General features: G+C 60.3%; 46 protein-coding genes and 1 pseudogene (2 of these 47 only partly in view). 32 read left to right on the top strand and 15 right to left on the bottom strand.

Features of this window, described 5'->3' with window-relative positions:
* Both EXY20_RS10795 and EXY20_RS10790 read right to left on the bottom strand, forming a co-directional pair.
* Positions 1–331, bottom strand: partial view of a carbohydrate ABC transporter permease gene (locus tag EXY20_RS10795; protein ID WP_135550687.1) — the 5' portion only. 530 nt of this gene lie to the left of the window's left edge; the window shows 331 of its 861 coding nt (coding positions 1–331); its start codon is at positions 329–331; its stop codon lies off the left edge, out of view.
* Positions 325–1,290 carry an ABC transporter permease gene (locus EXY20_RS10790; protein ID WP_135550685.1) on the bottom strand — a complete coding sequence of 322 codons (966 nt, stop codon included), beginning with the start codon at positions 1,288–1,290 and terminating at the stop codon, positions 325–327. The genes EXY20_RS10795 and EXY20_RS10790 overlap by 7 nt, the downstream gene beginning before the upstream one ends.
* Before the next feature lie 251 nt (positions 1,291–1,541).
* Between EXY20_RS10790 and EXY20_RS10785 the strand changes: the two genes are divergently transcribed.
* From EXY20_RS10785 to EXY20_RS10770, 4 genes are all read left to right on the top strand, one after another.
* Positions 1,542–2,018, top strand: a complete 477-nt coding sequence (locus EXY20_RS10785) for a DUF2975 domain-containing protein (protein WP_135550683.1) — start codon at positions 1,542–1,544, stop codon at positions 2,016–2,018.
* 10 nt (positions 2,019–2,028) lie between these two features.
* Positions 2,029–2,244 (top strand): helix-turn-helix domain-containing protein, encoded by a 216-nt coding sequence (locus tag EXY20_RS10780; protein WP_135550681.1) that lies wholly within the window; start codon positions 2,029–2,031, stop codon positions 2,242–2,244.
* Positions 2,245–2,315: 71 nt separating this feature from the next.
* Entirely contained in the window at positions 2,316–3,128 is an 813-nt protein-coding gene (locus EXY20_RS10775; protein ID WP_135550858.1) for a DUF817 domain-containing protein, read from the top strand.
* Between the two features lie 461 nt (positions 3,129–3,589).
* Positions 3,590–4,090 (top strand): AAA family ATPase, encoded by a 501-nt coding sequence (locus tag EXY20_RS10770; RefSeq protein ID WP_135550679.1) that lies wholly within the window; start codon positions 3,590–3,592, stop codon positions 4,088–4,090.
* 258 nt (positions 4,091–4,348) lie between these two features.
* On the opposite strand, the gene EXY20_RS10765 is transcribed toward EXY20_RS10770, so the two are convergent.
* The 4 genes from EXY20_RS10765 to EXY20_RS10750 all read right to left on the bottom strand — a co-directional run bounded on the left by EXY20_RS10765 (position 4,349) and on the right by EXY20_RS10750 (position 8,952).
* On the bottom strand, positions 4,349–6,148 hold the full coding sequence (locus EXY20_RS10765) for a sensor histidine kinase (RefSeq protein WP_135550677.1): 1,800 nt from the start codon (positions 6,146–6,148) through the stop codon (positions 4,349–4,351).
* Positions 6,141–6,911: a response regulator transcription factor gene (locus EXY20_RS10760; RefSeq protein ID WP_135550675.1), complete on the bottom strand. Its 771-nt coding sequence runs from the start codon at positions 6,909–6,911 to the stop codon at positions 6,141–6,143. The genes EXY20_RS10765 and EXY20_RS10760 overlap by 8 nt, the downstream gene beginning before the upstream one ends.
* A gap of 123 nt (positions 6,912–7,034) precedes the next feature.
* Positions 7,035–7,928, bottom strand: coding sequence for a hypothetical protein (locus tag EXY20_RS10755; protein ID WP_135550673.1), 894 nt, complete (start codon positions 7,926–7,928; stop codon positions 7,035–7,037).
* A gap of 79 nt (positions 7,929–8,007) precedes the next feature.
* Entirely contained in the window at positions 8,008–8,952 is a 945-nt protein-coding gene (locus EXY20_RS10750) for a helix-turn-helix transcriptional regulator (RefSeq protein ID WP_135550671.1), read from the bottom strand.
* Between the two features lie 226 nt (positions 8,953–9,178).
* Between EXY20_RS10750 and EXY20_RS40625 the strand changes: the two genes are divergently transcribed.
* The gene (locus EXY20_RS40625) at positions 9,179–9,577 is read left to right on the top strand and encodes a hypothetical protein (RefSeq protein WP_135550669.1); all 399 of its coding nucleotides are present in this window, start codon (positions 9,179–9,181) and stop codon (positions 9,575–9,577) included.
* 6 nt (positions 9,578–9,583) lie between these two features.
* Here EXY20_RS40625 and EXY20_RS10740 read toward each other — a convergent pair whose 3' ends face one another.
* Positions 9,584–11,221, bottom strand: a complete 1,638-nt coding sequence (locus EXY20_RS10740; protein WP_135550667.1) for a tail fiber protein — start codon at positions 11,219–11,221, stop codon at positions 9,584–9,586.
* A 1-nt stretch (position 11,222) separates the two neighbouring features.
* Positions 11,223–11,789 carry a dihydrofolate reductase family protein gene (locus tag EXY20_RS10735; protein ID WP_207671249.1) on the bottom strand — a complete coding sequence of 189 codons (567 nt, stop codon included), beginning with the start codon at positions 11,787–11,789 and terminating at the stop codon, positions 11,223–11,225.
* Between the two features lie 298 nt (positions 11,790–12,087).
* On the opposite strand from EXY20_RS10735, the gene EXY20_RS10730 reads away from it, so the two are divergent.
* Positions 12,088–13,335: an IS110 family RNA-guided transposase gene (locus EXY20_RS10730; protein ID WP_135550663.1), complete on the top strand. Its 1,248-nt coding sequence runs from the start codon at positions 12,088–12,090 to the stop codon at positions 13,333–13,335.
* 354 nt (positions 13,336–13,689) lie between these two features.
* Complete coding sequence (locus EXY20_RS10725; RefSeq protein WP_135550661.1) at positions 13,690–14,895, top strand: macrolide family glycosyltransferase; 1,206 nt, start codon at positions 13,690–13,692, stop codon at positions 14,893–14,895.
* A gap of 263 nt (positions 14,896–15,158) precedes the next feature.
* On the opposite strand, the gene EXY20_RS10720 is transcribed toward EXY20_RS10725, so the two are convergent.
* Positions 15,159–16,220 (bottom strand): hypothetical protein, encoded by a 1,062-nt coding sequence (locus tag EXY20_RS10720; protein ID WP_135550659.1) that lies wholly within the window; start codon positions 16,218–16,220, stop codon positions 15,159–15,161.
* A 289-nt stretch (positions 16,221–16,509) separates the two neighbouring features.
* On the opposite strand from EXY20_RS10720, the gene EXY20_RS10715 reads away from it, so the two are divergent.
* Genes EXY20_RS10715 through EXY20_RS10705 form a run of 3 tightly spaced genes read left to right on the top strand, consistent with a single transcriptional unit; the run spans position 16,510 to position 18,892 of the window.
* Complete coding sequence (locus tag EXY20_RS10715; protein WP_135550657.1) at positions 16,510–17,799, top strand: DUF455 family protein; 1,290 nt, start codon at positions 16,510–16,512, stop codon at positions 17,797–17,799.
* On the top strand, positions 17,792–18,091 hold the full coding sequence (locus EXY20_RS10710; RefSeq protein WP_135550655.1) for a 2Fe-2S iron-sulfur cluster-binding protein: 300 nt from the start codon (positions 17,792–17,794) through the stop codon (positions 18,089–18,091). The genes EXY20_RS10715 and EXY20_RS10710 overlap by 8 nt, the downstream gene beginning before the upstream one ends.
* A gap of 39 nt (positions 18,092–18,130) precedes the next feature.
* On the top strand, positions 18,131–18,892 hold the full coding sequence (locus EXY20_RS10705) for a phytanoyl-CoA dioxygenase family protein (RefSeq protein ID WP_135550653.1): 762 nt from the start codon (positions 18,131–18,133) through the stop codon (positions 18,890–18,892).
* 9 nt (positions 18,893–18,901) lie between these two features.
* Here the strand turns inward: EXY20_RS10705 and EXY20_RS10700 are convergent, their stop codons facing one another.
* Positions 18,902–19,690: a helix-turn-helix transcriptional regulator gene (locus tag EXY20_RS10700; protein WP_167859155.1), complete on the bottom strand. Its 789-nt coding sequence runs from the start codon at positions 19,688–19,690 to the stop codon at positions 18,902–18,904.
* A 112-nt stretch (positions 19,691–19,802) separates the two neighbouring features.
* Between EXY20_RS10700 and EXY20_RS10695 the strand changes: the two genes are divergently transcribed.
* From EXY20_RS10695 to EXY20_RS10680, 4 genes are all read left to right on the top strand, one after another.
* Complete coding sequence (locus EXY20_RS10695; protein WP_135550649.1) at positions 19,803–21,719, top strand: CocE/NonD family hydrolase; 1,917 nt, start codon at positions 19,803–19,805, stop codon at positions 21,717–21,719.
* Positions 21,716–23,050, top strand: a complete 1,335-nt coding sequence (locus tag EXY20_RS10690; RefSeq protein ID WP_135550647.1) for a DUF455 family protein — start codon at positions 21,716–21,718, stop codon at positions 23,048–23,050. Before EXY20_RS10695 ends, EXY20_RS10690 begins: the two co-directional genes overlap by 4 nt.
* A 74-nt stretch (positions 23,051–23,124) precedes the next feature.
* Complete coding sequence (locus tag EXY20_RS10685) at positions 23,125–24,063, top strand: aldo/keto reductase (RefSeq protein WP_135550645.1); 939 nt, start codon at positions 23,125–23,127, stop codon at positions 24,061–24,063.
* Positions 24,064–24,129: 66 nt separating this feature from the next.
* Entirely contained in the window at positions 24,130–25,827 is a 1,698-nt protein-coding gene (locus EXY20_RS10680; protein ID WP_167859154.1) for a response regulator, read from the top strand.
* 1,499 nt (positions 25,828–27,326) lie between these two features.
* On the opposite strand, the gene EXY20_RS10675 is transcribed toward EXY20_RS10680, so the two are convergent.
* The 4 genes from EXY20_RS10675 to EXY20_RS10660 form a co-directional block, all read right to left on the bottom strand.
* Entirely contained in the window at positions 27,327–29,192 is a 1,866-nt protein-coding gene (locus EXY20_RS10675) for a sensor histidine kinase (protein ID WP_135550641.1), read from the bottom strand.
* Positions 29,193–29,393: 201 nt separating this feature from the next.
* The gene (locus EXY20_RS10670; protein WP_135550638.1) at positions 29,394–31,142 is read right to left on the bottom strand and encodes an extracellular solute-binding protein; all 1,749 of its coding nucleotides are present in this window, start codon (positions 31,140–31,142) and stop codon (positions 29,394–29,396) included.
* Positions 31,143–31,219: 77 nt separating this feature from the next.
* Positions 31,220–32,119: a carbohydrate ABC transporter permease gene (locus EXY20_RS10665; protein ID WP_135550636.1), complete on the bottom strand. Its 900-nt coding sequence runs from the start codon at positions 32,117–32,119 to the stop codon at positions 31,220–31,222.
* 20 nt (positions 32,120–32,139) lie between these two features.
* Positions 32,140–33,090, bottom strand: a complete 951-nt coding sequence (locus EXY20_RS10660; protein ID WP_235885557.1) for an ABC transporter permease — start codon at positions 33,088–33,090, stop codon at positions 32,140–32,142.
* 336 nt (positions 33,091–33,426) lie between these two features.
* On the opposite strand from EXY20_RS10660, the gene EXY20_RS10655 reads away from it, so the two are divergent.
* From EXY20_RS10655 to EXY20_RS10580, 17 genes and pseudogenes are all read left to right on the top strand, one after another.
* Positions 33,427–37,704, top strand: a complete 4,278-nt coding sequence (locus tag EXY20_RS10655) for a right-handed parallel beta-helix repeat-containing protein (RefSeq protein ID WP_135550633.1) — start codon at positions 33,427–33,429, stop codon at positions 37,702–37,704.
* A 148-nt stretch (positions 37,705–37,852) separates the two neighbouring features.
* A complete protein-coding gene (locus tag EXY20_RS10650) occupies positions 37,853–40,537 on the top strand; it encodes a carbohydrate-binding protein (protein WP_135550631.1) in 2,685 nt (894 codons plus the stop codon).
* Between the two features lie 69 nt (positions 40,538–40,606).
* Entirely contained in the window at positions 40,607–41,290 is a 684-nt protein-coding gene (locus EXY20_RS10645) for a TetR/AcrR family transcriptional regulator (protein WP_167859153.1), read from the top strand.
* A gap of 76 nt (positions 41,291–41,366) precedes the next feature.
* On the top strand, positions 41,367–42,896 hold the full coding sequence (locus tag EXY20_RS10640; RefSeq protein WP_167859152.1) for a DHA2 family efflux MFS transporter permease subunit: 1,530 nt from the start codon (positions 41,367–41,369) through the stop codon (positions 42,894–42,896).
* A 611-nt stretch (positions 42,897–43,507) separates the two neighbouring features.
* Positions 43,508–44,020 carry a MerR family transcriptional regulator gene (locus EXY20_RS10635; RefSeq protein ID WP_135550626.1) on the top strand — a complete coding sequence of 171 codons (513 nt, stop codon included), beginning with the start codon at positions 43,508–43,510 and terminating at the stop codon, positions 44,018–44,020.
* Positions 44,017–44,454 (top strand): annotated as a pseudogene (locus EXY20_RS39810) (SRPBCC family protein); the annotation flags it as partial. The gene EXY20_RS10635 and the pseudogene EXY20_RS39810, both read left to right, overlap by 4 nt.
* A gap of 36 nt (positions 44,455–44,490) precedes the next feature.
* Positions 44,491–44,907: an SRPBCC family protein gene (locus tag EXY20_RS39805; RefSeq protein WP_235885653.1), complete on the top strand. Its 417-nt coding sequence runs from the start codon at positions 44,491–44,493 to the stop codon at positions 44,905–44,907.
* Positions 44,908–45,337: 430 nt separating this feature from the next.
* Positions 45,338–46,354, top strand: coding sequence for an NAD-dependent epimerase/dehydratase family protein (locus EXY20_RS10625; RefSeq protein ID WP_135550622.1), 1,017 nt, complete (start codon positions 45,338–45,340; stop codon positions 46,352–46,354).
* 3 nt (positions 46,355–46,357) lie between these two features.
* Positions 46,358–47,425 carry a dihydrodipicolinate synthase family protein gene (locus EXY20_RS10620; protein WP_135550619.1) on the top strand — a complete coding sequence of 356 codons (1,068 nt, stop codon included), beginning with the start codon at positions 46,358–46,360 and terminating at the stop codon, positions 47,423–47,425.
* Positions 47,426–47,477: 52 nt separating this feature from the next.
* A complete protein-coding gene (gene sdaAB / locus EXY20_RS10615) occupies positions 47,478–48,146 on the top strand; it encodes an L-serine ammonia-lyase, iron-sulfur-dependent subunit beta (RefSeq protein ID WP_135550617.1) in 669 nt (222 codons plus the stop codon).
* A gap of 205 nt (positions 48,147–48,351) precedes the next feature.
* Positions 48,352–49,275: an L-serine ammonia-lyase, iron-sulfur-dependent, subunit alpha gene (gene sdaAA / locus EXY20_RS10610; RefSeq protein ID WP_135550615.1), complete on the top strand. Its 924-nt coding sequence runs from the start codon at positions 48,352–48,354 to the stop codon at positions 49,273–49,275.
* A gap of 62 nt (positions 49,276–49,337) precedes the next feature.
* Entirely contained in the window at positions 49,338–50,513 is a 1,176-nt protein-coding gene (locus tag EXY20_RS10605) for a M20 metallopeptidase family protein (RefSeq protein WP_135550613.1), read from the top strand.
* Between the two features lie 35 nt (positions 50,514–50,548).
* Positions 50,549–51,937 (top strand): GGDEF domain-containing protein, encoded by a 1,389-nt coding sequence (locus EXY20_RS10600; protein WP_235885555.1) that lies wholly within the window; start codon positions 50,549–50,551, stop codon positions 51,935–51,937.
* Between the two features lie 37 nt (positions 51,938–51,974).
* Positions 51,975–52,958 carry a Gfo/Idh/MocA family protein gene (locus EXY20_RS10595; protein ID WP_135550611.1) on the top strand — a complete coding sequence of 328 codons (984 nt, stop codon included), beginning with the start codon at positions 51,975–51,977 and terminating at the stop codon, positions 52,956–52,958.
* A gap of 28 nt (positions 52,959–52,986) precedes the next feature.
* On the top strand, positions 52,987–53,985 hold the full coding sequence (locus EXY20_RS10590) for a GNAT family N-acetyltransferase (RefSeq protein WP_135550609.1): 999 nt from the start codon (positions 52,987–52,989) through the stop codon (positions 53,983–53,985).
* A gap of 350 nt (positions 53,986–54,335) precedes the next feature.
* Positions 54,336–55,622, top strand: coding sequence for a serine hydrolase domain-containing protein (locus EXY20_RS10585; RefSeq protein ID WP_135550607.1), 1,287 nt, complete (start codon positions 54,336–54,338; stop codon positions 55,620–55,622).
* Between the two features lie 46 nt (positions 55,623–55,668).
* Positions 55,669–55,932, top strand: a complete 264-nt coding sequence (locus EXY20_RS10580; protein WP_135550605.1) for a hypothetical protein — start codon at positions 55,669–55,671, stop codon at positions 55,930–55,932.
* Between the two features lie 362 nt (positions 55,933–56,294).
* Here the strand turns inward: EXY20_RS10580 and EXY20_RS10575 are convergent, their stop codons facing one another.
* Positions 56,295–56,816 (bottom strand): hypothetical protein, encoded by a 522-nt coding sequence (locus EXY20_RS10575; protein ID WP_135550603.1) that lies wholly within the window; start codon positions 56,814–56,816, stop codon positions 56,295–56,297.
* Between the two features lie 141 nt (positions 56,817–56,957).
* Here EXY20_RS10575 and EXY20_RS10570 point away from each other — a divergent pair, with 141 nt between their 5' ends.
* Positions 56,958–57,671, top strand: partial view of a LacI family DNA-binding transcriptional regulator gene (locus EXY20_RS10570; RefSeq protein ID WP_135550601.1) — the 5' portion only. Its footprint extends 345 nt past the window's final position; only the first 714 of its 1,059 coding nucleotides appear in the window; it begins with the start codon at positions 56,958–56,960; its stop codon lies beyond the right edge, outside the window.

Below are 57,671 nucleotides of genomic sequence, written 5' to 3'. Positions count from 1 at the left end.
GGAAAAAATGGCGGCCCGGCAAATATTTTTTGGCCAGCGGATAGGCCATGAGCGACGTCAACGCAAGGTTGACCAGCGTGCCGACGACGGTGATGAACACGGTAACGCCGTAGGCGTGGGGAATCAGGTCGTCCTGCAGAAACGCCCGGTAGGCGGCCAGCGTGATGTGGCGCGGTACGACCAGGAAACCGCCGTGCTTGAGCACTTCGCTGTAAGGCGTAAGCGAAACGCTGATGACATAAAGCAGCGGGAAGACGACACTGACGACAAGCAGCGAAAGCAGCGCATATACGCTGGCCGTGTACAGCCGGTCTTTCCATGCCGTTACCATATCGCACCCTCCCAGCGTCTGGCGAGCCGGTTGGCGCCGACGATCAGCACGATGCCGATCAGCGTTTTGAACAAACCGACGGCGGTTGCGAGACTGAAGTTCATGTCGACGAGGCCGACGCGGAACACCCAGGTGTCGATAATATCGGCTACCGGATATACGTGCACATTGTACATGATGTAAATTTGCTCGAAGCCGGCGTCCAGCACGTGGCCGAGCCGCAGCACGAGCAGCAGCAGGATGACGCTGCGGATGCCCGGCAGCGTGATGTGCCAGATCATGCGCAGCCGGCCCGCGCCGTCGCAGCGCGCCGCTTCGTACAGCGACGGGTCGATGCCGGCGATCGCCGCCAGATAGATGATGGCGCTCCAGCCGACGCCTTGCCAGATCCCGGTGCCGACGAGAATCGTGCGGAACCAGTCGGTCGACGTCAGGAACGGCACCGAATGGCCGGTCGCCGCCTTGATCCATTGGTTTAGCAGTCCGTCCGTCTGCGACAGCAGGGCGATAACCAGCCCGTAAATGATGACCATGGACAGGAAATGAGGCAAATAGCTGACCGTCTGCACGAACCGCTTGAACCACTCGTGCCGCACTTCGTTGAGCAGAATCGCGAGGATAATGCCCGGCGGCATGCCCCAGACGAGCTTGTACAAGCTGATGAGCAGCGTGTTGCGCAGCGTCTGCATGGCGTACGGGGACTCCCAGAACATCTGAAAATACTTGTACCATGGGTCGGCCCACGGGCTGCCGAACATGCCTTTGAGGATGTTGTACTCCTTGAAGGCGATAATCGCTCCGTACATGGGCGCGTAAACATAAATCGCGTAATAGACCAGGCCGGGAACCAGCATCAGATAGAGGGCGCGATAACGCCAGATGATGCTGCCTGTGAGCCGGATCGCCCGTCGCGGTCGGTGCGCTGCCGGAGCGGCCGCTTCTGTTGGTGCTGCTGCCATAGGGTCCCTCCTTGTGTCGATGAAGCGCTGTCATGGAATCATTATAGCCGGGAGCCGCAGCCGAAAATATGCCGCAAGGCGATCAAAATGTCGGTTTGGCAACGAAGTTTGCGGAAGGCGGAAAATGGCAGCCGAGGCGGGAGTGACGGGGGAAACAACAAAAACATATTTATAAAAAACAATTTTTTATTGATAAACGATAAATTGTGCGATAAAATCGAGGCAAACTTCCGAAACGAGGTGCGCTTGTCATGGAACGTGTTCCAACCCTTTTTCTCAAAATAACCGTCGTGCTGATCGCCCTGCCGATCGTTGCGCTGTGTCTGGTCGGCTTGCCTACGTTCGCCATCCGGGCGGCGGATTATTTTCCGGCTTATTGGCTGTATCCGGCGCTCGCCGGCTTGTACGCGTCCGCCGTTCCTTATTTTGCCGCGTTGTATCAGGCGTTCCGGCTGTTGAATCTGATCGACGCGAAGATGGCGTTTTCGCCGGTATCCGTCGCTGCCATCCGCAAGATCAAGCGCTATGCGATCGCCATCTCGGCATTGTACGCGGCCAGCACGCCGTTTCTCTATTTCCTGGCGGAAGCGGACGATGCGCCGGGACTGTTGGTGCTCGATTTGGCCATCGCTTTCGCCTCCATCGTCATTGCGGTGTTTGCCGCCGTGCTGGAGAAGCTGCTGCAAGCGGCCATCGCGATCAAATCGGAACACGATTTAACGATCTGAGGTGAAAAATATGGCGATCATCATCAATGTTGACGTAATGCTGGCCAAACGGAAAATGAGCGTAACGGAGCTTTCGGAGCGGGTCGGCATTACGATGGCCAATCTGTCCATCCTGAAGAACGGGAAGGCGAAAGCGATCCGCTTCTCGACGCTGGAGGCGATCTGCAGGGCGCTGGACTGTCAGCCCGGCGATATTCTCGTTTACGATAACGGCAAGGAGGGGTAGGCATGACGGCGGAACAGAGGAGCGTCCGGGCGGAGAACGTTGAAGCGGCGAAACCGATCCCGGGAACGACGATGGCGAACCGGCTCGCGCAGCTGCTGCATTTTGGCTATCATCAGGCGATGAGCTGCCTGTTTCCCGTGGCGATTTTCGGCACACTGACGCTTTCCCGACTGGTCGAGATCCCGTTCATCCACCGGTACGACGCCATCCTGTTCGTCCTGCTTGCCGTGCAGTTTCTGATGTATCGCAGCGGACTGGAAACGCGCGACGAAATGAAAGTAATCGCCGTCTTTCACCTGATCGGGCTGGCGCTGGAGCTGTTCAAAGTGAGCATGGGATCGTGGTCTTACCCCGAACCGGCTTACACGAAGCTGTTCGGCGTGCCTCTCTACAGCGGATTCATGTACGCCAGCGTGGCCAGCTACATGTGCCAGGTGTGGCGCAGGCTGCGGATGGATATGACCGGATGGCCGGGGCTCGCTGCCGCCGGGCTGCTGGGCGGGGGCATCTACTTGAACTTCTTCACCCACCACTTCCTGCCGGACGTGCGCTGGTGGCTGACGGCGCTGGTGCTGCTCGTATTCCGCAAGACGTGGATCATCTACCGCGTCCGGGCCGCCACGTACCGCATGCCGCTCACGCTCGCTTTCCTGATCGTCGGCTTCTTCATCTGGCTGGCCGAAAATATCGCTACGTTCCTGGGCGCCTGGCAATACCCGGATCAGGAGCAAGCCTGGCGGCTCGTCGGCTTCGGCAAAATCAGCTCATGGTTTCTGCTGATCATCATCAGCGTCATTATTGTCGCCCAGCTCAAATATGTCAAAGCCGGCCGCACGTCGGGCGACGGCGGACGTACGCACGATCCGAATGACCGAAGAAAATAAAGTACTAGACTGAGTAAATAAAGTTGTAGATTGGCGCCCGTTTGTTAAGCTAACGGGTAGATTAGTTCCAACTGGAAAAAATAATTTATCATTGACCACTTTTCTAAACTACCTTATTATGGTGACAAATGGTGAATGGTGGGATAAGTGTATTGATGATGATGGTTATGTTCCTGATAGAGGTTAAGGGTTAATTTATAACCTGATATCGAGCGGCCGTGATTAAAGCACTCTACTGTAAGTTGTAGGGTTGGATTTGCTTTGTCTGCGTCTGCGCACACCTCTCTTGAACACCATGATCATCACTGCTTCCGCAATGAATGAGCGAGACAAAGTATATTTTGTTTCGGCATCGTTACGACGAAAAGCCGTGGGTGAACAATGTTCATCCACGGCTTTTCTTTATTCATTCACCTATTTCAACTGTTTATCCAAATTTAATAACCAAAGGTGGAAGTTCAATGACTAAATTACCACTATTTGTTGTGACAGGTGCGAGTGGAGCTGGTAAGAGTACCGTTTGCTCATTAGTTCGGGAGATGCTTCCCAATTTTGATGTTTTTGATATGGACATTATTAATAACGTTGATTGGCAAATTGCTAAAGCTAATTGGTTGAGAATTGCTTATAGTATTTCTTTGAGTGGTCGTGGCACAGTCCTTTGTGGAACGATGGTTCCTGAAAATATCGAAGCAGCAGACCATAAAGATAAATTTGATAGAATTCTTTATATTAACTTGCATTGTGATGACGCTACACGGGAGGAAAGATTAACGGCAAGAGGATGGGAAAAGAGCCTAATTGAAGAATATGAAAAATTTGCAAATTGGTTAATACAAAATGCAACAGCAGCATTTAACCCACCTATGCCAACGATTAATACAACAAATCTTCCACCGAAAGAGGTAGCAAAACAAATTAAAGACTGGGTCATGATGAACTGGTACGGAACTCCGCATTAAGCTATCGGAGACGATAGTTCAATCAAGCAGCGACAGTCTAGGATTTTATTTTTTCTTCCTTGGCTAATTTAAGATAAGCCATTTTTCATCGCCTATTTCGGTCGAAATGAGCGGTCGCAGCAAAATAGCCAGCGATTTCGCTGGCTATTCGTTTGAAAATGGCTGATTTGCGGGCAGATTGGTCAAAATAACCAATGTTTTCACTGGCTATTTCCGATGCGGCGGGCCAAAATCGGCGAATAGGCCATTTTTTATTGCCTATTCCCGGGAAAGCGGCGGAGCTTCCGCTTCAAGCGGCAGCTCGACGGTCACTTCCGTCCATTCGCCCGGCTCGGAGCGGATGCGCAGGCCGTACGCCGGCCCGTAATGAAGCCGGATGCGCTCCTGCACGTTGGGCAGGGCGATGCCTTTGAAGCGGCCGTCCGTCCGCTCGTGCGACGCGTCAGTGATTGCGCCAGCCGCGGGGTTCCGGGGCGACAAAACCGCCTCGATTTGCGCTGCGGTCATGCCGGCGCCGTCATCCCGCACGGTCAGGAGCAACCGGTCACCAGCGGCGGCGGCGGTCATCAGCACGGTGCCTTCCCCTTTGGCGGCCAAGCCGTGGAAGAGCGCGTTCTCCACGAGCGGCTGCAGCAGCAGCTTCGGCAACCGGGCCGCGGCGCAAGCCGGGTCGATCCGCTCCTCGTAACGAAACGCGTCGCCGTACCGCACGTTCTGAATTTGCATATACGCCTGCAGCGACAGCCGCTCTTCCTCGAGAGTGGCGAACTCGCTGCGGTCGATGCTGTAAGTGAGCAGGCCGATCAGCGAACGAATCGTCTCCTGCACCTCGTCGACGCGATGCTGCCGGGCCAGACTGCCCACGCAGGCGAGCGTATTGTACAGAAAATGGGGCCGGATCTGGTGGAGCAGCAGCGCCATTTCCAGCTCCTTCTTGCGTTCTTCGTTCACGCGAACGGCGTCCAGCAGCTCCCGGATGCGTTCCAGCAGCAGGTAAAAGCTGCGAGAAAGCCGGCCGATTTCGTCGGTGCGGGCGATCTGGCGCGGCGGCGGGTCGAAGCGTTCGCCGCGAATGCGGTCCATCTGCAGCGCCAGCCGGTTGACCGGCGTCGCGAACTGCCGGCTGATCGCCAGCGCCAGCACAATCAGGAGCGAGAACCAGATCGCGCCGATGCCGAGGAAACGCAGCAGCAAGCCGCGCGACCCCGCGCGGAAGTCGCGTTCGTCGGTCATGGCGATCAAGTACCAGTCGATCTCGTTGCGCTTGCTTTTGACCGCCATGAGCGGTCCGGTCGCTCCATCGACGCGGCTGATGCCGTCCGGCAAGCCGATCAGCGCGCGCACGAAGCTTTCGTCCATTTCCGGCGGCAGCGTGGCCGGGCGGTAGGGCACGACGGCGCTGTTCGCGTCGTACGCCACGATGCGGCCGGCGTTGGTGAACAGGGCGAAGCCTTGGCCCGAGCTGCCGAGCAGCTCGTACAGCCGGCGGGTGAGCAGCGAGGTGTTGATTTCGGCGAGCATGCTGCCGCTGCCGTCTTTCAGCGACAGCGCAAAGGCGACCGTGCTGTTGGTTTGCAGCGGCGAATAGTAGGGCTCGCTCCACTTGACGACGCCGGGCGTTTCGTCGGCGATGCGGAACAAGTCCGGCAGCCGCGGATGGCCGACGATGCCGTAAGCGAGTTGATTGCTGGCGACGATCGAGCCGTCGCGGCGCTTGACGAACAGATTGGCGGCGATGCCGCTGCTGCGTTCGATTTGCTGCTGCAGCGTATGCTGCAGCTCCGTCGGGTCGGCCAGCGCCCGTTCGTCGAGCCGCTCGGACATATTGATCAGCATGCTGCGGATATTCTGCAAATACAGGTCGAGGTATTGACCCGTCCGCTCCATGAACATGGTCATGTCGTCGGATTTTTGCCGCATCAGCGCCTCGCGCGAGCTTCCCAGCGCACTGTACAGCAGGCCGGCGAAAGCGAGCAGGCTGGCGAGCGCAAGCGCAAGGAACAGCTTGACGAACATGCGGCTGAACAACCGGCCGAACAGCTTCCGCAGCTTAGCCATGGCCGCCCCGGAACTCGCGCGGGCTGCGGCCGAAGCGGCGGCAGAACACTTCGGTGAAATGGCGGTAGTTGGGGAAGCCGACGGCCGCCGCCACCTCGTACACTTTCAGCGGGCTGTGCCGTAGCAAATAAGCGGCTTTGTCCAGCCGCTTGCGTTTGACATATTCGGGAAAGCTTTCTCCGGTCGCCTTGCGGAACAACAAACCGAAGTAGTTCGGGCTCAGGCCGACGTGCGCCGCCACGGCGGTCAAATCGAACGGTTCGCTTAGCCGCTCGTCGATGAATGCTTCCGCGTGGCGGATTTCGTACCGTTTGGCCGCCGCCGCCGCAGCAGTCGCATCGTCATCGTCCGAGGCGGAAGCGGTGCCGGAGTCGGGCGCAGGCGCGGGCAAGCGCGCCTTTGCCTTATCCAGCGCCGCAAGCAATTCGCCGTCGCGAAACGTGCCTTTCAGCAAATAATCGCTGACGCCGAGCGCCAGCGCTTGGCGGGCGTAATCGAATTCGCGGTGGCTGGTGAGCAGAATGACCGGCAGCGCCGGCTGCCGATCAAGCAGCAGCCGGGCGAGCCGCAGGCCGTCCATGACCGGCATGACGATGTCGGTGACGACGATGCCGGGCTGCAAACGCTCGCATAATTCGAGCGCCTCCTGGCCGTGCCGGGCTTCGCCGGCAAGCTCGTAGCCGTGCGCTTCCCAGGCGAACAACCTCAGCTGCTCGCGAATGGGAACTTCGTCGTCCGCAATGATGACCTTCGTCAAGCCCATGCCGCTTCCCTCCGATTCATCGCCTGTTCATCGCCGCCAATGGCGCATTTACCTCGCATTATATACCGAATGCCGCATGACGTATAGGCAAAGCCGGAGCGAAAATGTCGGAAATACAACGATTTACAGTCGGCCGTGCGCCCTCAGCGTCGTCAGCCGGTGCACCGTCTGCCAGCCGCGCCACTCCATCGTCGCCGCCGGAGACAGCGGCTCGAAGCTGAGCGGCCAGCCTCCGTCCGGCTGCTGCTCCGCCACCATCGCGTCCAGATGAAGCGACAGCGTTTCGGTATCCACAAATTTGGCGCAGTAGTTGTCCGGTTCCGTCACCCAGTCCAGCACCTTGTGCACATAACCGCCCGCATGCGGGTCGCGTTCGATCACGCCTGGCGCAGCCAGCGAACGATCGAGCGATTCGAGCGCCGCGGCTGTGCGCGGATCGTCCGGCAGCTCCCGCAAAAAGGCGATCACATGGATCAGATCGTGATAAAAGCTGCGATTGATCTGCTCCAGATTGTCCCACAGGAAGCGGGCGGCGTTGCTCAGCCACGCCGGTCCGCCGCCGACCTTCAGCGGCACGGCTTGCTGTTTCAGCAGCAGCGCCACGATGGTGCCCGTCGGGTTGACCGAAGCGACGTCGCTTGGCACATCCTTCCACCAAGGCGGGTACGGGTAGCGGTGCAAGTCCGGTCCCACCAGCGGCAATCCGCCGGACGGCAGCGCAGACCGTTCGAAATAACGCATGATGCCGCGCACGATCGATTCGTCATACAGTCCGACTTCGTCCATGACGTGCAAGGCCATCTCCGTCGGCACCGGCTGGCTTTGCGGACAGCGAATGTCGGGCTCCAGCGCGTTGCCGAAGCCTCCGTCTTCGTTCTGGTAAGCGCGCAGCACCTCAATGACGCTTCCGGCCGAACCCGCTTCAAAATGATACTCAAACCGCTTCCGATCAAGCAAACGGGCGTTGGCGTAAAGGAACGTTTTTGCTTGCTCGAATTGGTCCTTCGACAGTTTCATGACAAATTCCCATCCTTTCGGTTCCGATATTCGTCATTGCGTTTCAATCCGGATTTCGAGTGCCGGCGCAGCTTTCCCTTCAATCGGCATACCGCTTGCACTGCTCTTCCGCGATACGGCGCAGTTCTTCCCGCAGCCGTGCGGGCTCCAGCACTTCGGCCTCCGGCCCCATCGCAAAGAAAAACCGCACCGCCCACTCCCATTCCGCTTGCGGACAATCGAAGGCGACTTCCCACTCGTCGTCGCCCGTTTGCCGGATCAGCTCGCCGATGTGCGCATCTTGCTCCGTTAGAATCATCCCGCGGTAGGTGAGCCGGACCCGGACAGGCACCGCAGCGGCGGTTTCGGCCTTCGCAAGCGCCCGGGCTCGCCGCGGCGATGCGGCGGGGGACGCTTCGCCTTGCGGATCGCTGCGCTCGACCGTTTCGAACCGGTCGACGCGAAACAGCCGCTCCTCGCCGTGGGTGTACGAATACGCTTCGCAATACCAGAAGCCGTTCGCCGCATAGATGCGCTTCGGCTGCAGCTCGACGGGCTTCCTTCCGCTCTGCGAGCGATACAGCGCCGTCACGTTATGCGCCGAGGCCGTATGCGCCATCAGCTGTTCCAGCAGCGGCGCCGTATAGCTGCGCGGCGGCACGTCGATGCCGAAGCGGCTCAGCAGGGGCGTCACCTGGGCCAGCGTATCCGCGGGGAGGATGCCGACGATTTTGTCCATCACCGTCCAGCGTTCCCGGTTGAATGGCGTATCGGCGTAAGCCTGCATCGCTTTCAGCGAGAACAGCAGTGTCAGCGCCTCGCGCGGCTCGAGCTGCAGCGGCGGCAGCTTGTAGCCTTCCATGATGCGATAGCCGCCGGAGGGGCCGGTTTCCGCGTAAACCGGAACGCCGAGCTCGGCCAGCGTCTGCATGTCGCGTTTGATCGTGCGCGTCGACACTTCGAACTTGGCGGCCAGCGACTGCGCCGTTTCGTACCGGTTCAACAGCGCGAGGGCGATGCCAATCAGCCTGTCTCTGCGATTCATCGGCTTCCTCCGTTCCCTGTTTTATCATAGTGTACCATCGGTGACAGCTTGTTTGTCACCATGCTGCGGCAGGGAACGATTTATTTTCGGGCGGCGATTGTTTATTGTCGGAAAATTGCGGGGGGATATCCGTGCGCCTGGGCGAGAAGGTTCGATCTTCGGATGGAACGCTCTTTTTTGTTTTCCATTCCATCCCGCGAAAGAGAGATGATCGAAGTTGGAAACGATGCTTACGGATTTGGAACGGTTTGGCCCTGATGTGGCGGCTTTGCTGGCGGCGGAAACCGTTCTCCAATCCGGCACGCTTTTGCTGATTCCCTCGGAAAACTACACCTCCCGAGCGGTACGGCCGGCGCTCGCCTCATCTTTCACGAACAAGTACGCGGAAGGATATCCGTATTTTTGGGAAGCCGGCATGAAGGAAGCGGAAATGAGGCAAATCGGAGCGCGGATCGTGCGCGCCACCCGCGGGGCGGCCGACGATGCCGTGCTGGAGGAAATTCGCCGGGAAATCGGCCACATGATGCAGCGGTTCCAGCCGGAGCGATTTGTGAGATTTGTGTTTAAACAAACGGGAGGGCAATTGCGGCCTGCCTTGCGGCAAACTGTCGCTGCTCTCCTTTAATTCCAATTAAAAGCGCAGCATGGAAACAAAAGAAATCCGCTGCAAGAAAATCACGACATCCGCCGCGTCAAACACTTGATCGCCGTTCAAGTCTTTTTCGGCTAAGGTGCCCTTGGTAAGGATCCACACAATTTGATCCAGATGCAGATCTCTGTTGTCGATGACAGCCTGTACAATATCCAATCGGGAGAGAAGAGCCTCCTTTTCGGGCCCGTCGTTCATCGGGAGCACCAGCTGCGCCGCTGCGTTTGCCGCGAATTGCGTCTGCTCTCTTTCGGCGCGTTCTATGGCGCTGACGATCTCGCCTGTTACGACCCATTTCGAATAAAGCGTCATGTCAGCCGTAATCTGTGTCGAAAAGTCATAAGAGTGGCTAAACGCGCTATCCGAGTACCAGCCGTCAAACGTGTAGCCTGTCCGCGTCGGCGCAGTCGGCTCCTCAACTGCTTGTCCCGCAAATACTTGTAGACTGGGGACGCTCGTACCGCCGTTCGCGGCGAAAGTAATGACCGGCATAAATTCGGTCAAGCGGACGGTCGCTTCCACGCTGCTGCCCCAGTTGCTGAACGCCTTGTATGTGAATTCGTCCGCACCCTGGTAAGTAGGGGCCGCCGCATAAACGAAAGCGCCGTTCGAATCGAGACTCACCGCGCCGTGTTCTGGCTGTTTCACCACCATAACGCCGGAAGCGGCGCTGTCGTTGACGAGCAATCCGGGAGCCGTCACGGTCAACGAGCCGGTTATGGTTGTAAAGGCATCATCGTGGGCAACGGGCGCATCTTCGGATGACAGGGAGGGAAGGGGGCCGTTAAGCATTTGGTAAATCGTGAATCCGGTCGGGAAACTTGCGCCTCCAAGCAACGCCGGATTCGCCTTCCTGAGATCGGGCAGCTTGAACGTGGCGCTGTCGTTGGCGCCGAAGCGAGTTCCTATACTCGCGAGCAAGTTGGGGTACTCGCTTCGAATGAGCGATCGGCCGTCAAGCATGATCCCTTGCGCCAGGTTGGGAGACGGATAAGCGAATAGCCCGATTTCTCCGCTATGCCCCATATCCGTTCCGGGTCCGTCGGTGGAAGGAAAAATACCGGCAATCGCCATCGCGTAAAAGACGCCCGCGTCGTCCAGCGGCTTCATATTGGGCAGTTGAAACGTGCTCGAACCATTGCCGCCGTAACTCGTTCCGAACAGGCTGAACAAAGCGCTATTGACTGAAATCGCAAGGACTTGTCCGCTTGCTTTAACGAACCCGCTTGGGACGAAGGCATACGGGAACAGCTGAATTTCGCCAAGAAAAACGTCGTAGGGGGCGCCTGCTCCGCCTTGACTTGGAAAAAAGCCCGAAGTAGCGATATAATAGCCCATACCGCCGGCCGGCTCCTTCCCGCGCAAGTCGGGAACGGCAAAAACTGTCGACCCGTCGCCCCCGTACATCGTGCCGATCAGCGAAAATAGCGCCGTATTTTGGCTGATGGGAATCGTTTGACCATTGCAGTACAGCCACCCGTCCGGCGTTTTGCCGTAAGGAAACAATTTGATCTGGCCCAAATAATGGTCATTCGCAGCGAAGGCTTTAGCCGAACCCGACGGCATCAGCCAAGGTACGACGAGCAACATGCACAAGACGGCCGTTACTATTTTACGCACATCAGTTTCCTCCTGCCTTATCGTTGGTTTCTTCTGGTTGGTAGTGAAGTTGTATGCACCCCGATTTCAGCAATGTGGATTTGACCAGCTTCAAGTTGATCGGACAGGGAACGTTTCGGAACAAAGGACTTCCTTCCCCCAACACTACGGGTACGACAGTAAGCTGGTATTCATCGATCAGACCGGCATGCAGCAAGGAGGAGGCGAGAGCGGCGCTTCCCAGGATCGCCATGTTGTTACCCGGCAGTCGTTTGAGCTGCGCGATGGATTCGACAATTGAGCTGTTCATCAGCCTGCTGTTGTGCCATTCCGCTTTGTCCAGCGTCGTGGAAACGACAATCTTCGGGATCGCGTTCATCATGCCGGCTACTTCACCGTCTGCAGTCGGCCAGTAGCTCGCCATGAGCTGATAGGTTGTTTTTCCGAACAATAGACAATCAACGGAGCGGAGAAACGCAATCGCATACGCCTCGTATTCATCGTCCGCGCGATGCCAGCTTATGTCCCCGTCGCGTCCCGAAAAGAAGCCGTCGATCGAAACCATTTCTTGAACGATAAGTTTTCTCATGCTTATTCCCATTCCTTTCGCTACGCTCAAGGCACAAAACGGAATGAAATCCGTTGGCTTTGGGCGATTTTTTTGTATGCTGGAAATGCAGGAGTACCCGTACACTACAAATCACGCGGAGGTGAGTGGGCCGCCTCTATCAAGGGGCGACCGCATGCTTATATGTGTCGGTGGTCTTTCCAAGCACAAATAAGTGTCGCTTCGAGCACGCAGACTTATCTTTGGTAAACAACTCGTTTATTGCTGGGCCACCAGTCCCTGCGGGCTATTCCTGTACCCTGCGGAAAGGAGTTTCTCTATGGCCCTGAAAATTGTCGATCCCGTCTGTTGCGGGATCGACGTGCACAAAACCTTTGTCGTCGCCTGTATCGCGTCCACCGACAGCAAAGGCGTCACCACGTACAAACGCCATCGCTTCTCCACCTTCACCAAAGGACTGACGGAGCTGTCACAGTGGCTTTGTGCGCATCACTGCAAGGACGTGTGCATGGAGTCGACCGGGAAATACTGGATTCCCGTCTTCAACATGCTCGAGTCTTCCTGCACCATCACGCTGGCTCACCCGAAGTACGTCAAGGCCATCCGCGGCAAGAAGACCGACAAGAAGGATGCCCAGTGGATTGCCGACCTGTTCAAGCACGATCTGGTCAATGGCAGCTTTATGCCTCCCTTGCCGATCCGCCAGCTTCGCGATCTGATGCGCTACCGCTTCAAGCTGACGAACTTTTCCTCCAGCGAGAAGAATCGTCTCCAGAACAGCCTGACGGTCTCGAACATCCAGCTCGGCAATGTCGTCTCGGATACGTTCGGCAAAAGCGCCATGAATATCCTGGACAAATTGCTCGACGATCCGCTGGATACGGCTTTTGACCTTGAGCCGCTCATTCATCGCTCCATGAAAGCGAAGCTGCCCGATCTGCAGCTTGCCGTCGACGGACTCATTACGCCGGAACAAGCCGAGAAAATCAAAATCATTCGACAGCACTACGAAGACCTCGAAGCCCGTAAAGCCGATTTGGAAGCCGTTATCCTTTCCCTTGCCGCGCCCTGCTCCGAAGAGCTCCAACTGATCTTGACTGTTCCGTCCTTCAAAAACCCATTCTCCGCCATTGCCGTGGTTTCAGAGATTGGTGTAAACATGGACGTGTTCCCGACAGCCAAGCATTTGTGTTCCTGGGCAGGGCTCACACCCTCCAACGACGAGAGTGCCGGCAAGAAAAAGTCGGTAAGGATTTCGAGAGCCGGCTGCTACATCAAGCCGCTTTTGGTCCAGTGTGCCACCGCTGTCGTCAAAAGCGAGAAGCATCCCGAAATACGGAACCGCTACTTGCAGCTCAAGAAGCGTCGTGGCCACAAACGCGCCGTTATTGCCATTGCGCGCATGTTGTTAACCGCCATCTGCCACATCTTGAAGAACAAAATGCCTTACGATCCTGATCTCTACAAGAAATCCGATGCTCGCCCTATGCAACGCGAAATCACGGTCGAGCAAGCGATCCGGTTTGCTCAGGCTCAGGGCTTCCGTATTATGGCGGCTTCGCCCTGAGTGGCTTACAGCCTTCCAACAACCTTTTTTTTCCATAATGCCGTCCCTGGAACGGCTTATTTGGTATGCGCTTCTCACACCTTGCGCGCGTTAACGTTGGATTTCAGACTTCCCACTTCCCTATGAAATAAAATGATGCGTCCCTACTACTACTATAGTTCAATTTCGAATTTGCCACTACTCCATTGTATCGTTTGCTTTTTGGATTTTGTGTGAAACGGTAGGAACGTGTATGAAATAGCGCAGATCCTGCAACCGGACGAATAGGATATGATAGCATTAATGAGGGCGCTGCCGGGAATCATAGGTTCATGGCCGAACGAATGGCCGGAGTCTCACACGGGTGGGATGGACATGGCGCGTGTATTGTATATTAATGGCGGGTCGGAAGGCCATATCAATCCGACGGTTGGCGTTGTGCAAGAGCTGGTTTCGCGCGGCGAGGAAGTCGTGTATGTATGCATCGAGGCGTTTCGGGAGCGAATGGAGAAAGCCGGGGCTTCCGTACGCACGTTCGACGGGCAGGCGTTCATCCGGGCGTTCGTCTCCGGCGGCCGCAATCATACGCTCGAACGAATCAACGGGCTGCTGCTGACGGCGGACATCGTTATTCCGTGCGTGCTCGAGCAAATCGAAGGGGAGAGGTTCGATTATATCGTTCATGACTCCATGTTTGGCTGCGGCCGGTTGTTGGCCCAGTTGCTGAAGCTTCCCGCCATCGGCTCTTGCACCTCATTTGCCCAGAACGAGGCGTCGTTCGAGCGGATGATGGAACCTTTTCATACAAGCGTTCCTGCAGATGTCGCCGGCCCGATCCGCGAGCGGTTCCAAAGCCTGGCAGCGGCGGCGGAGGACAAATACGGCGTGGCGATCGGTTCTCCTTACGAAGTGTTCTGCAATCCCGCGCCGCTCACACTTGTTTACACGACGAGGGAGTTTCAGCCGGACGGGGAAACGTTCGACGAAACGTACCGGTTTGTAGGTCCGTCCGTTTCGCCTCGGTTCACGCCGCAAAGCTTCGATTTTCCGGCTATTGAAGGGAAACGCCCGATTTACATTTCGCTCGGGACCGTGTTCAACCACGCGATCGATTTCTACAAGCTGTGTATCGAGGCGTTCGGCAATACGGAGCATACGGTTGTCATGGCGATCGGGAATAAAGTCGTGCTTTCCGATCTGGGGGAAGTGCCGGGCAATTTCATCGTGCAGCCCTATGTGCCGCAAACGGAGCTGCTGCCGCTCGCGTTGCTGTTCCTTACCCACGGCGGCATGAACAGTGTGCACGAAGGCCTGTATAACGGGGTTCCGCTCGTCGTGATCCCGCAAAGCGCGGATCAGCCGCTCATTGCCGAGCGAGTCGCGCGAATCGGCGCCGGCATCCGATTGTCCATGCCGGGCTTGACCGCCGCTCGTCTGCGCGTTGCCGCTAACGAGGTGCTGGGAAGCCCCTCTTACAGCGAAGCAGCCGCGGCGTTCGGGAAAACGTTCCGTACGGCCGGCGGGTATCGCCTGGCGGTTGACGAAATCATGGCGTATATCGGGCGCTCCGCTGCGAAATAGGCCATGTTTTATTGGCTATTGGGCAAAAAATGAGGCCCAGTAAGGAAATAGCCAGCGAAAACACTGGTTATTTTGTGAAAAAGGGCGATTGTCGGGCTTTCGGAGCAAAATAGCCAGTGAAATCATGGGCTATTTTCGACGAAGCGCCTAAAAAGGAGCAGATAAGCCATTTTTCATGGCTTATTGTGGATGGCGGGGGAGGAAATGATGCCATAAAGGGGATATCGGCCTGATGCCGGTATCCCCTTCGTTGCATAGGAAAGCTATTTGCCTTCCAGCTTGTTCACCGCCCGGGTAAATTCGCGGATCGCCGCTTCCAGCGACTCGCACCATGCTTTCAGCTTATCGGCCTCCAGCGGCCGGTACGGAAGCTGCTTGCGATAATGATCGAGCTGCTTGATCATCGTTTCGATGTCGCTGCGCAGCGTGGCGACGACGTTCGGGTAGCTCGGCGCCGGGGCGGGAGGCGCCGCGACCGTCTGCGCGGCAGCCGGCGCCGATGCAGCCGCGCGCACAGGCGCTGGCTCCGCCGCGGCAATGGCATCCGCCGCTGCGGGAGCCGTCGCGCGCGCAGGCGTCTGCGCTGGTGCAGCAGCCGCGGCCGGCGCAGCTTCCGCGCGCGCAGGCTCTGCGCGCGCAACGACCTCGCGCGGCGCCGGCTCGGCCGCGTCGCCCTGCCGCGCCGCGGCAGCGCTCGCGACGTTATCGCGCTCGCGAGCGCCGCTTTCCGCCGCATTAGCGTCGCGCTTGTTCTGCGCTTCGGCGGCTTTCGCCGTGGCGGCGGCAAGGATCGACTGCCGCGCCACCGGCTGCACCGCGCGCGGCGCCGGAATGCCGCCGGACGGCATCGCGGCCGTCCGGGCCGGCACGGCAGCGTCACCGCCGCTGCTGCCGAAAGGCGCCACGCGCACCGGCGCGGAGCGCACGGCTGCCGGCTCCTCCGCGGGCGCAGGCGCCGGCGCGGACGAACGCGCCGCTTTGCCGGCGGCGGCCGCTTCGGCCCGCGGCTCGCGTACGCGAGTGCGGCCTTCCGCTTGCTCTTCCGCGGCGGAAGGCAGCTCCTCAGGCTTCGGGTCCTGCAGCGACTTGCGCGCGTACAGCCCTTCCTGGCAGCTTTCGGTAAAGTAAAATACGGTCATTTCATTGTATTCGATCAATTTGACGGCGTTGGCGAAACCGGGATCTTCCATGTACTGATCGATCAGCCGGTTGAATTCGGAACCTTTGTTCATGTTGTAATACTTTTGTTTGATGACCGTGCCCGCAAGGATGTAATCGCAGTTGCGCAGCATGGCCTTCAATTTGAATTTTTTGAGCGGATTCACTTGAATCTTTTCCTTCCTGCGCAAGTAATTTTAGCGGCCGGCGAATCGCCGAACCTGCTGCCTCTATCATACCAAATTTCGCTACATTTCGGCTCACTATTTTTATAGAATACGAACAATTTCCCGGCGCGAGCGGCTGCGTTCGAACCGCGGGAGTACGATTTTTGCGGCATATCAATTGCAGTCATGTTTTATCAAATGGAATCATTCCCGTGCGGCATCGCTTTTCTTACAATGGAAGCATGAATCGGCCGTAACCCCTTACCGCCGCGCGAGGAGGAAATCACAAATGGCAAGCAAAGCGATCCTGATGGGAAAACCCGGGCAGCGGCAAGTGGAGGAAGCATCGCAGCGGCTGAAGCGGATGTTTCTGATCGAACGCGAACTGATGAAGACGCTGGGCGGCTACCTGGTCAGCGTGTCCGACTGGGAGCTGAAGAAACGGCTGCCCAAGCATATGTGGCAAGACTCGCTGCGGGCGAACGCGCTGCGCACGCGGGTGCTGGAGCTGCGGTATCCGCGCCGCGACGTCGATCACGGCCATGACGCCAATCTGCAGCAGCTGCTGGCGGCGCTGATCCGCTGCGGCTCCGACGCGGCTTTGCTCGAAGGCGTCTACTATGTCAAAAGCGAGCTGTGCGAAGCATACGAAGCTTATGTGACGGCCGCCGACCCGCTCGACGACGCGCCGACGCTCGAATTTATGGCTGGCTTCGTGCCGCAGCTGAAGCAGCAAATCGCCGAAGCCGAACGGCTGTACGCCGGTTTGCCGGAGCGGGCGGCGTCGCGCCCGAGTGCATGGCAGGCGGCGATTGCCGCGCACTTTCAGGCGGTCGGAGGCGTAACCGGCCCCGAACGGCCGGAGGCGCTCCCGCTGCCGCATGTGCTGCAGCGTCCGGAATACGTGCCGCCGCTGCATCCGGCGCGCGACCCGAAATTCGAATACGCGGCTTACCACCTGCCGAAGGAGATGCCGACCAAATTCATTGATCGCCAGGTGTGGCAGGGCATTAATCATGTGAACGAAATATTTTCGGCGGAAATTACGGCGCTTGTGCTGTGGAAGTGGGACGGCATGCCGTGGGAGTTTTATCTCGACTGCGCGAGATGGTCGTTTGACGAGGCGCGGCACTGCATGATGGGCGAGGAACGGCTGCAGGCATGGGGCTTCGAGGCGGGCGTCGACTATCCGATCTGCGCCGATCCGTATGTGTCCAACAGCGCTTACGGCGAAGAAGCGGTATTTGCGCTGCTGCACCGGTTCGAGATGAACGGCCCGAATTTGAAAAGCAAGCTGAAAAGCGAGTTCGAAGCGGTAGGCGATACGGCAAGCTCGCAGGATTTCGATTACGACTGGGCGGACGAAAGCATCCATCTGCAGTACGGCTACAAGTGGCTGCTGCACCGGATGGGCGGCGACAACGACAAGTACGAGGAAATTCGCGAAGCGGCGTACCATCGTTACTGGAAGGAGTTTCTCGTCGCCGAGCACGAGAAATGGGATTACGAGCCGTTCCGCGCCCGCATCGCCGCCCGCATCGCGGCCATCGAAGCAGAAGCAGGCGCCGGCCATGAGTGAGTACCGCGTCAAACTGCTGCCGTCTGACGAGACGATCGGCGTACGCCCGAACGAGCTGATTCTGGAAGCGGCGCTGCGACAGGGGACGGATGTGGTGTATTCGTGCCGCAACGGCACGTGCCGGTCGTGCATTCACCAGGTTGTGGAAGGAACGGTCGTCCAGGAGGACGCGGAATACTGCATGATTTCGCCGCAGGAGCTGGCGGACAACCGCCGCCTGATCTGCCTCGCCACCGTACGAAGCGACGCCGTGCTGGAGAAAGTGAAGCCGGGCAAACGGCTGAACGCCTGACGTCCCGCCAGACAAGACATCCGAAGGAGGAGAACCGCGATGAAACCCGCAATCGATACGAAAGTGCTCCAGCCGCTCAGCGACGAACAGCTCGCTAAGTACCGGCAGGACGGTTATCTGATTCTCAGACAGGCGTGCAGCGCCGACCTGATCGACGTGTACAACGCGCACATCCACGCGATCCGCTCCGCCGAAGACATGCCGCAATGGGCGCGGCCCCGCAGAGGGCAGCAATATTTGGGCGACAAGGAGCGGTTCAGCGTCCGCATATTCCATCCGCACAAGAATGACGGCTTTTCGCTGCAAATGATGAAGCTGCCGGTCATTCGCGGCGCGCTGCGGCAAATTTACGGGCAGGAAGCGCTCGGCATCCAGACGATGTACTTCTACAAGGATCCGGGTTCGCCCGGCCAGTCGGCGCATCAGGACTACTACTATATCAAAAACGAGCCGAACACGATTACGGCGACCTGGATGGCGCTCGAGGACGTCGACACGGAAAACGGCTGCATGCACGTCATTCCGGGCAGCCACAGGCTGGGTCTGCTGCCGCACGGCGCGGTGCGGAACATCCAGGAGCACGAAGCGAATTTGCACGAGATCGAAGGCGTCGACCTGACCCGGGAAATTCCCGTTCCGATGAAAAAGGGCGACGTGCTCATTTTCGACGGCCTGCTGATCCATTCGTCCACCCGCAACCGTTCCGCGGACCGTTGGCGCCGTTCGTTCGTCTGCCATTACATTCGCGGCGATTCGGTCATCACCGACCAGCGGGAGCTGGCGCCGTATTCGCTCGCCTGAGCGGCCGCTTCACTCGTGCGCGCGAATTTGCGACGGGGTAAGCCCCGTCATCTTCTTCACCGCCCGGGCAAAATGAAACGCCGACTTGAACCCGCACTGGTAAGCGATTTCATACACCCTGAGGCCGGTATGCTCGAGCAGGTCGAGGCTGATGCGCAGCCGGTGCTGCCATAAATATTGGATCGGCGTGCAGTCTTCGTGCTGGCGGAACAGGCGGATCAGGTGCTCGCCGGACAGGTTGACCGAGTCGGCGATTTGTTTCAGCGTAATTTCTTCCCGGAAGTGGCGGTGAATGAACGACTTGGTCAAAATGACGGCGGGATGCATGCTCATCTGCGACTGCTGGCGCCGCGACTCGGAGATGTAGCGCAGCACGGCGGTCAGTCCGTACGAGCGCAGCAGCAAATCGTTGTCCAGGGTGGAATTGAAGCGCAAATCGAGCATGGCGTCGGTGATCTGGTTCATCTCCTCGGAGAGCGGCAGCGTGTTCGGCAGCGTCCGCAGCAGCGCCAGCTCCTCCTCCGGCAGCTCGTCTACGCTCAGGCAGATCCAGCGATGCCACGTTTCCTCGCTGCGGGAGAACTCGAGGCGCTCGCGGTGCCCGGGGAGCAGCAGCATCACAGTGCCGGGGTACATCGTCAGCGGCTCGTTGTCGTCGATCCAGACGTCGGTCGAGCCGGAATGAAGCAGCAGCAGCTGGATGTCGTTCTGCTGGCGCGGGCCGAAATGGCTGCCCGGCGGATACACGATCGTGCCCGCAAACGAGCGGCCCACCGCATAGGGCGGAAAAACGTGCATGGCGGTCGCCTCCTGCGTCCAGTATAGGCCATTCCGGGACGATTGGGTAGGGAGCATATCAATTGCAGTCATCTTGCGTCTTGTTGGCGCCCGGTGACGGAAGGAGTCTGGCATGAAGCGGGAAGAAGAGAAGCCGGAGAGGTTGTCGGAAAAGGGAGCGGAAGCCGCGGCTGCCGGTACGGCGGCGGAGTCTGCAGCGCCGCCGTCGCCGCAGGAACTGCTGCGGCTGCGGATTGACGCGATCCTGGCGGATTTGCCGGAGCCGCGGTTTGCGGCCGGGGAGTCGCGCCTTACGCGGGTGGCGATGCGCGACGGCGTCCGCCTGGCGACGCACTTGTACTTCCCCGAAGGCGAAGGGCCGTGGCCGGTGCTGCTGATGCGCAACCCGTACATTGCGCCTGGCGTCGATGTCGGGGAAATGTACCGCATCTTCACCCGTTACGGGTATGCGGTCGTGTATCAGGAGTGCCGGGGGCGCGGCTCGTCGGAGGGACAGTGGCTGCCGTTCGCGAACGAACGCGGCGACGGGCTCGACACGATTGATTGGATCGTTGCGCAGCCGTGGGGAGACGGGAACATCGGCCTGATGGGCGGCTCCTACTTGTCCTTCGCCCAGTTGACGATGGCGGATGCGCTGCCGCCGCAGGTGAAAACGATGTTCCTGATGGTATACGGCCACGACCAATACCGGCTTGCTTATATGAACGGGATGTTTAAGCACGAAATTTTTACCGGCTGGATGATCGGCACAAGCGACATGCCGCCGGGGGAAACGCCGGATTCGCTGAAATTGCGGGCGCTGGCGCACAAGCCGCATGCCGAAGCCGACGCGCTGCTGTTCGGCAAAGAGTACCGGTGGTACCGGGACTGGATCAGTTGTTCGGAGCCCGGCGATCCGCTCTGGCGGGAAGGCTTGTGGGGGCAGCTCCGCGAAGTGCCGGGCCGCATCGGCGTGCCGATCCACATGGTCGGCGGCTGGCACGACATCGCCCTGGAATCGGCGTTTGCGCTTCACGCCGGGCTGCGGGAGGAAGTGCGGCGGCAAAGCCGGTTCGTCATCGGGCCGTGGGATCATACGATGGCGGCTGCGGCTTCCGGCGAACGCGAGTACCCGGGCGGCGATTTGCTGGGAGCCGGCGCCTTCCGCGAAGCGCTTGCCTGGTTCGATCGGCTGCTGAAGGGGGCGCCGTACGGCTTGCCGGTTGGCGTCATCGAGACGTACACGATCGGCGACGGCGCATGGAAATCGCACGAGCGTTGGCAGCCGGGGGAAGAGCCGCTGCGGCTGCATTTGCTGGCGGGCGACGAGGCGGCGGCTTGTGCGGGCGTGCGTGGCAAGCTGGGCGAAAGGCCGTCCGCCGCGGCGGGGAGCGCCGCGTACACGTACGATCCGGCCGATCCGGTGCCGACTTACGGCGGCGGCGCATTGCTGCCCGCGGTGCCGGCAACGCCCGGCAAACCGGTGCCGGGATGCGTGCGGCAGCCGGAGCCGGGATTTCATCCGGGCGTGCTGACGTTTCTTTCGGAGCCGCTGGCGGACGATTGCACGATTAGGGGCGAGCCGTCGGTGCGGCTCGTCGTCCGTTCCGACGCCGAGGATACGGCGTTCGCCGTCAAGCTGTCGGAGGTGATGGCGGACGGCGGGACGTTCAATATCGCCGACGGCATTACCACGCTTGCTTATCGGAACGGCGCGGAGCAGCCGCTCGCCTACGAGCCGGGTGCGGCCGAGGACATCGCGATCGGGCTGTGGCCGATCGCCTGGCGGCTTGCGCGCGGCTCGCGGCTGCGGCTCGATATTTCGTCCTCGAATTTTCCGGCGTACCATATTCATCCGAACGTCGCCGGCAACTGGGCGGAGCTGACGGAAACGCGGATCGCCCGGCAAACGGTGCTTTTTGGCGGCGAGTTTGCATCGTATGTCGAACTGCCGGTCGAAGCGCGCGGGCCACGCGAGTTGAATGAGTCGGATGAGCCATACGAACCACACGGGCCGGATAAGTCTGGCGAAGGGGGAGCTAACGCATGACTAACGATAACCTGCAAGCCATGGCGGCGGCCGATACAGACGAACTGGCGGCGCGGCTGAACGGCCGGGACGATTCGTTCCTGCGTCCGGCGGACACCGCCGCGGCGCTGCGAACGATGCTGTGGAAGGAGTTCGAGCTGTCCCGCCTTGCGTTCGGCTGGATGCCGGCCGCCACGACGTACGAGCGCAAAACGCGGCTCGGCCGGTTCGGCTACCAGCACGCCAGCAGCGCAAAAGAGCTGCACGAACGAATCAAGGAGCTGCCCGGCAGCCTGAACGAAACGAAAGGTACGCCCGAACCGATTCGCGACCAATACGAACGGATGGCGATCGCGCCGAGCGATGTCGCTTTTCTGATAAGCTACCAATTCCTGCTGCAGCGGCTTCGCGACGATTACGACGAGCTGACTGCCCGGCTCGATCCGGTGCTCGACGCGCCGACGATCGACCGCATCCGCCGGGCGACGCTCGATTTCGGCGATACGGAGGCGTGGCTGCGGCATGAACTTCACACCGCGCATTTGAACGGCGGCGATGCCCGTATGCTGGCGGCATGGAGGGCGCACGTCGTTCGCGCCTGGAATGGCGGGGCTCCGGCGGAATGGCCCGCGGCGTGGGGCGAAGCGGCCGGACCGCTGCCGGCCGTCAGCGCCTCCGATCCGCGCTTCCGCACGGCGCCGCCGGACGCTGCGAGCGCGCTGTATGCGGATCCGGCGAATTCGCCGCTGATCGACAGCGTCAAACAGATGATTTACGTGAACGCCACGGAAATTATTGCGGCGGAGAACCTCGCTTATTTGTACGGCAGCATTCACCGAATGCCGCTCGCCTTCTATTACGACTTGTCCCGCCATCTGTGGGACGAAGTGCGGCACAGCCAGATGGGCGTACGCCGGTTGCAGCAGCTCGGGTTCGACATTGGCGACTTTGTGTTCTTCCCGCCGATCCGGCTGCAGCCGGACAGTCGGGTGGAGCAGCTGATCGACGGTTACGTGTCGCTGACGAACGTGGCCGAGGCGTGTTCGTTTCCGTACAAGCGGCAGGCGGCGCAGGCGTTCTGGAAGCACGGCGATCCGCTGTCGGCGATCCAGTCGGAATTCGATATCGCCGACGAGCGGCTGCATGTCGATTTTGGCGCGCAGTGGGGGCCCGAGCTTTACAAGCAGTTTCACCAGGAAGTGATCACCGCCCAGAAGCTGGCGGAGAAGGCGCGGGAGTTCCGGCTGAAACGGATGAACTTCTCGCCCGAGCATATTGCCGAAACGGCGAAGAGCTTTCCGGCATTTTGCGGCGTTGCGAATACGGTTCATTTGGCATTCGAGAACTATTAAGTCTGTGAAGCTTAAGGAGCTTAATAAACGAGCCGGCTAAACCAATTTGTGGAGCTGAAAAGGGGCGGGTTGCGATGGAATACACGGTTCTCGGCGGCACGGGACTGCGAGTCTCGCGGCTCGGGCTCGGCGGCGCCGGGCTTGCCGGCGCATTCGGGCCGACGGGCGAGCAGGAGGCGCGGCGCGTCGTCGACGAAGCGGTGGACGCCGGCGTCACGTTCATCGATACGGCGCCGTTCTACGGAGGCGGCGAGTCGGAGCGCCGCATCGGCGACGCGCTGGCCGGCGGCAAGCGGGAGCGTGTCGTGCTGGCGTCGAAAGCGGCGATGCCGGGCATGCGCTACACCTATGACGAGGTGATCAAATCCGTGGCGGCAAGCCTGGCGCGGCTGCGCACCGACCGGATCGATCTGGTGCAGATCCACGAGGCGGACATCCAGCCGTATGAATTGTTGTTCGCCGAAACGCTGCCGGCGCTGCGCAAGCTGCAGGAGCAGGGGGCGATTCGCCACATCGGCGTCACCGGGCGGAATACCGCCCGGTTGGCGCGTTTGCTGCGTACGGGCGAGTTCGACACGGTGCAGGCATATACCAGGTATATGCTGATCGACGATACCGCGGCGAAGGAGCTGCTGCCGTTAGCCGCGCGGCTGGGCAAAGGCTTCATCAACGGCAGCGTGCTCGGCATGGGGCTGTTGGCGGGCAAACCGGCTGCCTTTCTGGAGCCGGAGCTGGTCGCGGAAGCGGAAGAGCGGCTGGGACGGCTCGACTTTATCCGGCGGTCGCCGGACGGGAGCTTCAGCGAGGCGGGGATGCGTTTCAGCCTGGGCCACCCGGATGTGCACGTGACGCTGACCGGGGCGGACGGCGTGGGCGTTTTGCAGGCAAACGTCTCTTATTGCGACGGTGCCGGTCTGCCCGAAGCGGACGTGCGGCGGCTGCGGGAGCTTGTCGCCGGACAGCTGCTGTTCCCGAATGTGGAGACGGAAGGAGCGGGCTGGGACGACGTTTAGAGGGGCGCGGCGATCTTGTTCCGGTGCAGAGCGCGTGCTACTATGTGGGGGAAAGGGCGGATCAGCATGTTCAAAGTCATGATTGTCGACGACGAACCGTTCGTCATACATGGATTGCGCAGCCGGGTCGACTGGGAATCGCTGGACATGGAGTTGACCGGAACGGCCGCGAACGGACAGGACTTGCTCGCGATGATGGCGGCGCGTCCGGCGGATTTGCTCATTACCGACGTGTGTATGCCTCATATGGACGGACTTACCCTCATCGAGCGGGCGAAGCTCGTCAATCCGTCGCTGCGCTGCATCGTCATCAGTGCCTACAGCGAATTCGATTATGTCAAAAAAGCGCTGCAACACGGCGTCGAAAACTATTTGCTGAAGCCGATCAACGAAAGCGAATTTGTGGAGACGCTGGCCAAAACCGGCGAAAATCTGGCGCGGGACCGCACGGCCCGCGCTCGTGCTTCCGCGTCCGCGTCCGTTCCGCCGGATGCGATCGCGTTCCGCACGAATATTCTGGACCGTTGGGTGAACGGCACGATCCAGGATTTTGAGCTGTTCGAACGCGCCGAGCTGCTGCACATCGATTTGTCGGCTTCGGCTTACCGGGTGTGCGTGCTCGACGTCGCGGACGCCGGCGGACGCGAGCCGTTCGCGTGCGCGACCGAGCTGTCGGAGTTGTGCCGCAGCGTGTTTCTTCCCGTATTCGCCGGCGAAGTGTTTATCGACGGTTCGCTGCGAGTCGTTGCTGTGCTGCACGGCCCGTGTGCGGAGGAAAGCCGCGAAGCCGAGCTGCGCGACGCGCTGCAGCGGCTCGGCGGGGAAGCCGCGGCGCGCGGAATTCGCGCTTTCGTTGCGGTGAGCCCGGTGGCGGCCGCATCCGCGGGCGTCGGCGAATGTTATGCGTCGGCGGTATTTTATCGCCATTACCGGTTCCTCGATCCGGAGGCGCTGGCGGTGTTTTGTATGCGCTTACCGGAGGCGTCCGGCCTGCCGACCGCCGAGGCGCGCATGGAGCTGCAGCAGTTCGCCGCCGCGCTGCGGCAGGGGGATTTGCGCCAGGCGCTGCAGCTCGCGAAGCGGGATGTCGAGCGGCATGCGGGGGCGGGTGAGGGAGCCGGCTGCGGCGTCGGCGGTGCAGGGGCGGGAGCCGGTCCGGCAGGTGGCCCGGCAGGTGGCCCGGCAAGCGGCCCGGCGGCTGGACCGGCGCTTGGCCGGTTCGGCGATGGGCGCGGCGGGATGCTGCCGCTCGTGTTGTGCCTTGTGCGCACCGTGATCGAATCGGGCCGCGTTTCGGATGCGCTTCCCGGCACGCTCGCCGAGCGGCTGGCCGGCTACCCGGCTTTGCGGACGCGCGAGGAGCTGCAGGCGTGGCTGGCGCGTACGATCGAAGAGGCGATCCAGGCGATCGGCAAGCGCAAGGGCACCTATCATTTGCTGGTGCATCTGACACTTGAGCAGATCAACAAGAAGTACGATGCCGAGCTGTCGCTGAAAAGCTTGGCCGGCGGCTTCAATGTCAGCCCGGCTTACCTCGGGCAGCTGTTCAAGGAAGAGACGGGCAAATATTTCAACGATTATTTGACGCATGCGCGGCTGCAGGCGTCGCGTGCCCTGCTGCTCGATACGGACATGAGAATTGCGGAAATCGTGCAGCGCGTGGGCATCCCGAACCAGAGCTACTTCAACCGCATCTTCAAAAAAACGTACGGCGTGTCGCCGATGGAATTCCGCCGGCAAAACCTGCAAAAGCAGCCTTCCTGAGGGAGGCTGCTTTTGCAGATGGCGGGACCCGCTCGCCGAAACGCTGCTGTAAGGCTGAAATCAGCCTTATTTCGCTCGCCGCTCGCCGAAACGCTGCTGTAAGGCTGAAATCAGCCTTATTTCGCCCGCCGCTCGCCGAAATGCCGCTGTAAGGCTGAAATCAGCCTTATTTCGCCCGCCGCTCGCCGAAACGCTGCTGTAAGGCTGAAATTAGCCTTATTTCTCTCGCCGCTCGCCGAAATGCCGCTGTAAGGCTGAAATCAGCCTTATTTCGCCCGCCGCTCGTCGAAATGCCGCTGTAAGGCTGAAATCAGCCTTATTTCGCTCGCCGCTCGCCGAAATGCCGCTGTAAGGCTGAAATCAGCCTTATTTCGCCCGCCGCTCGCCGAAATGCCGCTGTAAGGCTGAAATCAGCCTTATTTCGCCCGCCGCTCGCCGAAATGCCGCTGTAAGGCTGAAATCAGCCTTATTTCGCTCGCCGCTCGCCGAAATGCCGCTGTGCATGTACCTGTGGATTCGTTCGGCGCATGCAGCGCATTTAGCGCATGTAACCTGCGCTGCAGCTCCCGCCAGGGCCTCACGCGGCGCATTTAGCGCATGTAACCTGCGCTGCAGCTCCCGCCAAGGCCTCACGGGGCGCGTCTAGCGCATGTAACCTGCGCTGCAACTCCCGCTGCGGCCCGCGCGGCGCAAATAGCGCATCGCGCCCGCCCGAGCAGCTAGTTTTGCCCCGCATCGCGCCCGCCTGAGTAGCCAGTTTTGCCCCCGTATATCGAGCCCGCCCGAGTAGCTAGTTTTGCCCCGCATCGCGCCCGCCCGAGTAACAGTTTTGCCCCCGTATATCGCGCCCGCCCGAGTAGCCAGTTTTGCCCCCGTATATCGCGCCCGCCCGAGTAGCCAGTTTTGCCCCCGTATATCGCGCCCGCCCGAGCAGCTAGTTTTGCCCCGCATCGCGCCCGCCCGAGCAGCTAGTTTTGCCCGAGTATCGCGCCCGCCCGAGTAGCCAGTTTTGCCCCCGCATCGCAACCGCCCGAGAAGCTAGTTTTGCCTCCGTATCGCGCCCGCCCGAGAAGCTAGTTTTGCCCCCGTATCGCGCCCGCCCCAGTAGCTAGTTTTGCCCGAGTATCGCGCCCGCCCGAGCAGCTAGTTTTGCCCCGCATCGCGCCCGCCCGAGCAGCTAGTTTTGCCCGAGTATCGCGCCCGCCCGAGTAGCTAGTTTGCCCCCGTATCGCGCCCGCCCGGGTAGCTAGTTTTGCCCCCGCATCGCGCCCGCCCGAGCAGCTAGTTTTGCCTCCGTATCGCGCCCGCCCGAGTAGCCAGTTTTGCCCCCGTATCGCGCCCGCCCCAGTAGCTAGTTTTGCCCGAGTATCGCGCCCGCCCGAGTAGCTAGTTTTGCCCCAGTACCGCGCCCGCCCGAGTAGCTAGTTTTGCCCCAGTGTAACCTGCGCTGAGCCCCCGCTGCGGCCACGGCTTTACCCGCACCTGCGCCAACGGCGCGCTCAGCCCGCCTCGCCGCTGGCGAGCAGCCGGCGTTCCAGCTCCTCGCAGCTGAGCGCCGCGATCCGTACGGTGATGCGCGTTTCGCGGCTAAGCCGGCTCTCCACGCTCAAGCCGTACGGCTCGCCGTAAACGAGCCGGATGCGCTCGTGCACGTTGGCGAGGCCGTAGCCTGCGTCCGCTTGCGCCGCCGCCTGGTCCAGCCGCCGCCGCACCGCGTCGAGCCGCTCCTCGCTCATGCCGCGCCCGTTGTCCTCGAAGCGGAACACGATATCGCCTTCCTCCAGGCGGCCTTCGATAAGAAATCGGCTGCCTTCGCCCGCTTCGCCGCTGCCGCCGCCGATGCCGTGCACAAAGTAGTTTTCGACGATCGGCTGCAGCAAATTTTTCGGCAGGCCGTACTCCATCACGCGGTGCTCGACGTTGATGTCGTACTCGAGGCAACTCGCGTACCGCAGCGAGAAGATATGCAGATACATATCGCACATGCTGATCTCCTTGCGCACCGGGATGAAGGTGCGGTCGCGCACGACGCTGCGGTACAGATGCGCGAGCAGCACGATCATTTCGGCGATGTCGCGGTTGCCGTCGTCCGACGCCTTGATCCGGATCGCTTCCAGCGTATTGTACAGGAAATGCGGATTGATGCCGGCCTGCAGCGCGTTCAGCTCGGCGTTCTTCTTCTTCAACTCGCTGATGTACTCGCGGTGGATGATCAGCTGCAACTCGTCGCACATCAGATTGAAGCGGGCGGCAATTTCGGCGAATTCGTCGCTGCGCTTCGGCAGCGGGATGCGGTAGCTCAGATGGTTCGTGCTGATTCGTTTCATCCCCTTGATCAGCTCGTTCACGCGCCGCGACACGAACGTGCCGGCAGCGGTGTAGAGCACGACGCAGACGAACGCCAGCGCCGTAAACACGGCGTAGATGAGCCGCCGCGCATAGGCGCTTTTGCGGTCGACTTCTTCCTTCGGAACAAGGTTGGCCCCGATATAGTCCCGCTTGTCGTTGACGATTGTCTGCACGTAGTAGCGCTTGCCGTCAATCGTCGCACTTTCGGCGCCATCCTTCAGCACATCCAACTGACTGTACGGCTCCCCGCCATACCCGCCCTCCGAATTAAAAACAACGTCCCCGCTCCCTGAGACGATCACGAATTGCCCCAACGTTTTGCCGGCGTACTCCTGAAAAATATTTTCAATCGCCTGCGTATTGTATTCGATCAGCAGTTGGCCGGCCATCAGCCGGATGTTTTTGCTGCCGAGCGTGCCGGAGATGCCGTACGCCATCTGCGCCATCGAACCGCTGACGACGGTGCGGGTGCCGGTAATGTAGCGCCCGGACGCCATCTGCTTCATCTGCGCGTAGAGCGGATAGTCCGGCCCGACGCGTTCGAGGAAATGTTTGCTCGTGTTGTACACGTAAAGCGAACCGGTCAAATTTTTGAACAGCACAATCGACGAAATGTCCCGGTCCTGCACGGCAAGTCCGGCCATCGTGCGCACGACTTGCTGCTTTACGAGGGCGTTGTTTTCGTATTCGGCGTCGGAAGGGGATTCGAGCATTTCGCTGATCGTGGCGTAAATGTCTTCGGTATCGTACAGCGTGTACACGATGTTGAGGAAGTTGTCGTTCTTCCGCTCGTAATAGCCGAACACCGCGCTCAGCGCGTCGCGGCTTTGCTGCAGCTGCTTGACCGCTTCGAGCTGGGTGGCGTAGCGGGCCGCCAGAAACGCAAGCAAATAAGCGACCGCCAGAAAGATCAGCGTCGTATACAGCATCAGCCGGTTGTAAAAACGAACCTGCAGCCGCTTCCGCGCCGGCCGCCATCCGCGCCACCTGCGCCATCCGATTCCGTTGCCCGCCATCCGCCGCACCCCCGTCCCGTCCCGTGTCCCGATTGTACCCGGCAAACAAAGAAGGACATCTACCTTTTTCGCAAAAAAGGGGATGTCCGCCTCGCTATTGATCTGTCATCCTTCATCATAGCCCGCCAAGACGGGCACCGTCAACGGCGGAACGCCTGTCGCTATCCCGCCGCTGACTGCCTCCCGCCCGCCGCACAACGCTTACTTATTGTACTTCTTCGCGTTCTCCAGCGCCGTTTTCCAGTTGGCGTTGCCGAGGTCGAGCAGCTTCTGCAAGCCGAGGCCTTCGGCTTTCTTGCGCATGTCGTCGACGATTTTCTGGAATTCGGCGTCGTTCTTGGCGAACACGGCAAGCCAGGAATCGGTTTTGACCACGTCGCCGATTTTGTTCTTGAGCGTTGTCATGTCGTCGGACATCGTCGGGATCAGCTTGGAAGCGAGCGAGTTGCTGGACGTCAGCTTCTTGTCTTCCAGCATGGCGACGGTCGTTTTGTAGCCGGTCGTCTTCTGCCAGTCCTGATCGAGCTTGTTCGGGTTGTGCTGCAGCGTGCTCGGCCAGATGCCGTAGTGGATCGGCTGCTTGTAGGTCGGGTCGATCGTCGCCGCGGAAAGCCCGCCGCTGCTGCGCACCGCCGAGTAGGCGTCCACCAGCTTGCCGCCGCCCGGCATGTCTTTGTTGTTCGTCAGAATGTCCCAGCCCTGATCGGTGACGTACTGCTGGCCGTTGCTGTCGAGGTCCCAGATGACGCCTTTCGGCCCGTTGATCAGCAGTTGGTTGCCTTCGAACGAGTAGTTGAAATCGACGTAAGCGAGCGCGGCGTCGAGGTTTTTGGTCGACTTGCCGATGCCGATCGCCCACGTTTCGCCGAACGGCGCGTCGCCCGGCTTGAACGGCCGCATGTCTTTGGAGAACACCGGACGGAAGCCTTTGACCGGATCGTCGTTGACATGTGCGGTGTTATAGCCGCCGGAAAACCACGGCCACCACGACAGCAGCACCCGGCCCTGGTTCGCTTTCTCCAGCGCGCTTTCGTAGCGCTGCGTCAGCGAGTCGGGATCGACGAGCCCCATCTGGTTCGCCGTATAGTAGAACTTCAGCATCCGGATGTATTCGCTGTCCGGTGCGAGAATGCTTTTCGTCTCATTGTTCAAATAGTTGACTTGCAGGAACGGCAGCGACGGGTCGCCGGAATCGATGCCGGTCAACGGCATGCCGCTCAGCAGCATGGCGATGCTGTCCCAGTCTTTCCACAGCGTGAAGCCGTACGTTTTTTGGCCGTCCTTGTTTTTCGGCTCGAGGTCTTGCATTTTTTTGAGCAGGGGCAAGTAGTCCTCCACTTTGTTCACTTCGGGCATGCCGAGCTGCTTATAGAGATCCCAGCGCAAGTAAGGGCCGTAGTTCAGCTCGGCGCCGATCAGCGCCGGACCGACGTTGTTCGGAATCGCGTACAGCTTGCCGGTGCCGTTGCTCGCGGTATCGCGGTAGTATTGCAGCGCGGTCGACGCGTTTTTGGCCGCGTTCGGCAGCTTGGCGATATATTCGTCGAGGTTGACGAGCAGGTTCGCCTTGACCGCGTCTTCGACCTGCTGCTGCGTCTTGAACACGACGATGTCGGGAAGCTCGCCGCCGGCCATCAGCGCCTGCAGCTTCTGTTCGCCCTGGTCGCCCGAAGGCAAAATTTCCAGCTTGACCCCGACCTTCTCCTTCAGCACGTCGGCCCACCAGCCGGTCACCGCGCCCGAGAAGTTGGTCGGCATGCTGAACACTTGCAGGTTGACCGTTTTGGCCGGGGCCGAGGACGCCGAGGCGGAAGGGCTTTTCGACGCGCCGGCCGAAGCGGACGGACTTGCGTCCGTGCCGGACGACGACGATTTGGTGCAGCCGCTGGCGGCGACGGCGACGAGCAGCGCCAAGGCGGTCGCTGTCTGGCGGTATTTCCGGTTGTTCATCTGTTTATCCTCCCTTGATTTGCAATCGTGCAAGCAGCGCGAACGCCGCAGGTTGCCTTTCCCGAATTCACGTTGCCTTACCCTTTGACCGCGCCGATCAGAATGCCTTTGACAAAATAACGCTGCATAAACGGATAAACGAGCAATATGGGCAGCACGACGACGATCGATACCGTCATGCGGATCGAGGTGGGCGTCAGCACGAGCGCCGGATTCAGCATGCCCGTCTGCGCCTGGGTGCGGAACATTTGCGCCAGCGCGTTCACTTCGCTCAAATATTGGTACAGCAAGTATTGGAGCGTGAACAGATCGGATTTTTTCATCAGAAACAGCGTGTCGGTGAACGAGTTCCACTGCGCGACGCTGGTGAACACGGCGATGGTGGCGATGATCGGTGTCGACAGCGGCAGCACGATCCGACTGAAGCGGACGACGTAGCCGGCCCCGTCGATTTGCGCCGATTCTTCGAGCGACGGCGGAAGCTGTTCGACGTACGTTTTGAACAGGATGACATAGAAGCCGGACACGACCGTAGGCAAAATATAGGCGGCGAAATTGTTGATCATGCCGAGGTTTTTCATCACGATGAACCACGGAATGAGGCCGGCGTTGAAGTACATGCTGACGACGACGAACCGGTACCAGAACTTGCGCATCCAGTATTCGCTGCGGCAGAAGGCGTAGCCGAGAAATGCCGAGCCGATCAGCGTCAGCCCGGTGCCGATGACTGTACGCGCGACGGAGACGAGAGCGGCTTGCCCGAGCCCGCGAATCTGGAACACCTTGACATAATTCTGAAAATGGATGCCCCGGGGCAGCAGCAATATTTTGCCCGTGGCTGCCAGATGGTTGTCGCTGATTGTATTGATGAAAATATAGTAGAACGGAAAGACGCAGAGCAAGGTGAACAGCACGAACCAGGTGATATTGGCGATCGAGAAAAGCACGCTGCCGACGGTCGGTTTCTCCTGTATCATTCGTTATACCGCCTTTGACGTTAAATGATCGATTCCTTGCGCACAAGGCGCGAGATGGCGTTGGCCGAAAAAAGCAGCGCGATGCTGACGGCCGACTTCAGGATGCTGACGACGGTGGCGTACGAAATGCCGGTGCCGAGAATGCCCTGGTTGTACACGTACAGGTCGAGCACTTCGATGTGCTCCTTGTTGATCGGGTTCTGGAACACGAAGTACTGGTCAAAGCCGTTGTTGATGAAGTTGGCGACCGACAGCAGCAGCAGCACGAAAAACGTCGACTGCAGCCCCGGCACGGTGATGTAGCGGATGCGTTGGAACCGGCCTGCGCCGTCGATCGTGGCCGCTTCGTACATTTCCGGATCGATCGAGCTGATCGCCGCCAAATAGATGATGGCGCTCCAGCCGAGCCCTTTCCACAACGAGTAGCCGAGCATCGTCAGCCAGACGTGGTCGGAGGAGGCAAGGAAGTTGATTTCGGTGTCGATGGCGTGTACGGACAGCAGCAATCGGTTGATAAAGCCGTCGCCGACGGAGAACATCGCCCAGACGACCGAATACACCAGAATCCAGCTGATGAAGTTCGGCAGCGTGGTCAGCGTCTGCACGAAACCTTTGAACTTCCTTGCCTTGATCTCCGAAAGCAGGATGGCGAACAACGCGGGCAATGGCGCCGTAAGGATGCCGAGAAAGCTGATCGCGAACGTGTTCTTCAGCACGCGGAACAGATCGTCGCGCACAATTTTGTTGTCGGCCAGCTCGAGAAAATGCTTGAAACCGACGAACGGGGTGTCGTGCAGCTTCATCCCGGCGCGATAGTCGAAAAAGGCGTATACCCAGCCGTAAAGCGGCAGGTAAGCGAACAGAAAGACGAGCGCGAGAAACGGCAGTGTGAGCAGGAACAGCCGAAAGCCCGAATGGCGCGAGCGTAAAGCGGTTCTCGTGGCGATAGGAACCTCCCCTTTGACATACAAGCATGTAAGCGGTTCATGGTAGCGATTACAAAATCACTATACCGAATCGCCTTGCTGCGGCAAATAATAAAAACTTTGAGATTTAGCACTAATTATAGGTCGAATGCGCAAGGGGCGGCTGCGGGGCGGAGATGATTCATAGATCGTGTTAAGAGTCGAAATTAGTGCTATTTTTTTCGGGCGGCGCGTTAGGTATCCTGAAACTGCCAATTTGTAAGCGCATCCAGACAAGCGTATCTGGCGGAAAGGAGGCGGGAAGGCCGCGCACGCGCGGACGATGGGAGGAAGCTTTCGCAGCTGGTCCATAAGCCAAATCCGATTGGGGAGGTAATGATGATGCACAGGAAGTTTCTATTGGTCGTAGTATTGGTCGCGCTGGCAAGCGCGCTGTTCGTGCCGGCCGCGCCAAGCCGGGTGTCGGCGGCAGGCGCGATTTATTACGTTGACGGCACGGCCGGCAACGACACGACGGGCAGCGGCAGCTCGTCCAGCCCGTGGAAGACGATCGCGAAATGCGCGACTGTCGCCGCCGCCGGCGACACGTGCCGGATCAAGACGGGTACGTACCGCGAAGCGGTAGTGCCGTCGCATACGGGCACGGCCGGCAACATGATCACGTTCGAGCCGGCGTCCGGCGCAACGGTGACTGTCAGCGGCGCCGACGTCGTCAGTTCGGCCGCCTGGAGCGTATCCAGCGGCAGCGTGTACCGGGCGACGGCAACGCTTGGCATGGGCGAATGGCGCAACCAGGTGTTCGTCGACGGCCAGATGATGAACCTGGCGCGCTGGCCGAACACGCCGGTCGGCAACGAACTGAATCCGACGCTGTCGGTCGTCACGCCGTCGCCTACCCCGACCCCGTCGGCGACGCCGACACCATCGGTCACGCCGTCGCCGACGGAAATTCCGACGTCCATGCTGACGCCGCCGCCTTCCGACGGGGACGACTCGGAACAGACGGCCGTCATCCAGGATACGGCGCTGACGCAGTCGACCGGCTTCTGGAACGGTGCCGCCGTCTGGGTGCTCGGCCCGTACTCGTGGGGACCGGGCGGCGCCGACGTGGCCAGCTACACGCACGACGGCACGAAAAGCACGCTGAACCTCGAGCATCTGAAAATGCTTGACGGGCTGCCGGGCATCGACGGCCGTTATTATTTGTCCGGCAAGCTCGGGGCGCTCGATTATCCGGGCGAATGGTATTACGACAGCAGCGGGACGAAGCTGTACCTGCAGACGCCGGCCAATGACAATCCGTCCGGCCATGTCGTCGAATACAAGGCTCGCGACAACTGCTTCGACTTGTCGGCGCGTTCCTACATCAAGGTGAAAGGGCTGAACCTGTTCGCCTGTACGATCCAGGTCGGCGGCTCCTACAACGAAATCGACGGCATCAATGCCAAGTACGTGTTCCACCAGGAGCGGGATTTCGTCATTGATTTCAGCCAGGGCATGCTGACGTCGGAGAAAGCGGGCATCGTGCTCGGCGGCGACCACAACACGCTGCGCAACAGCACGGTCGCCTACAGCGCCGGCAGCCTGGTGACGCTGTTCGGCACGTCGAACAGCATCGTCAACAACGAGCTGCACGAAGGCAACTACGGCCCGCAAACGTTCAACAGCCTGCTCGGCGGCATTACGATGAACGGACAGCAGCATCTGATCAGCCACAACACGATTTACCATACGGCGCGCGCTGCGATCTCCGGGCGGATGTACAAGAACGTGATCCAGTACAACGATCTGTACGAAACGAACATGCTCGGCAACGACGGCGGGGCGATTTACGTGGCGCTGTACGACGGCGGCAATTCGGAAATCCACCACAACCGCATCCACGACGTGCAGGCGAACACGCCGAACATGGCCGCGGGCATCTACATCGACAGCCCGTACAAAAACGTGCTCATCCACCATAATCTCATTTACAATATCGGCACCAACAACCCGGAAGGGACCGGGATGTCGGCGATTTATTTGAACGGGCCGACCGATTTTGCCCAGGTGTACAACAACACGACTTACGCGCCGTCGAGCTTCTGGAGTTCGTCGTTCACCAAGCCGGAAGGCTACGGCAGCCGCTACGTCAACAATATCGCCGTCGACAAGTTCGACAACAGCAAAAGCAACGCCGCCGACGTGTCGAACAACCTGCTGTCCGGCGATCCGAAGTTCGTCGATCCGGCGCACGGCGACTTCACGCTGCAGGCGACGTCGCCGGCGATCGACTTCGGCAAGCCGGTCGCAAACATCACGACCGGGTACACGGGCAACGCGCCGGACCAGGGCGCATTCGAGTATGGCGTGCCGGCGTGGACGGCAGGGCGCAATTTTGCTTCGCCGCCGAACCCGACGTACAGCCTGACGACGACCGAATTCGCGAACCTGCTGACGGCGACCGACGGCTCGTTCGACGCGCCGCAAGCCCGGCTCGCCGAGCTGAACCCGAACATTTACCTGGCGAACGGCTCGCTTTACGGTTGGACGAAGACGTACGACCAAACCGGCTTCGGCTTCGTCGACAAGCTGACGACCAAGGCGGAGGAGTATTACGCGCACGATTATTTGGGCGTCGGCGCGCGGCTCGGCGCGGGCGAGGACGGACTGGAGCAGACGATTACGGGGCTTGAGCCGAACACCACGTATGAGCTGAAAGGGTACGGCCATGTTGTCACGACCGACCAGAAGGTGCGGATCGGCATCAAGGGCACCTACAGCGGCAACCATTACATGGAGTTCGACGCCACGACGTTCGCCGGCAAAACACTGGCGTTCAACACCGGGCCCGGGGAAACGAGCGCCACCGTTTACGTGTACAAACCGACGACGGGCGGTTACGCGTACGTGGACGACATTTCGCTGATGAAAAAAACGTTCGAGCCGTCGCACGCCGGCACGATCGTCGACGAAATGGCCGATTTTACGAAAATGTATTCCCATACTGGCAACTTGTACTCGCGAGGTTATAATCCCGAATGGTTCGGCGATGACGACACGCGGCTGATCCGTTTCCCCGACCCGACGAACGAAAGCTTCGTTTACCGGACGCCGGAGGATCTTGCTTCGTTTACGCTCGAGATGTACGTCGACGTCGACCCGGCTTATTCGGACGAAGGGCTGCTGTTTTATGCGTCCGTGGATGGCGATCACTACACGCCGGTTGCCGCGCAGCGGGAAGATTTGGGCGGCTTCCTGAAAAAAATCCGCTACTCGGCGTCGTCCTTCCCGAACGGCGCGCGGTTCCTGAAAATCGCATTCGACGGCGGCCATTCGTACTATTATCCGGAAATCACCCGCATTACGATCGATTACCGCAACGATTACGGCCGGGTCGTCGATACGCTGGACGATTTGAACAAGCTGTATTCGCACACATCCAGCGTGATCCTCGATACGTACGGACCGTCCTATTTTGGCGGCGATGCGTCGCGGTTGTACCGCTCGTCGTTTACGGACGAAAATATCGTCTGGAAAGCGCCGTTCGGCGAAATTAACGATTTCAAGCTGGATACGTACAATTGGCCGTCGGCGCCGGGCGATCGCCTCACCCTTTCGACGTCGCTTGACGGGGTGACGTATACGCCGTTTACGCCAACGGTGACGACCGACGGCAGCGATTGGATGCATGTGGTGTATTCGTCAACGGAGGTGCCGGCCGGGGCGGTTTATTTGAAGGTGTCGTGGGCGGGCTGCTGCACGACCCAGCTGTGGACGCCGCAAATCGGCGGCATCGATTTCGGCTACGGGCGCACGACGTCGCATCTGACCGATCCGCTGGACGATTTCACCCGCATGGATTCGCATTCCGCGAACCTGGCGTTTGACCAGTCGCTGCCGCTGCTCGGGGACGCGTCGCGGCTGTACCGCACCACGATGGCGGACGAAAGCTTTGTGTACAAGGCGCAGTGGGGGCAGATGAGCTCGTTCAATGTGACCACGTTCGCCTACCCGAGCGCTTCCGGCGATCGGCTCCGTTTCTTTACATCGCCCGACGGCACGACCTATACGGCGTTTTCGCCGACTGTCACGGTGACGCCGGGCTTCTTCGACACGGTGGCGTATTCGTCGTCGTCGCTGCCCTCCGGCACGAAGTACCTGAAGATCGGCTGGGGCAGCTGCTGCACGACCGCGCTGTGGACGCCGCAAATCAGCCAGGTCGACATCGATTACGGCAAGCCGGCCGCCGGCGACAAAACGCTGATCGACGACATGGCGGACACGAGCAATATCTATTTGTACAAAAACAGCCTGTACGTCGACACCACTTCGCCGTCCGGCTTCGGCGGCGATGCCGCGCGGCTCATCCGCACGACGAAAGCGGAGGAGTACATCGTGTATCGCACGCCCGGCGACATAACGTCGGCGACGATCGACTTGTGGGTAGGGTCGACCTTCGCGCCGGAGACGCTTAATCTGTACGCGTCGGCGGACAACGTGTCGTATCAGCCGGTAACGGCGACGCTGACGACGACGAGCGGGGCGTTCAACCATGTCCGTTATGCGGTTGCTTCGCTGCCGGCGAATACCGGCTATTTGAAAGTGGAATGGAACGCAAACGGCAATCACGAAGTGTGGTCGCCGCAAATCGGCAACGTGGAGATCCATTACGAATGAGCGGCGGGTGCGCGGCACTCGACTCATAATTACTGTTAATAGTCAAAGTTATTATTATTTCGCGGGCTTTACGGATTCGTTACGATAGGGGTACCGGAGCCGCTTCCGCAGCGGCTCCTTTGTATAACGTTAAGGGAGTGAACGTTCTATGTCCGATACTACCGGCTACGTTTATTATGTGTCCCCGCAAGGAAATGACGGTCACGACGGGCGTTCGCTCGAGACGCCGTTCCGGACGATCGGCCGGGCCGCGGAAGTGATGGCGGCGGGCGATACGTGCCGCATTCGCGGCGGCGTTTACCGCGAGACGGTCGCCCCGGCCCGTTCGGGAACGAAGGTGCGCCCGATCCGGTTCGAAGCGATCGCCGGCGAACGTATCGTCGTCGACGGATGCGATCCGGTCGGCGGTTGGTCGCACCATGAAGGAAGCGTTTACAAGGCGGCGATGGACTGGAGCCTTCGCGAAGGCAACGGCAACATCGTATTCCTGAACGGCGAACTGGCCTCCGAAGCGTCTTGGCCGCCGATCGCCGACCGGCTGGACGGTTCGTCGTACGCCGTTGTCGACGCCGCCGAAAGCGGCGGCGCGCTGTTTTCGCTGTTCGACGAGGACCTGCGCTCGTTTCCCGACGGCTACTGGAACGGCGCCATCGTGGCCTGCGTGAGCGGCGTCGGCTACTTCATGTCGACCGCGGTCATCCGCGATTTCCAGGACGGCACGATTTATCACGATCCGTGGGTGAGCAGCGATTCGTGTTATTACGCCCACGCAGGCAACCGCTACTGGATTACGCGTTCGCCGAAAGCGCTTTGCGGCGACAGGCAGTGGTTCCACGACGGTGACGAAGGGCAGTTGTACGTGCGCGTGCCGGAAGGGATGAGGCCGGAGCAACTGGAGGCGGAAGCGAAACGTCGGGAGTACGCGTTCGATCTGCGCGGCTGCGCTTATATCGAAATCGACGGCGTCGACGTTCGCGCCGCTTCGATTACAACGGTGGATGCGCATCATTGCACGCTGTCGCGGCTGAATGTGTGCGCGATCGACCGTTATTTTGGCACGCGCCAGTCGTTGTACGGCGTAACGAAGGGGATCGCGTTCGGCGGCAGCAACAACGTCATCCGCGAAAGCGAAATCAGCCGCTTCGAAGGCATTGGCGTCAGCTTTTCCGGGAAGCGCAACAGCCTGATCAATTGCTATATTCATGATGGCAACTATGAAGCGTCCTATGCCAGCATGCTGTGGATCGAAGGCGAAAACCATCTCGTCAGCCACAACACGATCACACGCGCGGGGCGTACGCACATTTCCGGGATTTTCGCCCGCTCCGTCATCCAGTACAACGACATTTCGCATGCCAACATCCTGACCCAGGATTCCGGCATCATTTTCCTGTTCAATACCGACTACGACAACACCGAAGTGCACCACAACTGGATGCACGACAACGAGTCGCGCACGTTCAGCTTCGGCTTCTATATGGACGCCTGGACAAGCGGGGTGACCGCTTACCGCAACGTTGTCTTTAACATTCCGAACCGCGGCCTGCAAATCAACAACCCGAACCAGCGCACGCTGCTGTACAACAATACGTTTTATCGCAGCGGCGCCGCCCAGATGGACGTGTTTGCGATCCAGCAAATGACGGGCAGCCATGTGGTCAACAATATTTTCGACTCGGGCCGGATTACCAAGTGGAATGACGAGGCGCTGTATTCGCATAACCTGACCGATGCGGAAGCGGGTTTTGTCGATCCGGAGGGACATGATTTTCGCTTGCGGCCGGATTCGCCGGCGGTTGGGGCCGGGCGGTATGTGCCGGGTATCGCCGGCGCTGCGGGCGGCGCAGCGCCCGATCTCGGCGCGTACCAGAGCGGCGAACCGTACTGGGTGCCGGGGCACGATTTCAGCCGGCGGCCGGAGGTGTCGCTGCAGTTTGCGAATGTGGAGAACAACAGCAAGCTGTCCAACGGCGGCTTCGAGCGCGGCGAGTGGGGGGGCTGGACGCCCGCGAAGGGCAGTCCGCGGGTGGTGTTCGGCTGCGCCTGGGATTACAGCGCGAACGGCTACGCCACTGTGGTGCGCAGCAACAAGTACGCGGCGATGCTCGGCCAAGGGGAGCGGATCGAGCAGAAGGCGAGCGGCTTGCTGCCGAACACGGCGTACGTGTTCTGGGCGGGCATCAAGAGCGAAGGTGCGTACCGGCTCGCCGTCGACTACGACGACTGCCGCGCGGGTGCGGCGTGGGACCGGGGCGAAGGCGGCGGCTACGCGGTCTACCGCGACTCGCGGTACATCGGGCCGCTGCAGCCGGGCGATTGGCTGTCGTACAAGGACATCGACTTCGGCAAATACGGCAAGTACAACTCGCTGGCGATCGGCTTGACCAAAATCGCCGGCCCGCTCGTCATCGAAGCGCGGCTCGACAGCGTCGACGGGCCGCTGCTTGGCACCGTGCAGCAGACGGAGGATTATTACGAGAGCTGGCGGTATTTCACCGTGCCGATTGCGTCTCCGCATCCGAAGGGCGTGCACGATATTGTGATCGTGGCGAAGGCGGGAAGCTGCCTGTTCGACAACTTCAAGGTGTACCCTTCGATCATGCACTGCAGTGGCGGCGATGTGCGCATGCACGTGCTCGGGCGGGACGGCGCGGTCATCGCTTCGCGGACGGTGTGCAAGTACAACTGGGAGTCCGGCGGCGACAAGCTGGCGTTTACGACCGGCCCGGACGAAACGGAAGTGACCGTCGCGATCGAAAACGTCGGCCACCTGTTCGCCGTCGTCGACGACTGCGGGCTGTGGAAGCCGGAGCTGCCGGCTGCCGTTGGGTGAAAGATCTTGACAACGGGCACGGCTCTTACTATAATCTAACCAGTTAGTTATAAAATCCGTGCGCAAGAGGTGAATCCTACGTCAGAGCAATCGGCGAGAACGAAGAAGACATACGATGCCACCAGGACGAAGGAAGCCATATTGGATGCGGCGGAGGAAATATTCGCGGAGCATGGTTATTCCGCCGCGCGGATCGATGCGATTGCCCGAGCTTCCGGCTACAATAAAAGCCTCATCTATCAATATTATCAGGATAAAATCGGCCTCTACACCGAAGTCGTCAAGCGGGCGGACCAGCTCGGGGATCGCGTGCTCGGAGATGTAATCGGGCAATTGCAGGAGGACGATTCGCTCACGACCGACGCAACGAAATTCAAGCACTATTTGGATATGATCGTGAGGCATTCGTTTCAATTTCTGCTCGATCATCCCCGGTTCTTGAAAATATTCGCCTGGGAAGCGGCGGAAGAGTGGAAAACGTGGAATCAAATCACGTATCGTCCGGACGATCATACGTTTTTCCTTGGAATTGCGAAGAAGGCCAAGGAAAGCGGATTGCTTCGTTCCGATCTCGATCCGGTTTATTTCTCGATCTTCCTCATGTCGAATGTCTTCTTTACTGCGATGTCATTATATCGGCTCAAAATCACCGGAATCGAGCTTGATACCCGTAACGGCCAGAATATGGAACAAGCCAAGGAGCAAATCGCGCGCTTCGTCGTCAGCGGGTTGATGAATCCGTCGCACCTTTAGCCTTTCGCTGGGGTCGGCGTTTCTTTTTAGTCAAAACTAACTAACTAGTTAGATTATGATGAGGAGGAGAAGCGAAATGAAAGACATTCAAAGCAGTACGAAAAGATGGTGGATCCTCGGCGTGCTGGCATTAAGCCTGCTGGTGATCGGGCTGGATATGACGGTGCTCAATTTGGCGATGCCCGCTCTGGCGGAGGATCTTCAGGCGACGACAAGTCAGCTGCAGTGGTTTGCCAACGCCTATAACCTGGTGCTCGCGGCGATGTTATTGCCGGCTGGATTGTTCGGGGACCGGTTCGGAAGCAAAAAAGTGCTGCTGACCGCCTTGCTCTTGTTCGGCGGAGCATCGGTCGCTTGCGCGCTTGCCGCGAATGCGGGGTTTCTTATTGCGGCAAGAGCCGTGCTTGGTTTGGGAGCGGCGCTTATGATGCCGGTTTCGTTGTCGATGCTGTCCGTCTTGTTTACGGACGAAGAGCGGCCGAAGGCGATGCGGATTTGGGTGACGGCGACCGCGCTCGGCATGCCGCTGGGACCGATTCTGGGCGGATGGCTGCTGGATCGGTATGCGTGGGGATCGATTTTTTGGATTAACGTGCCGATCGTAGCGATTGCCTTGGTTGCCGTTGCGATATTGCTGCCGCGAGGTCGGGGCAGCGACCGTATTAAGGCGGATATCCCGGGCATGCTGTTGTCTGGCGGGGGATTGGCCGCATTGACATATGGGGTGACGAGGTCGGGAGACAAGGGTTGGGGAGATTCGGGAACGATTGTATTTGTTATTGTGAGCGTTCTGTTGCTCGCCGCGTTCGTTTGGCGCCAACGCAAGGCCGCCCATCCGCTCGTGAGGCTGGAGTTGTTCCGGGAACCGCGCTTTGCTTGGGGAGCTTCGCTTGCTACGCTCGTGAACTGCGCGATGTTCGGCGTGCTGTTCGGATTGCCGCTCTTCTTCCAAGCGGTGAACGGCGTCAATTCGCAAACGACGGGATTGCGCATTTTACCGCTTATCGGCGGATTGATTGTGGGCGCGCAGCTATCCGGCAAACTGGTCGCTCGCTTGGGTGACAAAGCGATCGTCGGAATCGGCTTCTTGTTGATGGCGGTCGGACTCGGACTTGGCGCGTTGACCGACGTTTCGACGGGATACGGGTATATCGCGTTTTGGGTAGCGCTTGGCGGTGTCGGAATCGGCTTCGCGCTGCCTGCGGCGATGGATGCGGCGCTCGGCGCACTGCCGCCGGGCAGCAGCGGCGTCGGTTCGGCGCTGACGATGGCGATGCGGCAAGTCGGCGGCACGCTTGGCGTCGCGCTGCTTGGCGCGATTCTGAACGCCGCTTACCGCGGCGGATTGCCGGCGGCTCAGGTAACGGGTGAAGCCGCGGAAGCGATGCGGACCAATGTAACGGCAGGCGTCGCCGTCGCCAAGCAGATGAAATCCGCCGACTTGCTGGCCGCGGTGCAGAGCGCCTTCGCCAGCGGGATGGATGCCATGCTGTGGGCAAGCGGCGGCATTGCGATACTCGGGCTCTTGTTGACAATGGCTTTCCTGAAAAATAGGAAAAAGGCGAGCTCGTCGTCCGAAACGAACGTTCCGGCGAACATGGTGTAGACATCAAGCCAAACCATCCAGGAGATGCGTGTCCCGGATAGAGAAGTAGATGTCGCATACCTTGAACGGCAAGGGAATGGACGATCAATAAGGCGCTGCTTCAGCGCCTTTCCCGCAGCCAACGGAAGCGGGTGAACAAGGCCGCAACAGTCTCGCACCAATCGCCGCACCCCGCAGCAGTAGCTAGTTTCGCACCAGTCTGCAGCCCCGTCCAGCACCTGTCCAAATAATTTTAAATGCATAAATACATTTCATTTGCCTCCTTTCCTCGGTTTTTGCATGTTTAAATGCAATTATGCATGAAACGCACAGGAGAAATCCAAAATATGGCCCAACGGCAAATTGTTAGACGCATTTTTGCATTTAAACGTCCGCAAACGTTCGTTTCGGCCATCTTTAAGTGCAAAAATACACTTAAGCCCCCCGGAGCACTTGTGCCGGCACCCACCCGCCGCCTGCAAAAGCGCCTCCAGCCGCGGACAACCCGCCGACCGCTACATTTTCGAGCCCGCAGCGACAGCGCCGCAATTTAATGCTTGCACCTGACGCTACGTCAGGTTTTATAATAAAGCTACCGGTAACCAGCTAGCGCCAAAGAGCGGAGATGATCGATGAACAATCCGAAACAATGGAAGGTTGGCGACCTCGCCAAGCTGACGGGACTTACCGTCCGCACATTGCATTTTTACGATCAAATCGGCTTGTTCTCGCCATCCGGCCAGACGGAGTCCGGGCACCGGCTGTACGCGGAAGCAGATTTGGCGCGGCTGCACCAGATCGTATCGCTCAAGGAGCTGGGCTTCACACTGGAAGAGATCAAGTCGGTGCTCGCCGGCGGGCAGGTCGGACCGCTCGACATCGTCAACCTGCAGATGACCCGGATTCAGGCCGACATTCGCAAGCAGCAGAAACGGCTGGAGCAGCTGCAATATGCCGCCAAACTGCTGCAAGGAAACGAGCGGCTGACCGGGGACGATTTTGCCGAATTGCTGCAAGCGATGCAGAAAGATTTCGAGAAGCCCGTCATCGCCCGGCAGAAGAGTCGGGAACGGCAGCTGGACATACTCGGCAGTTACTTCGTTACGAATAAAGCGACACCAAAACGCGAGGAGGATTTTTCATGAGCGAGCATTATGTCAAGCATGCCACTTTCGTCGTGGAGCGCACTTATCCGGCAAGTCCGGAGCAGGTGTACCGCGCCTGGTCCGATCCGGACGCGAAGGCCAAATGGTTTTCCAAACCCGACAGCTTCGAATTTCGCGTGGGCGGCCGGGAATACAGCAAGGGCGGGCCGCCGGACGGACCGGTCTTTACATTCGACGCGTTGTACCAGGAGATCGTGCCGGAGCAGCGAATCGTTTACACGTATTCGCTCGATATGGACGACACGCGCATGTCCGTGTCCATCACGACCATCGAGATGGCGGCGGTGGAAGGCGGCACGAAGCTGATTTTTACGGAGCAGGGCGCTTTCTTCGACGGGCACGACACTCCGGAAATTCGCGAGCACGGCACCAAAGAGCTGCTGGACGCGCTGGGCCGCTCGCTGGAAGCGGAAGACGAGCCGACGCCGGGCGACAACGAATTGATTGCGGTGCGCGTGTTCGACGCGCCGCGGGAGCTCGTTTTTCGCGCATGGACAACTCCCGACCTGCTCGCCCGCTGGTGGGGGCCGGAAGGCTTCACCAACACGTTCCACGAATGCGACATTCGCCCGGACGGAGAATGGCGCTATACGATGCACGGGCCGGACGGCAAGGATTACCCCAACTACAGCGTCTTCGCGGACATTGTGCCGCAGGAGCGGGTGGCGCTCGATCACAAGTCCGGGCACGAGTTCCGGTTGACGGGCATTTTCGAGGAGCGGGGAGGCCGCACGAAGGTGACGTTCCGGCAAAAATTCAAACATGCGCACGAGTTCGAGGCGGCGCGGCCGTACTGCGAGCCCGGCAACCAACAAAATCTCGACCGGCTCGGCAAGCTGCTGGAGGAGTTGACTCCCCAGGCCTGACGCGACGTTTCGCCGATCGACACGCTCAAGTCCATCCGGATTTGGGCGCGTTTGTTTTGATTGCACTGCGGCGGCGGCGATCCCGGAAATAAATAGGCCATAAAAAATGGCTTATTTGCTGTATTTGGCCCGCCTCCTCGACAATAACCAGTGAAATCACTGGCTATTGTGCCCCGCAACCCACAAATCGAGCCTTTCTGCGAGAATAGCCAGTGAAATCACTGGCTATTTTGTCGAGAGTGGTCATTATGGGCGAAATAGGCCATAAAACATGGCTTATTCCGCTACGCCCCCTCTGTGCCATGCCTCGTACTCCCACCCGCTCCGCTCATTAAAAGACACCATAAAGATTTGTCTTTATATCCCGCCTTCCACTACAATAAAACCAAGAAGCACTCATCACAGCTCAATCGAAAGGGAGTATATTCGAATGAAAACCGTAAGCGAACTGGAAGCGAAGCTGGCCGAACCGTCAGACGCGCTGGTGAAAGACATTGCGGCGCTGGACGGCGACATCATGCTGCTCGGCGTCGGCGGCAAGATGGGACCGAGCCTGGCCCGCCTCGCCATGAACGCGATTAAAAAAGCCGGCGTCGACAAAAAAGTAATCGGCGCTTCGCGTTTCTCCGACGCGGCGCTGAAGAACGAGCTCGAAGCGGACGGCGTGCAAACGATTTCGGTCGACCTGCTCGACGACGCGGCGCTGCAGCAGCTGCCGAACGTGAAGAACGTGCTGTACATGGCCGGCAACAAATTCGGCACAACGGGCCGCGAGCATTTCACTTGGGCGATGAACTCGTACTTGCCGGGCCGCGTGGCCGAAAAGTACCGCGATTCGCGCATCGTCGTGTTTTCGACCGGCAACGTGTATCCGCTGACCCCGGTGTTCTCCGGCGGCGCAACGGAGTCCACGCCTCCGGGAGCGAACGGCGAATACGGCATGTCCTGTCTCGGCCGGGAGCGGGTGTTTGAATCCTTTTCGCACAAATATGGCATTCCGATGGTCATCTACCGCTTGAACTACGCGATCGACCTGCGTTATGGCGTGCTGCTCGAGCTGGCTCGTTCGGTCAACGAAGGCCGCGCCATCGACGTGTCGATGGGCCATGCGAACGTCGTCTGGCAAGGCGACGCCAACGAATGGGCCTTGCGTTCGCTGAACGTGGCGACTACGCCGCCGCAAGTGTTCAACATGTCCGGTCCGGAGACGGTATCGATGCGCTGGGCCGCGCAGGAATTCGGCCGTTTGCTCGGCAAGGAGCCGGTGATCGTCGGCGAAGAAGCGCCAACCGCGCTGCTCAGCAACTGCAGCAAGGCGCATGCCACGTTTGGCTACCCGCGCGTGACGCTGAAGCAGATGATGACCTGGATCGCGGAATGGGTGCAAATCGGCGGTTCGACATGGAACAAGCCGACACATTTCCAGGAAAGGGATGGAAAATACTAAGCCATGAGCACAAGCAAACCGATTACCGCCGAAATGAAACGCGCGCTGCACGACGGGCTGGTCATCCCCGCCCATCCGCTCGCGCTTACCGCAGACCGCAAGCTTGACGAAAAGCACCAGCGCGCCCTGACGCGCTACTATATGGCAGCCGGCGCAGGCGGCGTCGCCGTCGGCGTGCATTCGACGCAGTTCGAAATCCGCGATCCCGAAGTCGGCCTGTTCGAGCCGGTGCTGCGGCTGGCGGCCGAAGAAGTCGACAACGCCGGCCTGAAGCGCCCGTTTTTCAAAGTCGCCGGCATTTGCGGGCCGACCGAACAAGCGCTGGCGGAAGCCGACATCGCCGTCGGCCTCGGCTACGACGTGGGGCTCGTCAGCATGGGCGGCCTGCGCGACTGGACGGAGGAGCAGCATCTGGCGCGCATCGCCAAGGTGGCCGAGAAGATGCCGGTATTCGGCTTCTACCTGCAGCCGTCGGTCGGCGGCCGCATCTTCAGCTATGATTTCTGGAAGGCTTTTGCGGACATTCCGAACATCATCGCGATCAAAATGGCGCCGTTCAACCGCTACCAGACGATCGACGTGGTGCGGGCGGTTTGCAACTCGAAGCGCCGTGACGAAATCGCGCTCTATACCGGCAATGACGACAACATCGTGAACGATTTGTTTACCGCGTACCGGTTCATGGTCGACGGCCAGCCGGTGGAAAAACGAATCGTCGGCGGCCTGCTTGGCCACTGGGCGGTCTGGACGCAGAAGGCGGTTGAGCTGCTCGAGAAAATCAAACAAGTGCGCGGCGACGGGCAAATCAGCGAAGAATGGCTGACGCGCAACGTCGAAGTGACCGACACGAACGCGGCGTTTTTTGATCCGGCGCACCATTTTGAAGGCTGCATTCCCGGCATTCACGAGGTGCTTCGCCGACAGGGGTTGCTGCAGGGCCGCTGGTGCCTGAACCCGAAGGAAGAGCTGTCGCCGGGCCAAATGGAAGAAATCGATCGGATGTACCGCGACTACCCGCATCTGAACGACGATGCGTTCGTGCGCGATCATTTGCAAGAGTGGCTGAAATAGCTTGAGTGGAGTGACAGGCTAACTTGGGAGACAGCGAAGGGGGAAGCGGGTCGTGCGCTTCAAGGATGTGTTCAGCATCATCGGGCCGGCGATGATCGGTCCGTCAAGCTCGCATACGGCGGGGGCGGCGCGCATCGGGCTCGTCGCCCGGCAGCTGCTGGGCGGCATCACGGCCGAACGGGCGCGCATTACGTTCTACGGCTCGTTCGCCGAGACGTACCGCGGCCACGGCACCGATCTGGCTATCGTCGGGGGGCTGCTGGGTTACGCCACTGACGACCCGCGGATCCCTAATGCGCTGGAGGAGGCCGAAGCGGCGGGAATGGACGTGATTTTCGCCGAAGCGGTCAATCCCGTGTATCACCCGAATACGGCAAAATTGCAGCTGGAGGGCGGCGACCGTTCGGTCGTCGTCATCGGCTCGTCGATCGGCGGCGGCAACGTGGAAATCGTCAGTGTCGACGAGTTCGACCTTAAATTCGGCGGCAGCTACCCGACACTGATTATCGACCACCGCGACCGCACGGGGCTGATCGCCGACGTAACCGAGCAACTGCGCCGCGAAGCGGCCAACATCGTCAGCATGGACGTCGACCGCAAAGGGCGCAACGGCGAAGCGATGACGGTGATCGAGCTTGATGCGCCGCTGCCGGAAGCGTGTTTGCGGGCGCTGGCCGGCATCGACGGCGTCGCGGGTGTGCGAACGGTTGATTTGACGTAGGGCGTGTCTGAGAACTCCGAGGGCAGCAGATTGTGCCGAATTTTCGTTCCATGCAAGGCGGTTTTGCGCAGGCTTACCGGGGGTAAGTCAAGCAAAGGCAACGCAGCAGGGGGCGAAAAGGCGGTGCAAGATGCCACTGAGCGGGTTTTCAGATACGCCCTAGGAAAAAGGAACGGAAAAGGCGTGGGCGGAGAGAGGGAGTAAGGTGAAATTTCGCAATTTGCAGCAGCTGGCGGCGATGTGCGCCGAAGAAGGCAAATCGATCGGCCGGCTGATGGCGGATGAGCAGGCGCGCGAATCGGGGGCAACCGCCGAGTCGGTCGTTGGCAAGATGAAGGAGTATTATGCCGTCATGAAGGACGCGGTGCGCAAAGGGCTGACCGAGGACACGACGTCGCGCAGCGGCGTGACCGGCGGCGATGCGCAGCGCGTTCACCGCTATATGGAGGCGGGGCCGGACGACGCGACCAGCCTGGGCGGCATCGGGACGAAAGCGATGGCGTACGCGCTGGCGGTGTCGGAAATCAACGCCTCGATGGGCCGTATCATCGCCACGCCGACGGCAGGCTCTTGCGGCATCATCCCCGGCGCGTTCGTCAGCGCCCAGGAGCGGTTCGGCTGGAGCGACGAGCAGATGGCGTACGGGCTGCTGGCAGCCGGCGCGATCGGCTACGTCATCGCGAACAATTCGTTCATTTCCGGAGCGGAAGGCGGCTGCCAGGCGGAAGTCGGCTCGGCCGTCGGCATGGCGGCCGGCGCGATGGTCGAGCTGCGCGGCGGCACGCCCGCACAGGCGATGCACGCGGTTGGCCTGGCGCTGAAAAACAGCCTCGGCCTCATCTGCGACCCTGTCGGCGGGCTCGTCGAAGTGCCGTGCATCGTGCGCAACGGCTTCGGCGCGGTAACGGCGCTTGCCGCCGCGGACATGGCGCTCGCCGGCGTGCGCAGCGTCATCCCGTCCGACGAAGTGATCCAGGTGATGCTCGAAGTAGGCGGAGCGATGCCGGAGAAGCATCGCGAAACGGCAAAAGGCGGGCTCGCCCAGACGCCGACCGGCCGCCGCATCACCGAACAGCTGCGCCAGCGGGACGGCAAAGCCGGCGGCCCGGCCGAACAGGCGGGCAACTGACGGCCGCCCGCTTCCTGTCTGCGCCCACGCGAGCGAACATAAGACAAAGGGGCTTGATCCGCATGCTTCAGGAACTGCGGGAGAAGAGTAAACAATACGAACAGCGTTTGACCGCCTTTCGCCGCGACTTGCACGAGCATCCGGAGCTGAGCCTCCAGGAATCGCGCACCGCGGCGAAAGTGCTGGAGCAGCTCGAGCCGCTGGCGCTCGACATCCGCACTGGCGTCGGCGGCCACGGCATCGTCGCCGATCTCCGCACCGGCCGGCCGGGGCCGACGATCGCGCTGCGCGCCGATATGGACGCGCTGCCGATCCGCGAGGAGTCCGGCGTGCCGTTCGCCTCGCGGAACGCCGGCGTGATGCACGCCTGCGGCCACGACGCGCACACGGCGATGCTGCTTGGCGCGGCCTGGCTGCTGGACGGCGTGCGGGACCGGTTGTCCGGCACGGTGCGGCTGCTGTTCCAATCCGCGGAAGAAATCAACGCCGGCGCCAAAGCGATGATCGCCGAAGGCGCGCTGGACGGCGTAAAAGAAATATACGGTCTTCACAATATGCCGAATTTGCCGGCGGGGCTGATCGGCACGCGCAGCGGACCGATGATGGGCTCCGTCGATCGCATCGACATTGTCATCGTAGGCAAAGGCGGCCACGGCGCGATTCCCGACCAATGCATCGACCCGATCGTCGCTTCGTCGGCGATCGTGATGGGGCTGCAGACGGCGGTCAGCCGCGAAATATCGCCGTTCGAGCCGGCCGTCGTCACCATCGGCAGCTTCCGCGCCGGCGACGCGAACAACGTCATCCCGAGCGAAGCGGTGCTGTCCGGCACGATCCGGACGTTTTCGCCGGCGGTGCAGCAGCGCATGCCCGGCATCGTGGAGCGGATCGTTACCGAAATTGCCGGCGCCTACCGCTGCCAGGCCAAGCTTGTTTACACCGAGCAGAACCCGGTGCTGGTCAACGACGCGGCGAGCGTCGGCTACGTCGATCGCGCGATCGACGACATGTTCGGCCGCGAGCGCCGGGTAGAAGGCGCGGTGACGGCGGCGGGGGAAGATTTTTCGGCGTATTTGCAGCGCATTCCCGGCGCATTCGTCTGGCTTGGCTCGGGTCCGCAAGTGAATGCGGAAGCGGCGTACGGCTTGCATCACCCGAAATACGTGCTTGACGAATCTTGCCTGCCGCAAGGCGCGGCGCTGCTCGCGGGCATCGCCGCCGAACGCTGCCGCGCCTGACGGACGCGCTATTCGACAATGGAGGTGTACGGAAGGTGGGCGTCGATTTATCGCTTGTGTCGGGGCGCGGGCAGTTGGAGGACAACGACAGGGCATCCCTCAGCGGCATTTCGATCGGGATCGTGTGTCCGAACGCATTTGCCGATCAGATGGAGCGGGTGCTCAAGTATTTTCCCACGCTTGTGCCGATCGTCAGGTCCTACGACAACGAAGAGCAAGCCCCCGAGCTGGCGAACGAATTGACGGGCAGCGTCGAGGTGCTGCTGTTCTCCGGGCCGGTGCCCTACTGGCGGGCGAAGGAGCGGATCGCGTTCGAACTGCCGGTCCACTATGTGCCGCTCAGCGGTTCGGGCTTGTACCGCGCGCTGTTTCTGCTCGACCGGCGCTACCGCAAGCAGCCGCTGTCGTACGACACGCTGCCGCGGCAGGACGTGGAGCGCGTCTGGCGCGAAATCGGCGAGCCCGATTGGCCGGTGTTCGGCTTCGACGGCCGCTCGAACCCGTCGCGCCGCGAGCTGGTCGAGTTTCACCGCAAGCTGTACGACCAGGGCGCCACGAAAGCGGCGTTGACCGGCGTGCGCACGGTGTCCGAGGAACTGACGCGGCTCGGCATCCCGAACGAATGGATCGTGCCGACCGATCTCGACATCGTCGTGGCGCTGGAGCGCGCGCTGCTGGCGACCGCAACGCGGCGCAGCAAGGAGCCGCAAATTGTCGTCGGCCTCATCAACATCGACAAGTTCGACAAGCTCGCCGTACAGCAATCGTCGGAGCACGACGTGCAGCGGCTCAAGCTGGACATCCATCGCCTGCTGCTCGGTTACGTCGAGTCGCTCGACGGCCATTTGACGCATATGGGCGGGGACGAGTATTTGTTCGTGACGACGCGCGGCATATTCGAGCGGGAAACGGGCGGCTACAAGCGCATCCCGCTCGCCCGCGACATGGAGAAGGCGTTCGGCCTGTCGCTCAGCATCGGCATCGGCTTCGGCCAGACGGCGAACCAGGCCGGCACGCACGCGCGGCTGGCGCTGCGGCAGTCGAAGGAAGCGGGCGGCAACGTCGCGTTTATCGTGCGCGAGGACAAGGGGCTGATCGGGCCGCTGGAAATGAGCGACCCGTGGGAAGCGGATTTGTCGCTTATCAGCGCCGAGCGGATCAAACGCGCGGAGCAGGCCGGCATGACGGCCGTGTACCTCAGCAAGCTGATCGTCGACGTCAGCCGCCGCGGCAAAACGCGCTACGTCGCGCAGGAGCTGGCATCGCTGCTCGGCGTCACCGTGCGTACGGTGCACCGGCTGCTTACGGTATGGCTCGACGACAAGCTGGTCAGCATCGTCGGCGAGGAGCGAAGCCTCGGCAAAGGCCGGCCGAAGCAGGTGTATGAGCTTACGTTTATCGCGGAAATCGTTCGCAGCTTGTAAGGCTGTATGGATGCAGGATTACGGGGAGAGATGGAGTATGAAAACGTATCGTGTGGCTGTTGTCGGCGGCGGCGGCATTGCCGTCGAGCATCTGAAAGGGCTGCGGGAGCAGGAGCGGTTCGTCGCCGTGGCGGTTGCCGAGGTGAACGAGGAGCGGGGGCGTGCGGTTGCGGCCGAATACGGTATTGCCGCCTACACGGATTACAAGGAAATGATCGAACGCGAAAAGCCGGACGTAGCGGTAGTGACGCTGCCGCATTTCCTGCACAAGGAAGCGGCGGTCTTCTGCGTGGAGCATGGCTGCCATGTGCTGCTGGAGAAGCCGATGGCGATGAATGTCGCCGAATGCGACGCCATTATCGCGGCGGTCGAGCGCTCCGGCGCCAAGCTGTTCGTCGGCCACACCCAGCATTATATCGCGGAGAATCGGGCGGCGAAGAAGCTGATCGCCAGCGGCGATCTGGGCGAGCTCGTGATGATCAACGACTGCCGGCACGTGTCGTATTTCACCGACAAAAGGCCGAAATGGTTTCTGCAGAAAGCGCTCGCCGGCGGCGGCATCCTGACCAACCTCGGCTCGCACTCGATCGACAAAATTCAATGGCTTGCCGGCGCGCCTTTTGTTTCCGTCAAGGCGTCGGTCAGCTATCGCGCGCCGGAAGGCGACATCGAAGGCAGCGGGCTTGTGTTCGCGACCAACGCAAACGGCGTGCCGGCGACGATTTCGCAATCCGGCTACAGCGGCGTGTATAAGGATGAGACGGAGTTTTTCTTCACGAAAGGTTCGATCAAGCTGATGACCGGCCGCAGCCTGTGGATCAGCGAAGGCGGCGAATACGTGCAGGTGCCGGTCGAGCGGGAAGGCGCGTGGTTCGCGCTGCAGTTCGCCGATCTGCTCGCTTATATCGAAGAAGGCAAGGAGCCGGAATGTTCGATGGCCTACGCCCGCAGCGTGGTGGCGGCGGTCGAGGCGGTCTACCGCTCGCATGAGAGCGGCGCGGAAACGGCGGTAGCGGGTTAACCAGGTGCGCGGGAGGCGAGACGGAATCATGGGCGGAAAAAAAGCCGTCGGCGCGGGAGTGGCTTTTGTGCCGCTGGCGCCGATTCATGCGGCGGCGGTTACGGCGCTGTGGAACGGCGAATGGCGGGAGACGTTCCCTATGCGGGAGCGGATCGTGGCGCAAAATTGTTTTGAAGACGCCAATGTGGTGGCGGACGGCTCCTGGCTCGCGGTTGACGAAACGAGCGGCGAGGCGGTTGGTTTCGTTGTGGCCAAGCGTTGGCAGGACGGTACGCCGGGCGTGTCGTTCGACGGTCGCGACGGCTGGATCCACGCGCTGCTCGTGCGCGGCGACCGCCGCGGCGCCGGCGTCGGCGGCGAGCTGCTGCGGCGCGCAGAAGAGGCGCTGCGCGCTTGCGGCGTCAGCCGCATTCATCTCGGCGGCGACTTCCACTGGCGCATGTTTCCCGGCGTGCCGGAGCAGTGTGCCCACGCCGCGGCGTGGTTCGAGCGGCGCGGCTACTCGGGCGGCGAGCCGCGGGTCGACCTTGCGCGCGACTACGGAGCCGCGGCGGAAGCGACGCCGCTGCCGGCCGCTGGCGCGACGTTTCGCATCGCGTTACCGGACGACCGGGAGCGGCTCGCCGCGTTTCTGCAGCGCTGCTTCCCCGGCCGCTGGGCGTACCAGACGATCCAGTATTGGGACCGCGGCGGCAATGGCCGGGAGTTCGTGCTGTGCGAGGAAGGCGGCGAGCTGGTCGGCTTCTGCCGCATCAACGACGGCGAGTCGCACATTTACGCCCAGAACGTGTACTGGGCGCCGCTGTTCGCCGGCGAGCTCGGCGGCATCGGGCCGCTCGGCATCGACGACGCTTGCCGGGGCAAAGGCTACGGCCTCGCCATCGTGCAGGCGGCGATCCATTTCCTGCGCGGCCGCGGCGCCGACAGCATCGTCATCGATACGACGGGGATCCCCGATTTTTACCGCAAGCTCGGGTACGAGGTGTACCGCACGTATACGCCGTACAGCAAGGATCTGGCCGGCTGAACGGCTATTATGCAACAGGCGACTTCGCGAAGAGCGCAGCGATGCGATGGCTTCGCGGGAGTCGCTTGTTTGCGTTGAAGGAGGTGCTGCCTGCCGCGGGTGCCGGCAGGGATTGTTTTATGAAATAGGCGATGATTTATGGGCTATTTCGTTGAAAATGCCCGCCGGCCGAAAAATAGCCAGTGATTTCGCTGGCTATTCGGCGGAAATGTGCGGCTTGGGGTGGATCGGACGAAATAACCAGTGATTTCACTGGCTATTTTCGAGGAAAGGGATAAAATGGGGGCAATAGGCCATTTTTTATGGGCTATTTGCGGCGAGGAGTCATCTTAAGGAGCGTGTTCGCAAGCATGCGGCAAAACGGGGCGCGGGAAGTGTGCGGCAAGCTGGAGGCGTATATTCGCGACTATTTGGCGCTATGGGACTTTTACGGGGTCATTCAAGTGATTCGCGGCGGCGAAACGTTGTTTGCCGAAGCGTACGGGCACGCCAGCATCGAGTTCGGCATTCGCAACCGGCTGGAGTCGCGTTTTGCGCTTGCTTCGGTTTCCAAGCAGTTTACCGCCTTTGCGGCGATGCTCCTCCATGACCAAAACAAACTCGACCTCGATCGGCCGGCCTCCCGGTATCTCCCTGCCGAGCTGCACGTGGACGAGTCGGTCACCGTGCATCATCTGCTGGGGCATACGTCGGGGCTGCCCAATTTTTATTCGTTTGAGGACGATTTTTTTGCCGGCTATAACCGGATGAATTATTCGCGTAACGAATATTTTCGCCGGTATATAATCGGGAAGCCTGTCCGACCGCCGGGTACGGCATACGACTACAACAACGCCAACTACAACTTGCTGGCCTGGATCGTCGAGCACGTTTCCGGGGAAGCGTTTGGCGATTATATGCGCAACAACGTTTTTGCGCCGCTCGGCATGACGCAAACGGAAACCGACGACGGCTGCAAGCCGCTCGCGGGCCGGTCCGCGAATTATGCCGTCGATTTTGACAAGGTTGTTAAAGCGCCCTACTACAACGAAAAATACAGCATCGGTGCGGGCGCAGTCATTTCCACTTGCGCGGATTTGTACCGCTGGTACGAGTGTTTGCGGGATCGGCGGTTGCTGTCTGTGCAATCCTACGTTCGGTTTTTTGGCGTAAATCTTAACCATTATTGCTACGGACTGGAGCATCGACACGTGAACGGTACGGACTGTTACTCCCACGGCGGCGATCACCTCGGAATCGGCACGTATGTGCAGCATGGATTCGAGGACGATCTGAGCATCGTCATCCTGTCCAACAACGAAGCGATCCATCAGTATCGGCTGGGGCAGGCGATTTCCGAGCTTGTGCACGGCGGCGAAGTCGAGGTTCCGGCCAAACACGAGGAGGTTGCGGTCGACGACAGCGCGCTCCTCGACTATTGCGGCGTGTACCTGCCAAACAAAATCGAAATCGAACGGATCGGCGGCAAATTGTACTTTACAAGGTTCGCCGGCAATTTGCATATTGAACTATACCCGGTTGGCGAAGGGAAACTGGCGCGCCGCCATTCCGATCAGATACGCCCTTACAGCATCGGCCGCAACGAAAACGGCGTTCCGACGTTTTTCGGTTACCCCAGGATAAGCTCCGCCCGTTGAACCGGGCGGTCCGGGGACGGCAGCAATGTTGTCAGGTTAAGCTGTAATGGTGGTCCCGATCTACTGGAAGGCTGAAATCGGCCTTATTTCGTCTGCCGTTCGCCGCGATGCGTTTAGCGCATGTTTCATGCGCTGCAGCTGCTTTGCGGATCCGCCGCGGCGCGTTTTGCGCATGTTTCATGCGCTGCAGTTGCTGGCCACCCGCTCTAAGGCTGAAATCAGCCTTATTTCATCCGCCGCTCACCGAAACGCCACTTTAAGGCTGAAATCAGCCTTATTTCATCCGCCGCTCACCAAAACGCCGCTGTAAGGCTGAAATCAGCCTTATTTCATCCGCCGCTCACCAAAACGCCGCTGTAAGGCTGAAATCAGCCTTATTTCATCCGCCGCTCACCGAAATGCCGCTGTAAGGCTGAAAATTGCCTTAACTTGACAAAATTGGGGGGGTGGCTGGGCGGCAGCAATGTTGTCAGGCTAACGCGGAACAGGAAGGGGGTTGTGCAAACAGGCGATATTTTGAGGCTGCCGATTAACCGTTCCCAGCTTCGGAAATCGGCGGGGGTGCGTAACAATGTATGCGAAAAATCATACAGATTGGAGGGGGCACCCGTCAAATGCAGCGCATACAGAATACGCGATTTGAGCCTGGGTTTCGAAAATAGATGCGAAAAATCATATCGATTCTCTGCGCGCATCTGCCGCCCGCTCCGTCTCCAACTCTCCTGCAGCTCCTCCCGCCGCCCCCGCCCGCTCCGTCTCCAACTCTCCTGCAGCTCCTCCCGCCGCACCCGCTCGCTCCGCCTCCAACTCGCCAGCCGCTCCTCCCGCCGCCCCCGCTCGCTCCGTCTCCAACTCTCCTGCAGCTCCTCCCGCCGCCCCCGCTCGCTCCGCCTCCAACTCGCCAGCCGCTCCTCCCGCCGCCCCCGCTCGCTCCGCCTCCAACTCGCCAGCCGCTCCTCCCGCCGCCCCCGCTCGCTCCGCCTCCAACTTGCCAGCCGCTCCTCCCGCCGCACCTGCTCGCTCCGCCTCCAACTCGCCAGCCGCTCCTCCAGCCGCCCCCGCTCGCTCCGCCTCCAACTCGCCAGCCGCTCCTCCCGCCGCCCCCGCTCGCTCCGCCTCCAACTTGCCAGCCGCTCCTCCCGCCGCCCCTGCTCGCTCCGCAAGGTTATGACTAGCTTCATCTTTCGTTTGCACCCGCTCGCTCCGCTCTCTTTTGCCAACTGCCCGGTTCGCTCCCGTCGTAATCTCCTTGCACCGCTCATTGACGAAACGGCCAAAGGCCGTTTATACTCTTTATGAATACGTATTCATATCGGCCGAAAAGGAGGGCGCCGCATGAAGCGCAAGCCGACCGTCATCGATGTTGCCCGCAGGGCCGGCGTTTCGCAGCCGACCGTTTCGCGAGTGCTCAACAACCATCCGCACATTCGCGAATCGACGCGGGCGAAGGTGCTGCAGGCGATCCAGGAGCTGCAGTTTACGCCGGACGCCGTGGCGCGCAGCCTGGTCAGGAGCAAATCGAGCACGCTCGGGCTGATCGTCGGCGATTTGTCCAACCCGTTCTACGCGGAGACGGCCAAATGCATCATCCGCAGCGCGCACGAAAGCGACTACGAAGTCATCATGCTCGACACCGACTACGACGACGCGCTGTTCGCCCGCTGCTTGCGTACGCTTGCCGCCAAGCGGGTCGACGGCATCATCGTCGCTTCGGTCACGCGCACCGACGAGCGCGTCAAGGAGCTTGCCGCCAAAGGCATGCCGGTTGTGCTCTACAACCGCAATCTCGACGATGGCAGCTTGCCGTCCGTGGAAGCGGACAACTACATGGGAGCCTATATGGCGATGCGCCATTTGGCGGCGTTGGGGCACCGGAAGGCAGCCTTCATCGCGGGACCGTTCCAGTTTACGACTTTTTACCATCGTTACCGCGGTTTCCGGGCCGGGATGCGCGATTTCGGCTTCGATTCGCGTGCGCGGCTCGTTTATAAGGGAGCGTACACATACGCGGAAGTGCTTGCGTTCACCAGGAGGCTGCTCGAGCGGAAG

The organism is Paenibacillus cymbidii, from assembly GCF_004764705.1.
Taxonomy (GTDB): domain Bacteria; phylum Bacillota; class Bacilli; order Paenibacillales; family NBRC-103111; genus Paenibacillus_AN; species Paenibacillus_AN cymbidii.
Note: the sequence above shows the minus strand (reverse complement) of the source record. Positions and strands in the feature narration are given on the sequence as shown.

What these genes read in the sequence shown, in the direction of transcription:
- EXY20_RS10665 (WP_135550636.1), bottom strand. Translation starts at nt 32,119, where the DNA reads ATGATACAGGAGAAACCGACCGTCGGCAGCGTGCTTTTCTCGATCGCC.
- EXY20_RS10640 (WP_167859152.1), top strand. Translation starts at nt 41,367, where the DNA reads ATGAAAGACATTCAAAGCAGTACGAAAAGATGGTGGATCCTCGGCGTG.
- EXY20_RS10750 (WP_135550671.1), bottom strand. Translation starts at nt 8,952, where the DNA reads ATGAATCGCAGAGACAGGCTGATTGGCATCGCCCTCGCGCTGTTGAAC.
- EXY20_RS10730 (WP_135550663.1), top strand. Translation starts at nt 12,088, where the DNA reads ATGGCCCTGAAAATTGTCGATCCCGTCTGTTGCGGGATCGACGTGCAC.
- EXY20_RS10760 (WP_135550675.1), bottom strand. Translation starts at nt 6,911, where the DNA reads ATGGGCTTGACGAAGGTCATCATTGCGGACGACGAAGTTCCCATTCGC.
- EXY20_RS10690 (WP_135550647.1), top strand. Translation starts at nt 21,716, where the DNA reads ATGACTAACGATAACCTGCAAGCCATGGCGGCGGCCGATACAGACGAA.
- EXY20_RS10765 (WP_135550677.1), bottom strand. Translation starts at nt 6,148, where the DNA reads ATGGCTAAGCTGCGGAAGCTGTTCGGCCGGTTGTTCAGCCGCATGTTC.
- EXY20_RS10705 (WP_135550653.1), top strand. Translation starts at nt 18,131, where the DNA reads ATGAAACCCGCAATCGATACGAAAGTGCTCCAGCCGCTCAGCGACGAA.
- EXY20_RS10620 (WP_135550619.1), top strand. Translation starts at nt 46,358, where the DNA reads ATGAGCACAAGCAAACCGATTACCGCCGAAATGAAACGCGCGCTGCAC.
- EXY20_RS10685 (WP_135550645.1), top strand. Translation starts at nt 23,125, where the DNA reads ATGGAATACACGGTTCTCGGCGGCACGGGACTGCGAGTCTCGCGGCTC.
- EXY20_RS10780 (WP_135550681.1), top strand. Translation starts at nt 2,029, where the DNA reads ATGGCGATCATCATCAATGTTGACGTAATGCTGGCCAAACGGAAAATG.
- EXY20_RS10695 (WP_135550649.1), top strand. Translation starts at nt 19,803, where the DNA reads ATGAAGCGGGAAGAAGAGAAGCCGGAGAGGTTGTCGGAAAAGGGAGCG.
- EXY20_RS10790 (WP_135550685.1), bottom strand. Translation starts at nt 1,290, where the DNA reads ATGGCAGCAGCACCAACAGAAGCGGCCGCTCCGGCAGCGCACCGACCG.
- EXY20_RS10700 (WP_167859155.1), bottom strand. Translation starts at nt 19,690, where the DNA reads ATGCACGTTTTTCCGCCCTATGCGGTGGGCCGCTCGTTTGCGGGCACG.
- EXY20_RS10725 (WP_135550661.1), top strand. Translation starts at nt 13,690, where the DNA reads ATGGCGCGTGTATTGTATATTAATGGCGGGTCGGAAGGCCATATCAAT.
- EXY20_RS10625 (WP_135550622.1), top strand. Translation starts at nt 45,338, where the DNA reads ATGAAAACCGTAAGCGAACTGGAAGCGAAGCTGGCCGAACCGTCAGAC.
- EXY20_RS40625 (WP_135550669.1), top strand. Translation starts at nt 9,179, where the DNA reads ATGCTTACGGATTTGGAACGGTTTGGCCCTGATGTGGCGGCTTTGCTG.
- EXY20_RS10605 (WP_135550613.1), top strand. Translation starts at nt 49,338, where the DNA reads ATGCTTCAGGAACTGCGGGAGAAGAGTAAACAATACGAACAGCGTTTG.
- EXY20_RS10580 (WP_135550605.1), top strand. Translation starts at nt 55,669, where the DNA reads ATGGTGGTCCCGATCTACTGGAAGGCTGAAATCGGCCTTATTTCGTCT.
- EXY20_RS10595 (WP_135550611.1), top strand. Translation starts at nt 51,975, where the DNA reads ATGAAAACGTATCGTGTGGCTGTTGTCGGCGGCGGCGGCATTGCCGTC.
- EXY20_RS10675 (WP_135550641.1), bottom strand. Translation starts at nt 29,192, where the DNA reads ATGGCGGGCAACGGAATCGGATGGCGCAGGTGGCGCGGATGGCGGCCG.
- EXY20_RS10710 (WP_135550655.1), top strand. Translation starts at nt 17,792, where the DNA reads ATGAGTGAGTACCGCGTCAAACTGCTGCCGTCTGACGAGACGATCGGC.
- EXY20_RS10650 (WP_135550631.1), top strand. Translation starts at nt 37,853, where the DNA reads ATGTCCGATACTACCGGCTACGTTTATTATGTGTCCCCGCAAGGAAAT.
- EXY20_RS10785 (WP_135550683.1), top strand. Translation starts at nt 1,542, where the DNA reads ATGGAACGTGTTCCAACCCTTTTTCTCAAAATAACCGTCGTGCTGATC.
- EXY20_RS10585 (WP_135550607.1), top strand. Translation starts at nt 54,336, where the DNA reads ATGCGGCAAAACGGGGCGCGGGAAGTGTGCGGCAAGCTGGAGGCGTAT.
- EXY20_RS10635 (WP_135550626.1), top strand. Translation starts at nt 43,508, where the DNA reads ATGAACAATCCGAAACAATGGAAGGTTGGCGACCTCGCCAAGCTGACG.
- EXY20_RS10680 (WP_167859154.1), top strand. Translation starts at nt 24,130, where the DNA reads ATGTTCAAAGTCATGATTGTCGACGACGAACCGTTCGTCATACATGGA.
- EXY20_RS10715 (WP_135550657.1), top strand. Translation starts at nt 16,510, where the DNA reads ATGGCAAGCAAAGCGATCCTGATGGGAAAACCCGGGCAGCGGCAAGTG.
- EXY20_RS10755 (WP_135550673.1), bottom strand. Translation starts at nt 7,928, where the DNA reads ATGAAACTGTCGAAGGACCAATTCGAGCAAGCAAAAACGTTCCTTTAC.
- EXY20_RS10670 (WP_135550638.1), bottom strand. Translation starts at nt 31,142, where the DNA reads ATGAACAACCGGAAATACCGCCAGACAGCGACCGCCTTGGCGCTGCTC.
- EXY20_RS10735 (WP_207671249.1), bottom strand. Translation starts at nt 11,789, where the DNA reads ATGAGAAAACTTATCGTTCAAGAAATGGTTTCGATCGACGGCTTCTTT.
- EXY20_RS10655 (WP_135550633.1), top strand. Translation starts at nt 33,427, where the DNA reads ATGCACAGGAAGTTTCTATTGGTCGTAGTATTGGTCGCGCTGGCAAGC.
- EXY20_RS10590 (WP_135550609.1), top strand. Translation starts at nt 52,987, where the DNA reads ATGGGCGGAAAAAAAGCCGTCGGCGCGGGAGTGGCTTTTGTGCCGCTG.
- EXY20_RS10770 (WP_135550679.1), top strand. Translation starts at nt 3,590, where the DNA reads ATGACTAAATTACCACTATTTGTTGTGACAGGTGCGAGTGGAGCTGGT.
- EXY20_RS10775 (WP_135550858.1), top strand. Translation starts at nt 2,316, where the DNA reads ATGGCGAACCGGCTCGCGCAGCTGCTGCATTTTGGCTATCATCAGGCG.